Below are 44,872 nucleotides of genomic sequence, written 5' to 3'. Positions count from 1 at the left end.
AAATAGAACCTGAAACCGTATGCGTACAAGCAGTGGGAGCCTACTTGTTAGGTGACTGCGTACCTTTTGTATAATGGGTCAGCGACTTATATTCAGTGGCGAGCTTAACCGAATAGGGGAGGCGTAGCGAAAGCGAGTCTTAATAGGGCGCTTTAGTCGCTGGGTATAGACCCGAAACCGGGCGATCTATCCATGGGCAGGTTGAAGGTTAGGTAACACTGACTGGAGGACCGAACCGACTACCGTTGAAAAGTTAGCGGATGACCTGTGGATCGGAGTGAAAGGCTAATCAAGCTCGGAGATAGCTGGTTCTCCTCGAAAGCTATTTAGGTAGCGCCTCATGTATCACTGTAGGGGGTAGAGCACTGTTTCGGCTAGGGGGTCATCCCGACTTACCAAACCGATGCAAACTCCGAATACCTACAAGTGCCGAGCATGGGAGACACACGGCGGGTGCTAACGTCCGTCGTGAAAAGGGAAACAACCCAGACCGTCAGCTAAGGTCCCAAAGTCATGGTTAAGTGGGAAACGATGTGGGAAGGCTTAGACAGCTAGGAGGTTGGCTTAGAAGCAGCCACCCTTTAAAGAAAGCGTAATAGCTCACTAGTCGAGTCGGCCTGCGCGGAAGATGTAACGGGGCTCAAACCATGCACCGAAGCTACGGGTATCACCTTTTGGTGATGCGGTAGAGGAGCGTTCTGTAAGCCTGTGAAGGTGAGTTGAGAAGCTTGCTGGAGGTATCAGAAGTGCGAATGCTGACATGAGTAACGACAATGCGAGTGAAAAACTCGCACGCCGAAAGACCAAGGTTTCCTGCGCAACGTTAATCGACGCAGGGTTAGTCGGTCCCTAAGGCGAGGCTGAAAAGCGTAGTCGATGGAAAACAGGTTAATATTCCTGTACTTCCAGTTATTGCGATGGAGGGACGGAGAAGGCTAGGCCAGCTTGGCGTTGGTTGTCCAAGTTTAAGGTGGTAGGCTGAGATCTTAGGCAAATCCGGGATCTCAAGGCCGAGAGCTGATGACGAGTGCTCATTAGAGCGCGAAGTGGTTGATGCCATGCTTCCAAGAAAAGCTCCTAAGCTTCAGATAACTGGGAACCGTACCCCAAACCGACACAGGTGGTTAGGTAGAGAATACCAAGGCGCTTGAGAGAACTCGGGTGAAGGAACTAGGCAAAATGGCACCGTAACTTCGGGAGAAGGTGCGCCGGTGAGGGTGAAGCACTTGCTGCGTAAGCCCACGCCGGTCGAAGATACCAGGCCGCTGCGACTGTTTATTAAAAACACAGCACTCTGCAAACACGAAAGTGGACGTATAGGGTGTGACGCCTGCCCGGTGCCGGAAGGTTAATTGATGGGGTTAGCGCAAGCGAAGCTCTTGATCGAAGCCCCGGTAAACGGCGGCCGTAACTATAACGGTCCTAAGGTAGCGAAATTCCTTGTCGGGTAAGTTCCGACCTGCACGAATGGCGTAACGATGGCGGCGCTGTCTCCACCCGAGACTCAGTGAAATTGAAATCGCTGTGAAGATGCAGTGTATCCGCGGCTAGACGGAAAGACCCCGTGAACCTTTACTATAGCTTTGCACTGGACTTTGAGCTTGCTTGTGTAGGATAGGTGGGAGGCTTTGAAGTGGGGACGCCAGTTCTCATGGAGCCATCCTTGAAATACCACCCTGGCAACCTTGAGGTTCTAACTCAGGTCCGTTATCCGGATCGAGGACAGTGTATGGTGGGTAGTTTGACTGGGGCGGTCTCCTCCCAAAGAGTAACGGAGGAGTACGAAGGTGCGCTCAGACCGGTCGGAAATCGGTCGTAGAGTATAAAGGCAAAAGCGCGCTTGACTGCGAGACACACACGTCGAGCAGGTACGAAAGTAGGTCTTAGTGATCCGGTGGTTCTGTATGGAAGGGCCATCGCTCAACGGATAAAAGGTACTCCGGGGATAACAGGCTGATACCGCCCAAGAGTTCATATCGACGGCGGTGTTTGGCACCTCGATGTCGGCTCATCACATCCTGGGGCTGAAGCCGGTCCCAAGGGTATGGCTGTTCGCCATTTAAAGTGGTACGCGAGCTGGGTTTAGAACGTCGTGAGACAGTTCGGTCCCTATCTGCCGTGGACGTTTGAGATTTGAGAGGGGCTGCTCCTAGTACGAGAGGACCGGAGTGGACGAACCTCTGGTGTTCCGGTTGTCACGCCAGTGGCATTGCCGGGTAGCTATGTTCGGAAGAGATAACCGCTGAAAGCATCTAAGCGGGAAACTTGCCTCAAGATGAGATCTCACTGGAGCCTTGAGCTCCCTGAAGGGCCGTCGAAGACTACGACGTTGATAGGTTGGGTGTGTAAGCGCTGTGAGGCGTTGAGCTAACCAATACTAATTGCCCGTGAGGCTTGACCATATAACACCCAAGCAATTTGCGCTGAGGCCAAATTGTGGTGGTGAAGACGAAACGAACCGAAAGTTCGCGACGAACCACACATATCGCATATCCGAATTGGCTGGCATGTCTGCAAAGACGTACTGGCAACCGAATTTCTTGACGACCATAGAGCATTGGAACCACCTGATCCCATCCCGAACTCAGCAGTGAAACGATGCATCGCCGATGGTAGTGTGGGGTTTCCCCATGTGAGAGTAGGTCATCGTCAAGATTCATTTCGCAAAACCCCTATCTGCGCGAGCAGGTAGGGGTTTTGTCTTTGTGCCCGGAAAACCGGCCAGGTCATATCATCAGCAAGCCGGTACCCCCAGGTACTGTCAGTGTGGGAGCCGGCTTGCCGGCGATGCGCCGCGTAAGCGGCGCCCTGAGGCCTATAGCCGCGCAAGCCCGCACCTACACGATTTATACTGCCCCCCATACAAACGTTACCCTGGACGCTCAAATGAATTCCTTTGACGACCTGCTAGCCGAAGCCAGTGCTGCAGATGTAACCGGCTGGGGCTTCGACTGGCTGACAGGGCGCGCCTCCGAGCAGCGCCCACCTTGGGGCTACGCCCAGCTCCTTGCACAGCGTCTGGACGGCGTACGCGCGGCGCTGGATCTCGATACCGGCGGCGGGGAGGTGCTAAGCGAGGCCCCACGCTTCCCGCCCCTCATGTGCGCAACTGAAGCCTGGCCACCCAACGCCCGCAAGGCGCAAGAGCACCTGGGGTCACGCGGCGTTGAAGTCATCGAGGTAGCCCCCGGCACAGCGCTCCCATTTGCCGACGCCTCGTTCGAGCTGGTCACCTCACGCCACCCGGTGAATCCCGACTGGCACGAGATCCATCGCGTCCTCCGACCTGGTGGACATTACTTCGCCCAGCACGTAGGCCCAGCCTCGGCTTTCGAGCTGATCGAGCATTTCGTGGGACCGTTGCCACGTGAGCGGCAAATGCGCGAGCCGCAGGATGAGGTAGTAGCAGCGCAGGCGGCCGGGCTGACGGTGACTGACCTACGGACAGCCCGCTGCCGCATGCTGTTCCAGGATGTAGGCGCAGTCGTGTGGATTCTTCGCAAATGCGTATGGTGGGTGCCGGACTTCTCTGTGGACAAGTACCGCGCTGAGTTGCTGGTCCTGGATAACCAGATGCGGCAGGGGGAGCCCTTCATAGCGCATTCCACCCGTCATCTCATCGAAGCGAGGCGTTGAGATGAGAAAAACGGTGGGTACAAAGAAGAAGCCCTAGCGCGCGTTGTTTGGGGATCGGTGGGCCGGGGTGATCTGAAAAGAATTCTTATCTTATTGAAAATAAACGATAAATTAAGATTTTATTTTTCTATGGAATACCTTTTGGAATACCGCTTCGCAAAATCTGAAATCAGGACTATGAAGTCGAATGGAAGGGGCTCGTAGTCGACCTCATGCGTTGACCTGGTGCTTCGGACCAGCAACGACACCGATTACTGTGCCAGCCTGGCCACCGGCCAGAGCAGGACCGGCGCCAGGAGCGGCACCACCTATAACACTGACCACGGCGGCGATCTTCAACTCATGGCGGAATGAAGTGACTTGGCTTGAGACTCCGTGGCGGGGGCATTGAAGTGATCTATGACTTAGATCTTCCGACTCGCGTGATGCGTTGTCATACCCTCGTCTGGAGGAAGTCCCACTTAGTCACGGCCGTTTTGATGGCCTTCTTGACGGCCTTGGTCTTTTCCTTCGCAGTGTCGGCCAGCATGGTCTGATCCACGCTGATGTCGGGATGCTCCGCCCCAAGAGCCAGCTCCCAGATGGAAAGGCGTGTCGCGAGCATCTGGATTTGCCTCATCGCTTCGTGGTGTTTGACGCTGAGTAGCTTGATGCGCTGTTTCGCTCGTTTGCGTTCAAGTTCGCGAACTTTCTCAAGCCGTTGTTCCCGCTGCCGGTGTTCCTCAATCAGCTTTTCGGATTGATTGAGGGCTTCGTCCACGAGGTCGCTCTCGCTCTTGCTCAGCTTCTCTGCATTTTGGCGCAGGGCCTTCTTGGTTTTAGTTGGCAAGGCAAAGGTGCAAATTATTTTGCCGTTCTCAGATGAACGATACCTGTGCTGGCGCAGGGCATTTCTGAGGCGTTTTATAAAGTCACGACCGCGCTCAGTCCTCGTGAGGTGTCGAATGATCTCCTCAATGACCTCATGGCTGGGTTCCCTGTCCCTGAGGATGCACCTGATGTCCTCGGCAATCGCCTCGCTGGCATTACCGTTCATGTAATCGCATACCCACTGCCATTCGGCGTTCTCTTTTTTCAGCCAGCGAATCTTCTCTGCTGTTCGCAACGTAGCTCTCCATCTCCCCCTGAAAGTGCCGCCCAGGTGTGGGGCGGCGTTCGGACTGCTCTATTTTTCTAAAAAGTGTTATGCGTGTATGTTATCAGTAACACTAAATAAAAACTGCTGTGAAATCTACAGGGTGTAAAATATCTGTTTTTTTGATTCTGGACGCGACATGGCTCTGTATTTTGAGCGAGTTTCAACGGTGGTTTCCGCGTGTGGCCCGGATGCCCGCTTTCTGCTGGAGGTCATCATTGCTGGATCGGAGCACAGGCATGAGCAATGGCAAGACCTCAGCGTAAAGTCGCTTGCGAAGCACCTTCGTTTGGATGAGGCGGTCGTTTCCGCTGCGTTGAGCGAGCTGGTCGATGCGAGTGTGGTGGAGCGATGTGTCGCCCCTCGGAATGGACTCAGAGGGCGTGGGAAGGTCACCTACGCACTGTGCCTGGGTAATGAGCCCGAACTAGCAGATCGCACTTATCCGCAGCACGCCGAGCTATTGCAGGCTTTGTTCTCCGGAGCGGATATGGTCTTTGCTGTTCTCGAAAGCGAACTGGGCAAGGCAGGAGAACTGGGCAAGTCTAGGAAGTCCAGAGAGTTCAGCGAGGAGGCAGCCATTGCACGGCCTGCGAAGGGAAAGCGCCAGCTTCTCGGAAGCCGTGGGCGATTGAGTATCCGCAATCGCCTGCTTTTCGCGGTGCTGCTCTCACGCTCAGATAAGTTCGGTGAAGTGCAGGTAGGGCTCCCAGAACTGGCGAAGCTCACAGGCATGCAGTCTGAGCAAGTCAAAACACGCCTTGTTCGCCTAATGATGCTGGGGCTGATTCGGCGCCATATCCCCGGTCTGTCGAGCAAGGTTTTTGCCGCAGGCAGGATCGAGAGTACTTACTTTCTGAATATCGATGCTGTCGCACCACAGGGGGCCATTGCCGTTCATATAACCCATGACTGGGAGGGCAATAAGTTCACCCACGCGGTTGTGCTGCATGGCGATTGTAGTAATGCCGTGAAGGGACAGTCGAATGGGCTGGAAACGCCAGCCAGTCTTCTTCGCCTCTTGATGGGGCAGCCGGGGAAAGTCTTTTTCCTGTTTCAGCATCTGCTCTGTCGGTATGCCTCACATCTGCTCTCGCGACATTGGCAGAAATTGGCTTCGGATAAGCCGATTGAGGACGCTGAGTTGATGGCGTGGATTGAGAGGGATTTCATCAAGGCGCCAAAACCTGCGCCGGCAAGCGAAATCGATCCCGAACTGAAGGCGGGAAGAGGTGGCGAAGCGGTCAGTGATCTGAAGGATGGCGCGGGCGGCGAGGCGGGGCAAACCTGTGCGTGCATCTACGCATTGGCAATGGAGATTGCGCGCGAGTATCGAGCGCGATTCGGTCAGGCGGACTGGGTAGATTTCGAGGCAGCGGATATTCGCATTGTTCCGAACATGGGCGATTTCGGTTACCGCGCGATCACGATCCTAATTCAGCCCATGCTCGTGGGGCTTGGGCATTTTTCGGTGCTTCGTGAGGTTAAGCGGGGAAAGGTGGATAGCGGACCGGAAGCCACGGAAACGGAGTTCGACTTGCAGCTCCGCTTGGATTTTGGCTTGGTTTGTTTGCCGCGCAAGGTAAGAAAGGCGTTGGGGCTGCGGTAAAAAAAACCTCTGCATGCAGATCCTCTGAGCTAATAGAGGAGCCTGCTCATGAGGATCATTCGCCTGAAAGAAGTCATCGATTCGACCGGCCTGTCCCGGTCGACCATCTACAAATACATCTCGGAAGGCACCTTTCCGAATTCTGTGCCGCTGGGTGACCGTCGCGTTGGCTGGGTCGAGAGTGAAGTACACGACTGGATTCTGGCAAGGATCGAGGAGCGTGACTTGGCAGAGGGTGCAGCGGTACGCCCGAAAAGCCACTTGAGTATGGCCAGCTAGAAACGAACATTTGCGCCATGACTGGCTGAGGCTGGTCATGGCGTTTATGCCGTCTGGGAGGCGGCATTCTCAGTTAACTCACCCAGGCTGCAATTTAGTAAATCTCTTGGCTGGCTCGGTAATGTTGCTCCTCATTACCTGGCCCAGCCTGGGGCGATTACTGGGTCTTGGAGCGGGATCTAGTTATATAGCTCTAGACTATCAACCAATAACTACTCGATAGGCTGAGTTCTAGTAACCAAACAGGCACTACCACCCTGCCTCTAGGTTAGGTCATCGGTTAATAAATACACATCCCGTACCTGGTATGCGAAACCACTCATCAGGTACAGAACCATGACCAAACGAAACACCAACACCCTCCAATCTCAGTCCAATACCGCAATCCGAATTGAGCGTCTCGTCAACGCCATCCAACGTACCGATAGCCAAGCCTTCCGAATCACATACTCAAAGCACGGTGATGAGCAGATCAGGGAGACCAAGCTGTCAAAATACTTCGATAGGATCGTGCAAATGGTCGCGTTGTTCGAGGGCGATGCAGACTACCGGTACAGTTGGCACCTGAATCTTTTCCAGGAAGCCTGCCAGACCATTGGGATAGAGCGCAGTCCCTTTGGTATTACCTGCTTGAGCGCGGACGAAACGCGCTATCTGAGCACCAGCGAGACGCTGAACGAACTGACCAAGACCGTCCGTACTCTCCTCACCCAAAAGCGGTATACCCGTCAGGAGCACGATCAGCGTTACCAGGCGGCTCAGCAGGAGGTTGAGGTCGGTCGCTATGTCGACGCTGTGCTTGATCGCTACGCCCGCACCTGCGTAGTCAGGGTTGATCTGTATTATCGGGCAGAGGTCCGGGCGAGATTGCGTGCTGAGCATGTATTCGATGACCTGGATCGGCTCATCGCTGAACGTGAACGCAATCCGATCTTCGACCATGAGACCGGCTACATCTGCTGTGTCGAGCAGGGGGAGGATCGCGGGTACCACATCCATGCTGCGTTCTTCTTCAACGGTGCTGCAGTGAGTGCTGATATCTACAGGGCTCAGCGGATCGGTGAGCTGTGGGAGCGTATTACCCGTGGTCAGGGTTACTTCAACAACTGCAACCTCGACAAGGATGAATACCCAGATAGGCTGGGGCTTGGCCTGATCCATAGGCGGGACTTGGATGCGCGGGCTGACGTGCATTACACCATGCGTTACCTGGTCAAGGACGATCAGCATCTACGGCTCAAACCGGTAGGTGCGCGTTGCTTACGTAAGGGGCAGGCAAGGAGGTGTCTGGGATGACTAGGGAAACTCCGAAAAAGTTGCCTTTAGCGCGCTATGAGCGGCGCTTTGGTGCCCCCGGCCCCGTTTTTTCAACCGTCAATCGGCTCAAAACCAAGACTTTGCCTTGATTCTTACCCGCTACATACGCACCTTTTCCGCAGTGCTCAATGCTACCGGCGTGCCATCCGCAGATTCGATAGCGCAAACAGCATCATGAGTTGCGCCGTATTCTTGGCCTAGCCAAGAAAGCGAGTATTTACATAGCCGAACTGGCGTTTGATCACCCGGAGCGGGTGCTCCACATTCGCACGCAACTGCGCCTTGGCCTTTTCGATTTATAAAGCACGCTGCGTTTACCCAAGTGCTTGTAGGTGCTGCGTCGTGCACCGGTCGGGTAGTCAGTGCTGACTTGATAGGAGAATCCCTTAACTGGATACAAAAAATAAAAGGCACGGAAACATTCCGTGCCCTCAAGTATTTAGTGAATGCCGACAGGTTTGTCATTCTTGTCGTAGCAGATCGGATGCTCACAATATCCGCCTGCGTTTAGAACTTCTAGTTCGTAAATTTCTGGAAGGTACTGCTTAAGCTCCGCCTTAGCTACTTTGTTTCCGTTGATAGTGCACTCATCGTCCGCGCGTGGGTTGCACCAAGCTTCTTTTACTTCGATATTTTTTGTAGGCTTTGTCATGGGCTTTTCTTCAGGCGGAGGGGGCGCGTCACTAGAAGATCTAACCTCAGTTTGCACGTCAAGGCTGTACGCTCCGATAGTGTCTTTTACACTCGTTGAATTGATGCCGTGGTCGAGTAAAAATTCTTGCAGTATTGTTCGGGCTTGCGCGTAGGTAACATCTTTCCCCTTTTGGTGGGGGCCACCATCCATGCGATAGGCAATCGGATAGCCATCCTTGCTTTCATATATGTAGTAGTAAATGGACAGGGTAAAGCTGAGGTCTTGTCCGTACATCCCATAGACGCCGGAGCCATTGGACGCACGACAGGTACCTCGCTGGCATGCGCCGCTTATCTGATTACTGAAACTAATGTTACGCTGCTGTTGGGCGTCCCACGTGGTAATGTTTCTAGGTAGGGTGTACCAAGTGCAGCGATAAAATTTTGCTCCATACTGATTCTTGGCCTCTGCGCAGGGAATTGCATAAGGTAAATCCTTCATTGATTTTTCGTTTGGTAGCGTGCTTGGGTATAGATACCCATAGTCAACATCCGCTTGAGCATTAAGAGAGAGTAGTAGTGTTAAGAAGCCTGCTGCTTTCAGTATGCTTGATTTGGCTTTCATGTACTTGAGTCTGCAATTATTTGAGAAGGTTTATTTGCTTTTTGTTTGTCCGTTTTTTATAGACTACTTTGAGCTTTTTATTGACGTAATCTTTTACAATCTCATAGTCCGGATCGTAAGTTGCGAGCGTATGGCCCACCCCCGCTGCTGCGGTCAATGTGGCAATGGCCAATGTGGCGGGTGTAGATACCACGCTAAAGACTGCACCCAGGGCTCCGCCTTGGATCAGGGATCCTTTGACATCTGTCCTGACTCGGCACTTCATGCCGAGGGCTTCTACCTTGGTTTCTACCAGCTTGATCCCTTCCATGAAATTTCCTCTGAGGCCGACTACCTCGAAGGATGATTTGCCTCTCACGAGGCCTTCAATCTGCGCTTCATTCAGACCAGTCACGACGGTCATGGTGCTTTGTGCTCCCTGCTTGGGATTTGAAATGGCGAGAAGGTCGAATACCAACCTTTAGGGTTGAGTCTCGGTTCGCAAGGTCCTTCATGTCAACAGGTTGATGGCCAACCATTCAGGTTGATCTGGAGGGCGGCATGTCAAAAACCGATTCGAAGCAGTTGTCTGAGGTTGTGGGCCAAGCGATTGCGCGCCAACGAATGCGTTGTAAGCTGAGTCAGGAACAGGTCGCTGAGCGATTGGGTATCGGTAGTGAAGCCGTATCACGTATCGAGCGCGGGGTCGTTATGCCAAACGTGGAGCGTCTGGTTGAACTCGCTTCGGTTTTCGGCTGTGAGACAGCTGACCTACTGACCGAAGGTAGCTCGCGCCCGGAGGATCAGGCGCGCCGCCTGCAGAACTTACTATCTATCCTGACGGCGGATGATCGGGCACTGGTGCTGGAGATGGTGGAGCGTCTGGTGGAACGTCTCAGCCGCAGCTGAAGTTCTCCTAGTACGCGACAGCAGCTTCGAATAGCGCACCACAGCGCAGGCAGGGGCAATCGAGGCGCCGGAAGTGGAAGTCGGCGACATCCTCTGCCGCATCCAGTGCGGCAGGATAAGTCGGGGTTATCGCTGCCAGTCTGTTCCTGAGCATCTCACGATGGCATTCTCCGTGTGTGCTTCGAGCGCACCGAGCCGCACCATCGATCAACCCGACCAACAGTGCAAGGCCCTTGGCGACGTCACGGGTCATGACGGCCCTGGACTCGCAAATCAAACATGGTCTGTTCATCTTCATGCTTCCTCGGGAGGGATAGAGCAGCCAGGGTTTGCCTGGCTGCTTATGGTGGAGGGTCACTGCAAGGAGGTGGGGGGCTTTGTCGGTGCGTTCTCTGACTTCTGGAACACTTTCAGCAGTCGGCAGAGGATCCAGCACGCCAGCAGCACCGCGATCAGCAGTGGCGGAAAGCGCATCATCAGAATCACCAACAGCAGGAGCGCCACGCAGCCAGCGAGAAGGCCAAAGAACATAACCACGGCCGCGAAGATCCGTAGTAGCGACATCTTCGTTTTCTCCTTATAGGTGACCCTGTTCTGCCAGCGATAGGCAGCCTTCGCGACCGACGATGATGTGATCCAGCGTCCGTACTCCAACCAGGCTCAGTGCCTCCTTCAGTTTGTGGGTCAGGTTGCGGTCCGCCTGACTGGGTTCAGGATCCCCAGAGGGGTGGTTGTGCACCAGGACCATGGCTGCGGCGTTGTGCTCCAATGCTGCCTTGACAACCTCGCGGGGATAGACGCTGGCACCGTCGAGCGTGCCTCGGAACATTTCCTGGAAGGCTATAACTCGATGTCGGCTATCAAGGTGGAGAAGGGCAAAAACTTCATGCTCGTAATCGCTCAACAGGGCCTGCAGGTGGCTGAACACCGCCTTCGGTGAGGTCAGTGCTCGCCCCCGACGCAGACGTAGATTCGCCAACTGGCGGGCCATCAGCAGGATGTCGGTTTCGGTGACTGGCGACTCGATCAGGTAGGTGCCGCTCGAGTCACTGGCTTTTAGTTTGTGCAGGCGCATGGCCGGCTCCTTGGCGGTGATCAGTCGGTGGGATGTGGCGCTGGGCTTGCGTCTCCAGCTTCTCGGCTAAGCTGTTTTTCGCAGATCGTTGGGGAGGGTTGGCGGTTGGGGATTGGCTTGCCTCTGCGGGGTAGAACTCCTCGACGATGGTGCGGGTATCCTCCCCACTGTCCTCGAACGCGCCATTGGCGAAGCCGCGCTGCGCCGCTTCATCCAGCGCGTCTTGATCGAAGCCTGTCGCTTGCCGCTGTGAATCGAGCTCACTGGCGGCCAACAGCGCCTCGGCCATGTCCATGCCGCCGCGTACTGTCAGGTCGACGTAGAAGATTGGCGTCCCATGGCTCTGGCGGGTGGCCTTGCCCCGTAGGCGCAATTCCAGCGGCAGGCATGCCAGGCGGTTGCCGGAGATGGCCTGGAAGTAATGCAGCCGGGCGGCGAGGGTGCGGATGCTGTTGAAGCCGGTAGTGCGAAACAAGAAGCTACCTAGCGGATCCTCATCGCCAATGGTCACGTTCAGTCGTCCGTAGGGCCTACAGGCATTACCTTTGGCCAATGGGCAGGCATCCGGCGAGGGGCAGGGTAGGGATTGCATACCGTCTTGGGTGACGCGCTTGCAGGTCTCGCCGTTGCCCACGCACAGCGGTCGTCCGGACTGCCGATCAAACAGCGTGTAGTCGGCACGAAAGTTCAGCTCAGGCGCGTTGAACAGCAGACGAATTGGAATACTGCGCAGCTTGTCCTCCTGGGATTTGCGCAACTCGTCGTTGAGCGGGTGCAGCAGCCAGCCATCCTTGTTCTGTACCTGGGAGGTGATGGTGAACTGGTCATCTTTCTCCGGTAGGCGCTTGCCGTTCTTCTCGACGACCCTGCCGATGGAGATGCGCCCCAGCACGGGCGGGGTGATTGCCAGGCCTTTCAGCATGGTGGTTCTCCTGGAAACGAAAAAGCCAGCCCAGCAGTGCGAACTGCTGGCGCTGGCCAAGGGGAAGGGAACTGGGAAATCAGTTGATCAGGAAGCGGCGTGGGCCGGGTTTCAGCAGCGGGTATTTCTCCTGGAGATAGGGCTTGTCCTTGAGTAGGCGCGCCACATCGAGGGTTACGCTGTCCTTGGCTTTCTTCCAGGTGATGCTGCCGCTGGAGAACTCCGCACGGGTGGCATCGCCCATGGCCTGCTGCAGGCGCTGCTTGAGTTCGGCTTCGCGAATCTCTTTCTCGGCAATCGACTGGCGTACCGCCTTCAACTCCAGGAAGGCTGCTGCCAGGCCAGCATTACTGCTGAGGTCTAGTGTCTGGCCGTTGTCCTGGGGATAGAGGCAGCGCAGGGCGAGCTCGGCCGAGGCGCTGCCGTCGGCAGGTGGCGGTGTATCCGTTTCCACGTACTGCCAGAAACGCCGTTCGAGCTTGATCAGGCGGGCGATCATCTGCTCGTCCCGCTCAATCCGATGGATCTCCAGAGTCTGGCCGCCAAGCAGTACCGCCACATCCGCCACCTGTTTGCCGGTAACGGCGAGCTGGTGCATCACCTGCAACTCTACATACTCTGGCACGCCCTCTTTCCAGAGGCGTGCCCCGTTTATGCCGGCTGTCTTGCATTCGAGGATCTGAACATCATCAGCACCTGCCACTTCGCGGTCGATGTTTGCGAGCATCCAGGACAGCTCCGGATTCGGATGCTGCAGCACGGCGTTGATACGCCGCACCTTGCGCTTGGTGCGTTTGCTGTAATGCCAGGCCACGATGGGTTCCAGCACGTGGCCCCAGTACATCGGACTTTCCTCGTCATGAGGGTCGGCTTTCGGCAGCTTGGTGTCGCGACCGGTTTTCTCCAGCCACAGTTCCAGTTGCGATTTGTAGGGATTCAGGCCGACTGCGGCCGCCGCGTCAGAACTGCCGATGCCTTGCTTGCGCACGGCCAGCCAGTCTTCCCGGGGCAGTTCCTTGGTACTGATCAGGCGCAGCGCCGGACGAGTCTTGCCGGTACTGCTCAACGGAGTCGCTTTCATCGTGTTCACCATGCGGAAATAGAAAAGCCCGATCAGCGGCGAGGCTGATCGGGCGTTATGGGGTGAAGAGGGTAGAGGTCAGGCAACCAATTGCAGGGCGGTGTCCAGGGCACGTTGCTTGATCTGCGCGCCCTGGCCGAACCAGGCCGAGTCCAGGCGATATTCAGTGCTGCGTGCCCGGCGCTCGTGATCGACGAACTCGGTCACGGCATTGAGCAGTCCCCAGGCGGTACCACGAGCTGAATCCAGGTTCGAGCCACGGCCTCGGCCTTCGTACAGCTCCTGCACCTTGCGCAGCGCTCGTTCGTTCGGCAGCACTTCCGGCAGGGCGCCGGTCGGCGAGGTTTCGCACAAGACATTCATGAAGAAGCCCAGGGCCTCATGCCACTGCACCTTGCGTTCGACCAAGGCACGCATGCGATAGATGAAGTCGTCCCATTGCGAGACGGCGATGCCGAGCTGTTTCTTCACCACCTTGGGATCGAAGCGGGTGTTGTGCGGCACCTTGATCGCTCGGCTGGTGCCGTCCAGTGCGACCGTCAGGGTGTTGTTGCACACCACGCGCACCGTGGTTGGCGTTGCTGTAGTGGCCAGGGTTCCGTCGCAGGACGTGGCCAGCAGCAGGTAGCTGTTGACCTGATCGTTACCCTTGAGCGCAGCACCTTGGCCGGTACGCGCCAGCGCCCAGAACTTGCGACCGCCCTTGAGCACGCCAGCCGTTTCCAGCTCGTAGCCAGAGACCTCGGTGAGGTCGCGGTAGAACTCCAGCACCTCTCGCGGCTGCACGGTGTGGTAGCGCTGGGAAACCACCGACAGCGGTGCTTTGGTGTCCGAGCGGAAGAGCACCTTCTGCTCGGGGAAGGAATGAATAGCGCCCAGGTGGCCAGCTGTTTCTGACTTGAAGTGCACCGGGCTTTCGAGAATTTGCCAATCCATGCCAGCTTCACGCTGCCAGATCTCGATGGGTTGCTTGCGCGGTAGATTGTTGCCCAGGCCGTGCCAAGGAGTTTGGCCGACATAGGCCATTTGTTCGATTTGATGAGCCATGCTGAGTTTCCTTTGAACAACAGCCGGCATAAAGCGCTGCGCGGCAGCGCAGCACCAACCGGGAGTACTGTGGAATGGAGGCGGGGAGTCGGATCAGGCCGGCAGGTTGAAGCGGTGCCCGCAGATCAGGCACAGGTTGTTGGCCAGCACGTGACGATCCAGCTTCTCACCGAGCTGGGCACCAAGGGCACAGCCACCGGCACCGCCAATGAGTCCACCAAGGATTGCCCCCGATACGGATCCGAGGGTGATGCCCAACGGGCCAGCAACAGCACCAATTGCTGCGCCGGCCTGACCAGCGGCCAGTGCAGCACTGGCGCCACGAGCGGCACCACCTACAGCACCGACCGCAGCGGTGATCTTCATTGCATGGTGGAGTGAAGCGACTTTGGGGGAGTGACAGTGAGGGCACTGCAATGACATGGTTTGAGACTCCATGGTGGGGATGTCATTGCGGTGATGTGTGACTGAATTTTTTTGGAATTGACTCAGTGGGGGCGATATTCCGGAAGCGAGTCAAGTAAGTCATCGTGAGTCTTATCGTGCGCTCGTACTCTCATGGCTTGGCGTGGTTCATCTTGGCTTCGAGCTCACTGTCGTTTGCTAGCGGTCCAGTCGGCGTCGCGTAAAGACCTTTCACGATGTCATCGTTCCGATAGTGGCCATCCTGCAGGTTCGACGGCACAAGCCCGTGGAGCAGCTCGACTCTGATGGTGGTGTACTCGACGACAGATTTATTCTTGAGATCTCCAGCATTGCGAAGCTTTGTATTTTCAAACACCGCTCTCCATGATCTTGCCTAGAAGCCAGTTACTCTGCCTGGAGGAGAGAAGAAGGGCTATCTACGAGACCCCATAATCTTGCATTCCGATCTAACCAGGTGAAGCATTTTTCGCAGAATTCATGATGGCTGCTCGGTGCCAGACATTGCGTTGAAAATTCTGAGGGCGATCAAGTAACCGTTCAAGTAGCGCATCTGCCGCAAGCACTGTCGCCAGGTGAAGTCCTCAAAACCTGTGAGCTGATGCAATGCTCGAATCTGAAGCATTGGCAACCACTGCATGTGAGTCGTTGAGGGCCTTACTGGAAGAGTTCTAGTCTCTGGTTGCTTGTTCCTTCGGCATGAATGCACCGGTAAGTTGACCATGCTGGCAAAAAGCTGTGGGTGTGGCTTTACCCATCCTCAGCCAATGGATAAGGTGACGAACATCGCATCATGGCAGGCCGTGGTATCCCAGGGATGATTGATCTACAGCGTTTCTACCAGCACGAACGCTGCCGTTTCAGCCCTCGACCCCGCACCTATGCCCAACTGTATTTAGTCCTGCGTGCTCTTGGAGCGCGCGCGTATAAGCTTTTGCTCATCCGTAGTCATCAGTTAGGTGGTTACGGTGCTAGGGAGTTAAGAATGACTGTAACTGCGGAAGACAGCAGCTACCGCAATATCCCGGAACCAGGCCAGCTCGTCGTGGTTAGACGTCGGCAGTGGGTGGTGGCTGAAGTGGATGCGTCCAAGTTGGGCAGCGTACAGCAGCATGCCGTCACGCTGGCTTCCATCGATGAGGATGCCCTCGGCGAAGAGCTTCAGGTGATCTGGGAAATTGAGCCGGGCGCACATGTCATCGAACGCGCTGGCTTGCCAGACATCACCGGACAGGACGACTCCGATACTCTGGAAGCCTTTCTCGATGCCGTGCGTTGGGGAGCCGCTACCAATGCTGATCGTGGTTTTCTCCAAGCACCGTTTCGCAGCGGTGTGAGCCTTCAGGGCTTCCAGCTGGATCCGCTGGTTCGTGCGATCGACATGGCGCGCGTCAATCTGCTGATCGCCGATGATGTAGGTCTTGGCAAGACCATCGAGGCAGGCTTGGTCATCCAGGAGATGTTGCTGCGTCATCGCGTCCGCACCGTACTGATCGTCTGCCCCGCGTCGCTGCAAGAAAAGTGGCGTGTTGAGATGATGGAGAAGTTCGGTTTGGAGTTCCGCATCGTCGACAGCACTTACATCAAGGAGATGCGGCGCGAACGAGGAATCCATGCCAATCCCTGGACCTCGTTCCCACGCCTGATCACGTCGATGGATTGGGCAAAGGCTGGCGATGGCTTACGTGCTTTCCGCGATATCCTGCCGGCGCATGTCAGCTATCCACGCAAGTTCGACATGTTGGTCGTCGACGAGGCCCACAACGTCGCGCCGTCAGCGAGCGCTCAATACGCTGTCGAAAGCCAACGTACTCGTTTCATCCGCATCATCGCTCCGCATTTCCAGCACCATCTGTTCCTCACTGCGACGCCGCATAACGGCTACACCGAGTCCTTCACTTCGCTATTGGAGTTGCTAGACGATCAGCGCTTCGCTCGCAATATCATGCCTGAACCGAAGCAGCTGTCTCAGGTGATGATTCGTCGCCTCAAGAGCGAAATCACTGATAAGGACGGGAACCTGATTTACGCACAGCGCAAGCTCGAAGCATTGCCCGTCGACTACACCGCCAAAGAAAGAGAGATCCATCGCAAGCTGCAAGAGTTCTGTGCCAGTAGGGAAGCTGCGGATGAGGAGTTGGGCGGCGTGACCGGCGCATCCTTCGTCAACCAGCTGCTACGCAAGCGCTTGTTCTCGTCGCCGGCTGCCTTCGCGTCGACCCTGGAAAAACATGTCGCGACCTTGGAGAGTGGCGGAGCTAGCAAGGGACGGACGGATTTGTACGAGCGAATCTTGCTCAAGGCTATCCAACGCGCCGAAGAAGATTACGCCAATGACGCAGACGTCGAGGTCGCGCAGCAAGAAGCCGTCGAGGAAGCCACGCGCCACTCACGTCCGTTGAGTGAAGATGAGCGCATCCTACTCGACGAGCTCAGGCATTGGGCTCAGCAGGCGATGAATCAGGTCGACTCCAAGGCCAAAGCTCTACTTGCTTGGATTGATCGGCATCTGAAGACCGATGGATTCTGGAATGGTAAGCGAGTGATTCTCTTCACTGAGTACCGTACCACGCTCGACTGGCTGCATCAGATTCTGGCGTCTCATGACTTGGGTGGCGATCGCCTGATGATCTTGCACGGCGGCATGGATCATGACGATAGAGAGCAAGTGAAGGCAGCATTCCAGGCCTCTCCGGACATTTCTCCCGTGCGCATCCTGCTGGCCACCGACGCCGCTTCCGAAGGTATCGACCTGCAGAACCACTGTAACTACCTCATTCACTTGGAGATCCCGTACAACCCCAACGTCATGGAGCAGCGCAACGGTCGTATCGACCGCCATGGCCAGCGTGAGAAAGAGGTGGTGATTTGGCATCCGGTCGATGCTCGCCAAGACCAGGATGCTGTCGGTGGCCACCAGGACGATATCCTGCGTGCCTTGCGCAAGCTCGACTCCATGCGTGCCGATATGGGCAGCGTGAACCCCGTGATCGCACCGCAGATGTCTGGGCTCATCGAAGGGACGTTGCGGGATCTGGATACCCGACTGGCGGACGCGAAGATCGCCCAGGCCCGCAGTTTCGTTCGGGCTGAAAAAGACCTCGCTAACCGAATAGCCAAGCTACATGAGAAGTTGGTCGAGACTCGGGAGGACTTCCATCTCTCTCCAGAGCACATCCTGAAGGCGGTCGAAACCGGCTTGGCATTGGCCGAGAAACCGGCTCTCAAGCCGTGGACATTGGCGGGAATTACGCCGGGTAAAGTCTTCGAGCTGCCGCCCCTGGGGGGCGCCTGGGAACGTTGCCGCGAAGGGCTAGAGCATCCATTCACCGGCAAGATCCGCCCGGTGACATTCGATCATGAAGTCGCCAATGGACGAGATGACTTGGTGCTCATCCATCTCAATCATCGCTTGGTGCAGATGTGTTTGCGTTTGCTGCGGGCTAAAGTTTGGGCGCAGGAAGACAACAAGCGCTTGCACCGAGTGACGGTGCGAACGTTGCCTGACGATCGTATCGAGGCCCCAGCGGTCGTAATTGTGTCGCGCTTGGTGATCACTGGCGGTAATCACCATCGTCTTCACGAGGAGCTGACGTTGGCTGGGGGCTATCTGCGCGAACAGGGCTTCAAGCGCGAAGAAGGTGTCGCCCGCGTACAGGCCTGGTTGGACGACGCGCAGCCGTGTCGGCTCAATGACTCGGTCTTCGCCATGTTGCGCTCTCGCTTCGCCACAGCGGCAGAGGCCATCCAGCAATCCCTCGGAGCACGCTCCCGCAATCGTCTCGAGTATTTGGGCAACACCCTGGAAACCCGCAAGAACAAAGAAAAAGAAGACATTCTCGCCGTGCTGGATGAGCTGGATAGCGCCATTCGAAGGGAGCTGGGCAAGGACGAGTTACCTGAGCAGTTTTCTTTGTTCAGTGAAGATGAGCGTACCCAGGTTCGACGCGACAACTCCGCCCTGCAAGCACGTCTCGCGCGCATTCCCGCGGAGCGGGAAGAGGAGGTAGGGGCCATCGAAGCTCGCTATGCCAAACCGCAGGATCGCACCTTCCCGGTAGCCGTCATTTTCATCGTACCTGCATCGCTAGCCCAGGGAGGCCGCGTATGAACCCCCTTGATATTCACGATGAATGGTTGTCGCTGATTGAGGTTTCCGGTCCTTTCCTCGCCACGCCTGTACTTAAACGAATCTTCTCCACTGGTCTACCTGCTGTCGAACCTCGCATTCGACAGTACCTGCGGCAGGCTTATGAGGAGTGGTGCGAGGCTCGTGACAACGATGATCCCAGGTTCACCGAACTGCATCGCGCCTGGATTCACGAGGTGCTTGCCCGCGGCCTGGAATACGATGAGAACGATAGCGGTGAGCTTCTACTACGAGGTGAGCGCATTCCTTCTGAACTGCGCGCCACTCTGCCGGAACATGGTGTCACCTTGGAGCCTGACTATGCGTTGGTCTCAGGCGGCAAAAGTCAGCTGCTCGTGCAAATCTATTCTGCGGGCACGGATCTCCAGGCAGCACTGAAATTGGATGGCTGGTCCGCTAGTCCAGCCGAGCGCATGGAGCGGCTCTGCCGGGCCAGCGGTTGTCGCCTTGGTTTGGTCACCGATGGTGAGCGCTGGATGCTAGTCGATGCTCTCGTTGGCGCTGTATCGACCTTCGCAAGTTGGTATGCACGCCTCTGGGCGCAGGAGCGGCTGACGTTGCAGGCCTTTCTCACCCTATTGGGTATCCGGCGCTTCTTCGGCCCAGACGATGAGTCCTTGCCCTCGATGCTGGACGAGTCTCTTCAGCATCAGGAGGAGGTCACCGATGCCCTGGGTGAGCAAGTCCGCCGGGCGGTCGAGGTGTTGATCCAGGCACTGGGTAAGGAAGACCGTGAACGGTCAGGGGCGCTGCTGCAAGGAGTCGAGCCGACCGAGCTCTACGAAGCGGGTCTGACCATCATGATGCGTCTGGTGTTCCTACTGTCGGCCGAGGAACGGGGGCTCTTGCTGATGGGAGAGGAGGCGTACGAAAGCAACTACGCCATTTCTACTCTGCGTATGCAGTTGCGTCAGGAAACCGAGGAGGTGCTGGAGCGGCGCAACGATGCCTGGACACGGTTACTAGCGACATTTCGCGCAGTGTACGGTGGCGTTGAGCATGAAATGCTGCGCCTTCCGGCACTGGGTGGTTCGCTATTCGACCCGAATCGTTTCCCTTTCCTGGAAGGGCGCTCCAGGGGCTCCGATTGGAAGATCGACTCTGCACGACCGCTACCGATAGATAACCGCACCGTGCTGCTTCTGCTGGAGGCGATCCAGCAGTACGAAGGGCGTACGCTTTCCTACCGAGCGCTGGATGTTGAGCAGATCGGTTACGTCTACGAAGGGTTGTTGGAGCGAACTGTCAGACGCACCGAGCGGGTGACAGTGGAGTTGGTCGGTGGCAAGGGCGCGAAGAAGACTCTTTATGCTCTGGAGGAGCTCGAAGCTGTGCGCCAGAAGGGGGAGGAGGTGTTGGTCGAGGCGCTCTCCGGTGCCGATGCGATCAAGCGCGGCGGAGGGGCGATCCGCAAGGATCTCGAGTGTCTGGTTGATGCCGGTCAGACCAACCGTCTGCTCACCGCCTGCGCGGGTGACGAAGAGTTGCGTGATCGTACTTTGCCGTTCCTCAATCTGATTCGCCTTGATCCTTGGGGCTATCCACTGGTCTATCCCGCCGGGGCATTCATCGTTACCACCGGCTCTGACCGGCGCGAGACCGGTACCCACTACACGCCAAAATCGTTGACTGAAGCCATGGTCACCGAGACGCTGACGCCGGTGGCCTACGTCGGCCCAGCCGAAGGAGCGCCGATTGATCAGTGGGTTCTCAAGTCCCCTGCCGAATTGCTCGACCTCAAAATCTGCGATCCAGCCATGGGCTCAGGGGCCTTCCTGGTGCAAGCTTGCCGTTGGCTGTCGGATCGTCTCGTCGAAGCGTGGTCAAGGGTAGAGGCTTGTGGTAAAGCCGTGAGCGTGGAGGGCGAAGTTCTTGGCGCGTTAACAACTAAGGAGCCGCTGCCACGAGACGCTGAGGCTCGTAGCATAATTGCACGCCGTCTTATCGCCGAGCGCTGCCTGTACGGTGTCGACTTAAATCCTCTGGCAGTCGAACTTGCCAAGCTATCGATCTGGCTGGTGACGCTGGCCAAGGGGCGTCCCTTTGGCTTCCTTGATCACAATCTGCGCTGTGGTGACAGTCTGCTCGGTATTCACCGATTGGATCAGCTTACAGAGCTATCCATGACGCCAGGGCGCAAGGGGGAGCAAACGCGCTATTTGTTTGGGCATAGCATTGAGCAATCCATGCGCGAAGCTATCGAGCTGCGAATACGCCTGCGCGAAATGCCCATTCGCGACATTCGAGATGTGGAAGCGATGGTTCATCTGGATGTGCACTCACGTCGTAGACTCGAAATTCCAAGATGCATCGCCGATGCGCTCGTCGGGGAAACTCTGGCTTCAGGGGGCGACTCAACTATGGGTAATGCCGCCGTCGCTATGCTGACCATTCACGCTGATCAGGCGGCTTCAGGTGATGAGGATGCTCTTGATGCTCTCGTGAAGCGAGGGCGCGAAGCCTTGAACGTCGATGCCGGACTAACCGTACTTAAGCCATTCCATTGGCCGCTTGAATACCCGGAGGTATTCGCAGGTGCCAAATCTGGATTTGATGCGGTCATTTCCAATCCTCCTTGGGGTGCTTCTTTGTGGCCTGAGTTACAGGCCATCTGGAAGAGCACCGACGGAGACAAGTTGGATCGGATGATTGACTCGTTTCATCTTTTCTTAGTCAGAGCTTGCCAGCTTCTAAATCAGCATGTTGGGGCATACGCTGGATTGCTGGTGCCAGACGTTTTGCTTTATCAAAGCTATTCGCAAAAGCTCCGAGAAACGTTACTTTCGAAGCATCGAATTACCCGCGTATGTAATATCGGTAATGGTGTGTTCACACGCGTAACTAGACCATGTTGTTACATTATATTTTCGGCGCAGCAACCAAAAAGTTCAGAAATTACTGTAGGAAGGTGGCGCACATCTTCCTCGGGAGAAGGCTTTGAATCCAAGCTGCCTCAGAAAATATTGAGGGACTTTCCGGGTGGAATTATTCCGACAAATAATCTCCACGAGTACTCTGAGATTGCACGCTTGGTCGCGGCCATACCATGCAAGCTGGCAACCCTTGTCGACAGCAATGGAATTCAGCGCGGAGTTAGTGCTGACAATAAAGATGTCTTTGTGCTGTCCAGCGATCGGGCAAAAAAAGAAAAGCTAGAGAATCCGTTCCTGAAGAGGGTCGTTACGGGAGGTGTTCATCTGAAACCTTTCGAAATTTCTGACGCTCTCCCACTTCTCATCTACACCACCCGAGATACCCCGCCCGCGTCGATTCAGAACATTGTTGATTGGGTATACAGAAACGCCTCCAAGATCACCTGCAAAGAGGTGCAGCAGGGCAAGCATCCAATCTACGCCCTTCATAGGCCGAGAGACCAAGGTATATTTGAACAGAGAGAGAAACTGTTGGGCGTCATCACAGCTGATCGCCCAAAGGTAGCAGTCGACACGGAGCAGCTATTTGCTTTGGACGGAGTATTTGTTTTATCCCCTTGTGACGGAATTGATGCCTACTATCTGGCTGGGCTCCTCAATTCGAGTGTCATGGCAAGAATATATCGTGTCTTCTCCCAAGAAGAGGGGCGTGTGATGGCTCAGGTTAAGCCAACAGTTCTTTCCATGCTGCCGGCTGTTCACCCGAACTCAAAGGATAAAATCATTAAGGAATTGGCATCTGCAATTGCCGTTCAGTCCAAAAGCCTAAATGAAAAAAATGTGGATGAAGCTTCCCGAGTGAATATGATGACTGAGCTAGATAAGTTGGTCGAAAAGCTATTTGCGCGCGCGGTCGCTCTTAGCGAAGCAAATTCCTCCTCTCCGATGAGCGAGTCGTGAGCATGAGTACCAGCATCTACGAGATGACCGTCGACCTGAACGTTCTCGAACATCTTGGCATCAACCTCTACAGCAACATCGCCGCCGTCCTGACCGAAGCGGTAGCCAATGCATGGGACGCGGATGCATCTAGCGTGCAGATTCGCGTCGCGCCGAACAATGAGTGGATCGAGATCGAAGATGATGGCATTGGCATGTCTGTCGATGACCTGAATGGCAAGTATCTGCGAGTCGGCTACCGCCGCCGTGATGAGGATGCGGAGCACGGTTGCAAGACGGCCAAGGGCCGGCCGGTGATGGGGCGCAAGGGGCTGGGCAAACTATCTTTGTTCTCCATCGCCAACATCATAGAAGTGCAGTCCGCCAAGGGTGGAGACGCACATGGCTTTCGCATGAGCGTGCCCGGTATACAGGAGGCCGTCCTGGAAAAACGGGCATATCATCCTGAGCGGTTGGAAAGCGACACGATTACCGTAAGGCAAGGCACGAGAATCGTGTTACGCGGCATCAAGCGTCAGCGGCTCGGCAAAGGCGTCACTGCGTTGCGCAAGCGTCTTGCACGGCGTTTCTCGATCATTGGGCAAGCTCATGGCTTCGAGATCAAGATCGACGGCCAGCCGATTACGGCCGGTGATCGAGGCGACTTGCCCAAGGTGCAATTCCTTTGGACGTTCGAGGGTTACCAGCCAGAAGCCAGCACGGTTTCCCATGTTTTGGAGCGCGAATTGTTACCAGCTCGGTTCGAGGCATGGGATTCATCGTGGCGTGTGAGCGGTTGGCTTGGTACTGCACGTAAGCCCAAAGACCTCGACGACGAGGAGGCAGGGAACTTGAACGGCATCGTCGTCTTCGCACGAGGCCGCTTGATCCAGGAAAACGTCATTGATCGACTGAATGACGGGAGGCTTTATACGAAGTACCTCACCGGTCAGATTGAGGCGGATTTTCTCGATGCGGATGATCGCCCCGACATCGCCACCAGCGACCGCCAGCGTGTGCAGGAAGATGACGAGCGGTACGTCCAGTTGATCGCTTTTCTCAAGTCATGCTTGGGACAGCTCGAGAAGCGTTGGAGCGAGTGGCGGAGAAAGCACGAGGTCAAGGAGGCGCAGGAGACTTCACCCGCCCTTGCCGAATGGTTGGAGTCTCTCCCTGCAGGTTACAGAAATAGTGCTGAAACGCTGATCTCTAAGCTGAGTGCTCTACCGGTCGATGACGAGGAAGATCGAAAACTCATGTATAGGCACGGCATCCTGGCATTCGAGCGAATGAAGTTACGCGGTTCGACTGAAGAATTCGTGACGAGCATCGAGAGTGCCGACAGGCTCTTGGCTGTGCTCGCTGACCGAGACTCTCTTGAGGCCTCGCTCTATCGGGATATCGTTAAATCTCGTCTCGATGCGATCCGAGACTTTCAAAACATCATCGACGAAGACGCGAAGGAGAGGGTGCTCCAGAAATACCTGTTCGATCATCTCTGGTTGCTGGATCCTGCATGGGAGCGTGCTACTGGAAGTCTGATCATGGAGTCGCGTCTGATGACGGAGGGTGTGTTGGTCGAAGATATGACCGAGAAAGAGCGCTTGGGTCGTGTGGATATCGCCTACCGCACCAATGCTGGCAAACATGTCATCGTCGAACTTAAGAAGGTCGGTCGCAGGATGGGGTTGCTCGAATTGGTCGAGCAAGGGCAGACCTATGTCGACAAACTGACGAAGATCTTGCGTGAGCAGAATCAGACCAGCCCGGATATCGAGGTGATATTCGTGCTTGGAAAGACCGTAGCCGAAGAGGTAGCCAACCCGGATCGACTCAAGTCGTCAATGACATCGATCTCGCCAGGTAGTCGCATCGTTCATTACGACACCCTGATTCGTGGAGCGCAGGAAGGGTATTCGGCCTATATCAACCAGAGTAGGTCGCTCGACAAACTGGAAGATATCGTGAATAGGATTTGAAGATTGAGCATGGAAGAGATGCTTCAGAACAGCACCCCAGAGGCTTGGATAGTCGTCGATCGTGGCTTGGTACGTGACGCTCGTTTGGCCGACAAAGTCGTCTATCTGAAAGGAAGTCATCTAGCGTTGAGTGAGGGAGCCTGGGCACTGGTTTTGAACCCAGCAGGGCGCATCGTGCGTGTCGGTCGTATCCTGCGTATGCGCGTAGACGCAGAAGGCACCTCGCTTTACTTCGATAAGGTCAAGATGGTCGAGTCTGTGGTAGGGGTCGATAGCACAGGTTTGTTGCCTCCGACCGTGGGCAGCATCGTGCGTGCGCCCTGGACAGATTTCGCGGAGGCTATCCCTCGTGCGCTGGGCGTTACGCTCGCTGACATTCCGCTGATCGAGAACGAGGCCTATGTTCGCGAATTGCTGCAGTTCGCGATCATGGATGACCTTCTAGGGCCTGCCGGTGGGCCGGAGGAGCTCATCGTCGATATGAGCGTTCGCGATCGGTACCTCGTCGGCAAGCTCGCGCCGATGGAGAGCTCTAAGCGCGGTGAGGATGTCGCTCCCCCGGAAAAGAATGATGAGGACGAGCCTGCGGATCTGGAGCCGAAGGCCCAGTCGAACAAGGTCGACTCTCCCCGGAAAACTGGCGGTGGTGACTCCGAAGCCGAGGAAGAGGTGGATACTGCTTCGAACCAGTCGCTCGCACCGTCGAGTTTGGGATTCACTTTCTGCGTCGATGGCGATGCCGAAAGTCTCGAGGTGGTGGTGGGTTGGGGGCGCTATGAGCGCTTCGAGTCCGATGATCCTGCTCATACCAAGGTGGTCAAGAAGGCGGTACGTGACGCCGAGGGGCGGGTGACCAATACCACTGAGCAGGTTCTCAAAGCCAAAGTCTGGCGGCGCAAGCCTTCTGGCGGGACGTTTCAATTGGCGCTGAGGGATGGAGTTATCTCTCCCGTAATTCCGGATTCGACCTGCCCAAAGGTGCGGATCCAGGGCACGGTACGTTCAGCCAACGAGAAGGGTGAACGCCTGGTTACGCTGTTTCTGGTCAACAGCCAGATAGAGCCGCCAGAAAATCGTGATACCGCCTGGGTGTTCCAACCGGAAATTTTCGTGCGTGCCAGTGGCGAAAGCGCGGTGAAGGATATTTTCCGTCGCCGCCCCGCTCTGGAGGCGGATGCTGGCGCTACGGACGATGACGATTTACGCGAGCGCTTGGCGCTAGAAATGATCTATCGCGATCGGGTCGAGTTCGCAGTAGGGCACGGCGTTGCAGTGCATGCAGTGTCTGGTCCAGATGTGGCAAGGGCGATAGAGCTGCGCACTGCGGTGATGCCGCAATACGAAGTACCGGTCACCGAAACACCGGGTTTGGATCCGCAGGATCGGCCAGCGATGCGCAGATTGGTCGACGAAGGTCTGCTGGATATGAAGCGACTGGCAGAACTGGAGAAAGACCAACTCGTCGCTGCACTCGGGATACTGACCGAGGACTATGCAGCATGGATCAAGGATCAGCGTGCACGCACTAATAGGGATGTGGCTGGCTATGCGGAGCAAGTCGATGAGGCGCTGAGCCACTGTGAGTCGATCCTGATTCGTCTGCGTGAGGGTGTGGAGTTATTGGCTGCGGATGACAAGGCCTTGGCGGCTTTCCGTTTCGCTAACCGAGCGATGGCGATCCAGCGGGTGCATAGCGCATTCGCCTTGCAGCGTCGTCGCGGGCGCACTGTCGAGCTATCGGAGTTCGATGTGCCGAAGAACCGCTCTTGGCGTCCCTTCCAGTTGGCTTTCCTGCTGCTGTCCGTTCCTGGGCTGACCGATCCTAAGCATACGGATCGCACTCAGCCTCTGCAGGCCTATGCAGATTTGCTCTGGTTCCCCACTGGTGGTGGTAAGACTGAGGCCTACCTGGGGGTGGCTGCATTCACAATGGCGATCCGCCGGCTACAAGGAAATTTGGGCGGTTACGATTCGTCTCGCGGGCTGGCGGTGATCATGCGCTACACCTTGCGGTTACTGACTTTGCAGCAGTTCCAGCGGGCTACCGCTTTGATCTGTGCGATGGAACATATTCGTCGGGAAGCATTGTCGGCAGGTGATAAGTCCCTTGGTGAGAGCGCATTCACCATCGGCCTTTGGGTCGGTAACAAGGTAACGCCTGGCACTACCGAGGATAGCCATAAGTTCATTGAGGCCATTCGTACCCCAGGGCGAAACCCCACTGGAATGGCTTCGCCGGCCCAGCTGACAGGTTGCCCATGGTGCGGAACCGAGATCGACCCGAAGAGGGATATCGAGGTCGACAAGATATCAGGGCGTACGACGATCTATTGCGGCGACAAGCTGAGCACCTGTGACTTCTCTCGTGGTCGTTCGAGCAAGCAGGTACACCCTGGTTTGCCGGTGATGGTCGTGGACGAGGAGATTTACCATCGCCCGCCGTCGATGATGATCGCCACGGTGGACAAGTTCGCCATGATGGCGTGGCGTGGGCAGGTACGGAACCTCTTCGGCCGGGTATCGAAGGAGTGTTCCCGCCATGGATTGCTTTGGCCTGGCTCGGATTGCAATACCGGTCATAGGGCTGTTGCTGGTAGGGCTGCTGCTTCGGTCAAGGCTATTTCTCCGGTGCGGCCTCCGGATCTCATCATCCAGGACGAGTTCCATCTGATCAGCGGTCCCTTGGGGACCATGGTGGGTCTCTACGAGAGCGCGGTCGATGAGCTATGCACGTGGCAGTTCGATGGCGATGCTATCCGGCCGAAGGTGATCGCCTCCACCGCTACAGTTCGCAAGGCGCAGCAGCAGGTCAACAACGTCTTCATGCGTCAGGTCTCGGTGTTCCCGCCCCATGGCTTAGACGTCGAGGACAACTTCTTTTCGGTGCAGCGGCCCATCGAGCAAAAGCCAGGACGGCGTTATCTGGGAATCTGCTCTCCGGGCAGCTCACGGCCGGCGATGTTGATCCGTGTCTACACGGCAGCGCTGACTGCTGCTCAAGCACTATTCGATCGATTCGGCAAAGCTGCCGATCCTTACATGACCATGGTGGGCTACTTCAACTCGTTGCGAGAGCTTGGAGGTATGAAGCGGCTAGCCGAGGACGATGTGCAGACCCGTGCGTACCGTGTCCAAATGAGCATGGTGCAGCGGCCTGGTCTGGCCCAGCGCAGCGTCATGAATATCCGTGAACTGACTTCCCGGGTTTCCAACCAGGACATCCCCAAGTATCTCGATCAGCTCGAAGTGATGTTCAAGTCCGAATGGAATCCCGAGCTAGGTAGGTACGTGACCAAGTGGGAGGAGGGCGATGCACGTGCCATCGACATCGTTTTGGCGACCAACATGCTGTCGGTCGGCGTCGACGTCAATCGGCTGGGCATCATGGCCGTCAACGGTCAGCCGAAGGGAACGGCGGAATACATTCAGGCAACCAGTCGTGTCGGCCGACAATTCCCAGGGTTGGTCTGTACCGTACTGACATGGGCTCGCCCACGCGATCTCTCGCATTACGAGACCTTCGAGCATTACCACGCGACGTTCTACAAACACGTCGAGGCGCAATCGGTCACTCCATTCTCGCCGCGTGCGATGGACCGAGGTCTGACCGGGGCGATGCTGTCGCTAATCCGTGCCAAAAGTGATCGTTTCGCTCCGAACGAGGGGGCGCAGAGTCTCAAGCAACCTAATCAGGTGGAAATGCTGGATGCGATGAAGGTGCTCGAAACGCGTGCCGACAACATCGCGGAGGCCCCTGCGAAGAAGCTCGCTAGCGGCATGCTCAAGCAGCGGGCGGATCAGTGGGTGAATGAGGTGATGCAGGGCAATCGTATCTTGGCGTACGAGAAGCGTGGGTCTGAAAGGGATCTGACCTATGCCTTAATCAAGGCGCCTGGAACGCATACTTGGGATAACTGGACGGTGCCCATGTCGATGCGCGAGGTCGAGCCTGGCGTTCGCTTGGTCATGAACTCAGCGAAGATCAAAGACGATATTCAATGGAAGCCTCGCCCCGCGGCGGCTGATAAGGACGAATGAAGATGGCGCACGAAAAGACTCCCGTTGGCTCGGTTCGGCCCAGCCAACTGTTATGGACCTATGGTCCAGGTGCCCTCATCGATTTGCCGAATCTGTCGGTCGTGACTTTAGGTATCGACATCTGGGAGAGGGATCGATGCAACGTGGTGATTGAAAATCGCCTGCTCGCCGCGGTGCAGAAAGCGCTTGGTCCTCAGGTCGAATCACTACGGATGCCGCCTATCAGCAAGAGCGAGTCGAATGACACAAGCTCTGCGGAGGCTAATGTCGGTGTGCCGGTAAGGCCTTTTCCCCGTTGGTTGCGCTGTGTGAAATGCGGGCTGCTCTCGCCTTACGACAGTGGGTTGTTTGAGTTGAAGGAAGGGTATCGCCGCCCTGAGGCGACTCGTTTCGTGCATCAGGGCTGTCGCGGTTCGAAGGGTGATCAGCCTGCGAAGGACGCCGATGCTGTTCCCGCACGTTTCCTTTTGGCTTGCAAGAATGGGCATCTGGATGATTTTCCTTGGCAGTGGTTCGTCCACAGCGGCCCCAAAGATTGCAAAGGCACGCTGCGTTTCTTCGAAAATGGCGCATCCCTTCAGACCGAGAACTTATGGGTCAAATGCGACGCTTGCGGTGCGGCGCGCAACATGGCTCATGCCTTCGGACAGCTCGGTAAGGAGAACCTACCGGGCTGTCGTGGACGGCATCCTCATTTGGATCAGTTCGAACCGGATTGCGATGCCGAGCCACGGGCCGTGCTGTTGGGGGCGACCAACAGCTGGTTTCCAGTCTCCTTGTCTGCGTTGGCGATACCTCAAGCAAAGGATGGTCTGGCGCAGCTGCTGGAGGATGGTTGGAGCTTCTTCAGCGATCTGGAGTCGCTCAATGAGGTTCCCCTGACCATCAAGCTGTTGAAGAAGACCGGCTCATTGCCAGGAATCGACCAGTATTCCGCAGAAGCCATTTGGGCAGGCATCCAGGCTCATCGTTCTGGAGATGGCGAGAGTGTCACCGAAGCTGACATCAAAGGTCCCGAGTGGCGGGTGCTGATCGACCCGGTGCCAGTGAATGACTATCCGCACTTCTTGTCTGAGGCAGTGGCTGTTCCTCAGGGTTTCCAAGGCAAGATCGCCAGGGTATTGCTGTTGAAGCGTCTGCGCGAGGTGAATGCTTTGCTCGGCTTCACGCGAGTCGAGGCGCCTGACGACTCGGCCGGCAGTGGGGCTGGACCGATCCAGGCACCGCTGTCGCGTGCGAAGCCCGAATGGGTTCCCGCTAACCAAGTGCATGGTGAAGGCATCTTCATTCAATTCGATGAGCAGTCGATATCGGAATGGGAGCAGAATACCGATGTTCAGGCTGTCGATGTAAGGATGCGTGGAGGGCACAAAGGTTGGAGAAACTCCCGCCATCTCTGTCCTCCGGAAGACGGTTATCCAGGTGCTCGTTACGTGATGCTGCACACTCTGGCGCATCTCCTGATCCGAGAGTTGTCGTTGGAGTGCGGATACAACGCGGCAAGCATCAGAGAGCGGATCTATGCCGAAGTGAATGAGGATGGCAGCCAGTCCGGCTTCATCATCTACACAGCCGCTGCGGACTCCGATGGTACCTTGGGTGGATTGGTCGAACTGGGCAAGCCCGAGAACCTAGAGCGTCTACTGGTTCAGGCTTTGCGGCGTGCGCGCATTTGCTCCTCCGATCCCCTGTGCGCGGAGCATGATCCCCGGAAAGACCGTAGTTTGCATGCAGCGGCGTGCCATGCATGCTCCTTCGTCGCGGAGACATCGTGCGAGCGTGGCAACCGTTATCTCGACCGGGCGATGGTCGTGCCGACTTTCGAAAATGCCAAAGTGGCATTCTTCCCGGATATTTGAAATGCGAGAGCTACTGGCAGCGGTGTCCGAGTTGGTTTCCATCGTCTCCAATGACCGCGTAGCCGCCTTGGCTGCGAAGGTCAGAGGAATGCAAGTCACGAAGGCAGGCGATCTGAGAGCGGGATCACTGTCCGCTAAGGCTGACAACGCGCTCAAGGCGCTGGTCGGAGCCTGGAAGGCGTCGACCATTAGTGGCGAGACGCTGGCCACAATGCTTCTGGCCGCTGCGCATGCGTTTCGTCATGCGGAGAGTCGACAGAGGGTCGAGCTGGTGTGGACTGGGCCGACGACCGAACTCGTTCCTGCTCGGCGAACCGAGCAGGCTTTGATACAGGTTATTGATGCCGCTCAGCACCGGTTGTTCATCACCAGTTATGTCGCGTACGACATCGAGTCGATCGCCAGGGCGCTGAAGTCAGCAGCAGAGCGTGGCGTGAAAATCGAGTTTCTGATGGAGCTCTCGAGCGCTCAGGGTGGCAAGGTCAGCGTCGACCCTATCGGTAACCTGAGGAAGATCGTCCCCGATGCGCTTTTCTACGTCTGGAAAGATAAAGGTGCTGCGTTCGTCAATGGCAGCGTGCATGCGAAGGTCGCGGTAGCGGATGGAGCGTATTGCTTCATCACCAGTGCCAACCTGACCGGATACGCGATGGACCAGAACATGGAGGCTGGAGTCTTGATCTCGGGCGATCCACTGCCAGAGCAGCTTCATCGACATCTGGAAGCCTTGGCGATGGTGGGGGTGATCGTTACTACCGACGATTGAGTGTCGGAGGAGGGATAATGTCGCGTAGCGACATCATGCGTGCGGTCAAGCGTGCCCATACTAGGCCGGAGATCGTCGTTCGCCAAGCGTTGCATGCTCTGGGGTTTAGGTTCCGTCTGCATCGCCGAGATCTCCCGGGTTCGCCGGACATAGTCCTCCCGCGATTTCGGACCGTGGTCTTCGTGCATGGGTGTTTCTGGCATCGACATCCTGGTTGCCGCTACGCGAGCACGCCGAAGAGCAGACAGGAGTATTGGCTTCCGAAGTTCAAGGCCAATGTCGAGCGGGATGCAAAAAAAGAAGCCCAGCTGCGAGAGCTGGGCTGGCGTGTGTTGGTGATCTGGGAGTGTGAAACGAAGAGCAGAGAGAGGCTGGAGGTGCGCCTCAGGCTTGAATTCGATCTTCCGCTTGGCGAGTCGCCTCGTAGGCCCTGACGTGCTGCACTAGGCTTTCTCCGATCACCTCTCCCAGTCGCACCGGAACGGCGTTGCCGATCATGCGGCCGACCGCTTTGAAGGTGATCCGCTCTGGCTCCATGAACACATAGCTCCTAGGGAATGACTGCAGGATAGCGGCTTCGCGCAGTGATAGAGCGCGGGCCTGTTTGGGATGGCCGAAGCGACCGTTCCCGAAGCCATAGCAGAGGGTAGTCATCGTCGGGCTGGGGCGATCTGCACGCATGCGCCCGTAGACGCTCGGGTACGTCTTACCACTCTCCTTGCGATGGCATTCGGCGACCAGCTCTGGGGGCCAATCTTTCCAGGTTCCGCCTGGCTTGGAATGAATGATGCGCCGCATGTTGATTGGAGTAAGTGTCGCTGCCCGGTGAAGTGGGTCGTTCGGGTCACATTCTCCGGCCGCTAGGCTAGGGAGTGTGCCGATTACGTCTTCGACATTGACTGGAGCGTTCAGATGCGTGGGGGGGATGATGCTTATGGGCATTCCTAGCCTTGAGGCGAGCAGTACATGTCGGCGGCGCTGTTGCGGCAGACCATAGTCGATGCAGGCTACGCGGCCATCCCATATCTCGTAGTTTTGATCCCTCAGGCTCTGTACGAAGTCGTGGTAAACCTCATGCTTGGTGACGTCAGGGACGTTTTCCATGGTTACCAAATGAGGTTCGGTTTCTTCGATGAGCCGGCTGAAGTGATAGAGGAGCGGCCACTTCCGATCGCTGCGGGTGTCTTTGCCTTGGTTGTAGGTCGAAAACGGCTGACAGGGGGCGCAACCGGCCAGTAGCCTGTATCGGTCTGGGCGATACCAGGCCAGCAGCTCTTCGGCTGTCACATCCTTAACGTCTTTGGTGACGAAGATGGCCTGATTGTTCTCTTGGTAGGCGTACGAGCATTGCCCTTCGATGTCATATCCAGCATGCACGGTGATGCCGGTGTTGCGCATGCCTGCGGTAAGGCCACCAGCGCCACAGAAAAGGTCAACAGCATCAATCATGGGATAGGCCCTCCTAGCAGGAGGTATTCTAGCCGGAATCGTTGTAAAGATCGAGCACGATATTTACAACGGCTACTATATCGTGAGTTGTGTTTCGCGGGCTTATGCCTTTGTTCTAAGCGCCCGAACTTGTTCCACGCTCAACCATTTTCGTTTGGAGTGAATGACCCGATGGCAGTTAGCGCAGAGCAGCGCTAGCTCGGAGAGCTTGGTTCTTTCGCCGGGCTTTAGGGTATGGACGGGCTTGGTATGGTGGACATCGATGATGCCGTCGCCTGCTGGACCGTATGCCTGGGCGAAGTCGAAATCACACGCTTCGCATTGCAGGCAACCCCGTTTCTGCAATACGTCTTTCTTCTTAGCCTCGACCAAGGCACGGCTGCGCTCTCGAACCCGATGTAGGCGGGTGAGCACTTTGCCTTCTGCCGCTTCTGCGATGCCGAGTTCATCGTCGCCAGCTAGCGCATGGGTTTCAGGAGTCGAGCTCTCGACGATGCCGCGAATGGCTACCACCACTGCAGCGAGTTCGACAGGGGCGTTGGCGTACTCGTCCCAAACCAAACGCTCGTCTTTGTTGCCTTTAGCTAGTCCGGTTTTCCCGTCCTTGATGTACTCGGGGTCCCAGCGGCGGAAATTACCGAGCTTCATGTAAACGCCATTCTCGTTACGGAAGCTGCCGCCGTTGTTTAAACCAAGCGCTTCGCCGATTTGACCGAGCAATTGTGACAGGGCTTTGACCTCGGGATGATGCTTGGAGGGCAACGAATCACGATGCTTAAGGTAGAGGTCTAGGGCGAGAATCAGCTCGTCGCGGGTCCAGGCTGGATTGGCTTGGGATTTTGGCGAAGATGCATCCATGGCTTGGGTTCCGATGTTCAAAAATCTCATGGTCTGTGGCTGTGGGCATCATTGTAATGGCAACGTGCCCTGCATCCACACATGAACGGACTGCTCTCTATGTCAATAGGTCCTAAGTTCGTGGCTGCTTTCGGTTTCCTCCTTCTGGCCGGCAGTAGCCCCTTGTTCAGCGTATAGAAACGACTTTTCTGTCCCGACTTTCCTTGATGGCTGACATCGACAGATTACCAGTGGCTGCGTCCTGGATGTGTTCACTCCACCAGGTCATCATGGGGCGTCTACGTTCAATGTAGTCCGCCCGGTTGTACGCGCTGCGAACCTCGTCCTTGTCGACGTGAGCGAGCGCTACCTCGATCAATTCAGGATCCCAGCCGTGTTCGTTGAGGATGGTGCTAGCCATGGAGCGCATGCCATGGCTGACCAGACGCCCTTCGAAGCCCATGCGTTTCAGTGCCATATTGGCGGTCTGGCTGTTGCAATGGGTGCGAGGGTTCCGGTCTGCGGGGAATACGTACTCTCGGTGTCCGCTGTAGGGCTTGATTGCTTCAAGCAGGGCTAAAGCCTGGTCCGTGAGCGGCACGATGTGGATACGCCGTTTCTTCATGCGCTCAGCGGGAATCGTCCAGATCTTCTTCTCGATGTCGATATCCGCCCAGCGTGTAGTTGCTGCCTCTGCTGGTCGGGTCATGGTGTGGAGCTGCCATTCGATCAGGCAGCGGGTTGTTCTTTTGATGCTGGCGTTGGCGATCGCCACCATGAGTTCTTGCAGCTCATCGGGGTGAAGCGCCGCCATGTTCTTCTTTTTCGGTTTCTTAAAGACGGAGCGGATCCCGCTGAGCGGGTTCGCGTGAATCAATCCTGAGTTCACCCCGTAAGTCATGATCTCGTTGAGTCGCTGTGTCAGGCGCTTAACGGTTTCGAGGCTGCCCTTGGTTTCAAGAGGTCTGAGCAAATTGATGACCTTAGGGGCGCTGACGGCTGAGATCGGGGTGGTGCCCAGGTCCGGGAAGATGTGCAACGTGAGAGAGCGCCAAATGTCTTCAGCATAGGCTGTGGTGACTGAGTCCTTTTTGAGCTCAAACCACGCAGTCGTCACGTTTTCGAAAGTATGTTCTGTGGCTGCTTTTTTCGCTTGCCGCTCCGCATCTCGCCTCTCTTTCGGGTCCAGCCCCTGAGCGACGAGTTCCCTGGCCTCAACGGTTCGCTTGCGTGCTTGAGCCAGGCTCACCTCGGGAAAGGTGCCTAGTCCCATGTTGATCCGTTTCTTCGTTACGGGATGGATGTAGTTAAAATTCCACAGCTTAGAGCCATTGCTTCTCACTCGCATCTGAAGGCCGTTGCCGTCAGTTAGCGTGTAGTCCTTTTCCTTTGGCTTGGCGGCCTTGACTTTGAAGTCAGAAAGGCGCGTGGCTTGGGCACCCATGATGTATTCCAGAGCTGCTTGTGTATTCCAAAAAATACCAGCTGAGTGCTTGGAATACCACGTGGAATACACGAAAACATAGATGCTGCTGGACGCTATTGGATCATCGTGGCGCTGAAAGCCCCGTATTTACTGGCTTTCAGGCACAAAAAAAGACGTCCGTGGACGTCTTTAGATGATTATCTGGTGGAGCCGGGGGGATTTGAACCCCCGTCCGCCAGTACTCCGCTGTCGGTACTACATGCTTAGCCGTGTCTACTGATTTAATCCGCAGCCGCCCGACGGGCAGGGTGCTTTGGATGAGTTGGGTAAGTTTTAGTCGCTTCGCCCCCAACGTGCTGCACGACGATCCTGTTCTGTATGACAATCATTTCGGGTTTACAGGCATCCCCTGATGATTGCTGGAGCCGAAGCTACCAGGAGAACGGGCTAGGCTGCTTACGCAGCGATAGCGTAGTCCTCGATGTGGTCGTCATTGGCAACTATAGAAAGTTGCAACAGTGGATTTACGAGTTCTGTTACCAACTCGGCATGCACCTAGAGTTTCGCTACCGGCGTCGAATCCTAATCGGCCCCACACTCAGCTCTAGCTGAACGTGCCTTTCAGCACGCAAGGCCGAGTATACGCGCTTACGCGGGCGACGTCGACAGAAGGTTCGGCGGCCCGCGTGCGCGCAGGGCCTAGGTGCCGCTGCCACCGGCCGAGCCGCTGCCTTTCTCGGTCTTTTCCAGGCGCTCGAGCACCTTGCTGGTGATGGCGATGCATTCCTTGGTATCGCCTTTCGCCTGGGCGGCCTTGGCCTGGTCCACGTGCTCGGTGATGGCCTTGTCCAGGCCTTCGGAGGTGGCGCCGGCGGTGGCCATGCTGTCGTCGATCTTCTGCAGATTCATGGCGCACAGGTCGTCGGCGGCGAATACAGGCGAGGCCAGCAGGGTGGCGGCTGCGAACAGGGCGGATAGCGCAGTACCTTTCATGGGAGTCTCCTCGTGAGGCCTCGGGAAGGTGGGCCTGATCGGTGGACTGCGTGGCTTTGGGCGGGGTTCCATTGGGTTTGCCGCCCTGGTATCGCGGGGCAAGCCCGCTACCACGTGTACGGATCACCCACGCCTTGCGCTCCCGGGGTTTTGGCATGCGCAAATAAAAAACCCCGGCACGGGGCCGGGGCTCTTTCATCACGCTAACGCGATCACTCCTGGTTGGCCAGTTTGTGCTCGAGGTAGTGGATGTTGACGCCGCCTTTGCAGAAACCTTCATCACGCACCAGGTCGCGGTGCAGCGGGATGTTGGTCTTGATGCCGTCGACGACGATCTCGTCCAGGGCATTGCGCATGCGCGCCATGGCTTCGTCGCGGTCCTTACCGTAGGTGATCAGCTTGCCGATCAACGAATCGTAGTTCGGCGGAACCGAGTAGCCGCTGTACAGGTGCGAATCGACGCGCACGCCGTTGCCGCCCGGGGCGTGGAAGTGCTTCACCTTGCCTGGGCTCGGGATGAACTTCTTCGGGTCTTCGGCGTTGATCCGGCACTCCAGCGAGTGGCCGCGAATCACCACGTCTTCCTGGCGGAACGACAGCTTGTTGCCAGCGGCGATGCTGAGCATCTCCTTGACGATGTCGATACCGGTGACCATTTCCGAAACCGGGTGCTCCACCTGAACACGGGTGTTCATCTCGATGAAGTAGAAACGGCCGTTCTCGTACAGGAACTCGAAGGTACCGGCACCGCGGTAGCCGATCTCGATGCACGCGTCGACGCAACGCTTGAAGACTTCCTGGCGGGCCTTCTCGTCGATGCCCGGGGCCGGCGCTTCTTCCAGTACTTTCTGGTGACGGCGCTGCAGCGAGCAGTCACGGTCGCCCAGGTGCACGGCGTTGCCCTGGCCGTCGGACAGGACCTGCACTTCCACGTGGCGTGGGTTGGTCAGGAACTTCTCCAGGTAGACCATCGGGTTGCCGAACGCGGCACCGGCTTCGGTGCGGGTCAGCTTGGCCGATTCGATCAGGTCTTCTTCCTTGTGCACAACGCGCATGCCGCGACCACCACCGCCACCGGCGGCCTTGATGATCACCGGGTAACCCACCTCGCGGGCGATCGCCAGCGCGGTTTCCGGGTCTTCCGGCAGCGGGCCGTCGGAGCCCGGCACGGTCGGCACGCCCGACTTGATCATTGCGTCCTTGGCCGACACCTTGTCGCCCATCAGGCGGATGGTGTCGGCTTTCGGGCCGATGAAGATGTAGCCGGAGTTTTCCACCTGCTCGGCGAAATCGGCGTTTTCCGCGAGGAAGCCGTAGCCCGGGTGGATGGCGGTGGCACCTGTCACTTCGGCGGCGGCGATGATCGCCGGGATATGCAGGTAGGATTCCTTGGACGATGCAGGGCCGATGCAGACCGATTCGTCTGCCAGGCCCAGGTGCATCAGTTCACGGTCGGCCGTGGAGTGCACGGCGACGGTCTTGATGCCCAGCTCTTTGCAGGCACGCAGGATCCGCAGGGCAATTTCCCCGCGGTTGGCGATCAGAACTTTTTCGAGCTTCCCAGACATCGTTGGCTCTCCGCGAATCAAACGATGGTGAACAGCGGCTGGTCGAACTCAACCGGCTGGCCGTCTTCTACCAGGATGGCGTCGATCACACCGCCGATATCGGATTCGATGTGGTTCATCATCTTCATGGCTTCGACGATGCACAGGGTGTCGCCTTTCTTCACGGCCTGGCCGACTTCTGCGTAGTTCGGCGAAGTTGGCGAAGGCTTGCGGTAGAAGGTGCCGACCATCGGCGAACGCACCACGGTGCCTTTCAGGGCAGGTGCGGCGGCAGCGGCTTCAGCGGCCGGGGCGGCAGCGGCGGCAACCGGGGCGGCGGCAGGCGCGGCGGCCATTGGCGCGGGTGCGTAGAACTGCTGGGCGGCCGGGGTCTTGCTGTGACGGCTGATGCGAACGGACTCTTCGCCTTCCTTGATCTCCAGTTCGTCGATGCCGGACTCTTCCAGCAGTTCGATCAGCTTTTTGACTTTACGGATATCCATTAATCAGCAACTCCCAAGGTTCGGTCGGGGACGTATTTTTAAAACGTGTCGAAAACGTTTCTTCATGAGCCTCGGCCCGAAAGGGCCAAGGCCTTGTGTCATCAGGGCTGTGCGTTGGCAGCCAGGTGTTCCAGCGCGGACTCCAGGGCCAACCGGTAACCGGTGGCTCCGAGGCCGCAGATCACCCCTACGGCAACATCCGAAAAGTAGGAGTGGTGACGGAACGGCTCGCGTTTGTGCACGTTGGAAAGGTGCACTTCGATGAATGGGATGCTCACCGCGAGCAATGCGTCACGTAATGCGACGCTGGTGTGGGTGAAAGCGGCCGGATTGATCAGGATGAAGTCCACGCCTTCGTTGCGCGCGGCATGGATGCGGTCGATCAATTCGTACTCGGCATTGCTCTGCAGGTATTGCAGATGGTGGCCGGCGGCGCGGGCGCGCTGCTCCAGGTCCTGATTGATCTGGGCCAGGGTGGCGGCGCCATAGTGCCCCGGTTCGCGGGTCCCGAGCAGGTTCAGGTTGGGGCCGTGCAGCACCAGTAGGGTTGCCATCTGCGATTCCTTGGTTTTGTAGGGCAATTCGACATAGCGCGGCGACTATGCCGCAACAGGCGCTGAGTGTCCAGTTCCCGGCAATAGCCAGCACGATGTCCGAGATTCACGCAAAGTATGTGACCGGATGACTGACTTTGGTCACTCGCCAGCGGATTTTTCTAGAGGCTGCGGGAAGTTATAGACCGAGTTGGCCGCGCACGCGCGCCACAACCTGGGCAAAATCGCCGGCGTTTATCTCGCCAATCACCCGGTCGCTGGTCATTTCGCTGCCGTTCGCCGCAAAGAACATTAACGCGGGCGGGCCGAACAGGCGGTAGCGGTCGAGCAGGGCGCGCTGTTCGGCATTGCTTTCGGTGATGTCGAAGCGCAGCAGGCGGAAGGCGCCGAGTTGCGCCTCGACCTGCGGCGCGTTGAGCACCTCGTGCTCGATCACCTTGCAGCTGATGCACCAGTCGGCGTACCAGTCGAGCAACACTGGCTGGCCGGCGGCCTTGGCTTCGGCCAGGGCGGCGTCGAGGGCGGCGGGGCGGGTGATGGTCTGCCAGGCGTCGGCCTTGGTCGCTGCGGGGCTGCCGGCCACGGTGGGTGGCGGCAGCGGGCGCAGTGGGTCGCCCTGGCCGCTAAGGGCGCCATACCAGCAGGCCAGCGCATAGACCAACAGCGCCAGGCCAAGCAGTTGCGCCAGGCGCTGGCGTGGGGTCTTGACCACGAATTCCAGGGCGCCGAGGAACAACGCCACGCCGGCGGCCAACAGGCCGATCAGCAGCAGGGTGACGGGCCCCGGCAGCACGCGGCTGAGCAGGCCGATGGCCAGGCCCAGCAGCAGCACGCCGATGGCGTTCTTCACCGTGTTCATCCACGGCCCGCTCTTGGGCAGCCAAGCGGCGCCACCGGTGGCGAGCAGCAACAGCGGCGCGCCCATGCCCAGGCCCAGGGTAAACAGTTTCAGGGCGCCGCCCAGCGCGTCGCCGCTGGCGCTGATGTACAGCAGCGCGCCGGCCAGCGGCGCCGACACGCACGGTGAGACCAGCAGGCTGGACAGCACGCCGAGCACCGCGGCGCCCAGCAGCGAGCCACCCTTGGTGCGGTGGGCGAGGCTGTCCAGGCGGCTGCTCAGCGCCTGCGGCAGCTTGAGGTCGAAAAGTCCGAACATGGCCAGGGCGAACAGCACGAAGAATGCGGCGAACGGCACCAGCACCCAGGCCGACTGCAGGCGCGCCTGCAGGTTCAGGCCGGCGCCGAACAGGCCCATCAGGGCGCCGAGCACGGCGAAGCTCGCCGCCATCGGCAGCACGTAGGCCAGCGACAGCGACAGCCCGCGCAGGCCGCCGACCTGGCCGCGCAGCACCACTCCGGAGAGGATCGGCAGCATCGGCAGCACGCACGGGGTGAAGGTCAGGCCGACACCGGCAAGGAAGAACAGCAGCAGCGACTTCCAGGTCCAGCCCTGCTCGCCGCTTGCCGGCAGCGGCGCGCCTTGGCCATCGATGCTCAACCGCTCGGTTTCCGGCGGATAGCACAGGCCCTTGTCGGCGCAGCCCTGGTAACCCACCAGCAGGGTGAAGGCGCGCGCGTCGTTGCGCGGCAGTTCGATGTCGAGCACCCCGTGGTACACCTCGACGTCGCCGAAGAACTCGTCGTGCTTGGCCTCGCCCTGGGGGATGTTCGGCGCGCCGAGCTTGATGTCCGCAGGCTCGGTGCGGAACTGGAAGCGGTGGCGGTAGAGGTAGTAGCCGTCGGTGGCGACGAAGCGCAGCTTGACGGTCTGGGCGTCGGCCTCGATCAGGCTGAGCTTGAAGGCTTCGTGCACCGGCAGGAAGTCGGCGCTGTTGGACGCGGCGCCGAGGGTGGCGCTGGGGCGGTTGTCGAGCAGGCCGCTGGCGAACGCAGGGCTGGCCAGCAGCAGGAACAACAGGAAAAACAGGCGGCGCATGGCGGACTCGCGAGGTGGAACGTGGCGGGCATGATAGCGGACTTGGCAGGGCTATGGGCCATCGTGGGGCAAGCCCGCTCCCACGCCAACCGGTCAGCGGGCGCAGAGTGGCAAGCATCACCAGCGTGGGAGCAGCGGTGCGGCGACCCGACTTGCCCCGCGATGGCTTCAGAGCCGGAACGCCCGTACCGCCGTATTCAGCTCGCCCCCCAGCTTGAGCAACTGTTCGCCCTGCTCACGCCCTTCGCCAATACGCTGCAGGTTGTCCTCGCCCAGCTCGTGGATGCGCTCGCTGTGATCACGAATCTCGCTCACCGCCCCGGTCTGCTGCGCGGTCACATCGGCGATGCGCACCGCGGTGTCGGAAATGGTGCGGATGGCGCTGACGATCGCGTCCAGCGCGCCATCGGCCGACTGTGCCTGGTTGGCCGTGGCCTCGGCGTGCTCCAGCTGGGTGCGCATGCCGTCCACCGAATCGCGGGCGGCTTGCTGCAGGCGGTCGATCAGCGCCTGGATCTCGCCAGTGGCGCCAGTGGTGCGCTGCGCCAGCGAGCGCACTTCGTCGGCCACCACGGCGAAGCCACGGCCCATCTCGCCGGCCCGGGCCGCTTCGATGGCGGCGTTGAGCGCCAGCAGGTTGGTCTGTTCGGCAATCGCCCGGATCACCGTGAGCACGCCACCGATGGTCGCCGACTCTTCCGCCAGTTGCTCGATCATCCGGGCGTTGCCTTGCACCTCGTCGACCAGCGCGCGCAGGCCGGACAGGCTCTGGCCGATCACTGTCTGGCCCTGCTCCACGGCCCGGCCGGCGTCGCGGCTGGCCTCGGCGGCTGAGCTGGCATCGCCGGCCACCTGCTGGATGGTCGCCTCCAGCTCGCCCAGGGCGTCGCGGATCTGCGCCGTGTCGCCGGCCTGGCGTTCGGCGCCGTCGTGCAGGGCGCTGCTCATGCCGGCCAAGGCATGGCTGCTGCCGGCCACCTGTTCGGCGTTGTGACGGATAGTGCCGACCAGCTCCACCAGGTACTGGCGCAGGCGGTTCAGCGATTCCTGGATATCGTGCAGCTCGCGGTTGGTGCGGCCCAGGGTGATGGGCTGGGCGAAGTCGCCCTCGGCCCAGCGCGACAGCGCTGGCGCCAGGCTGGTGAGGGTGCGTGCCAGGCGACGCTGCAGGGTGTCGATGAGCAGGGCGATCAGCAGGATCAGGCCGATCATCAGGCCCTGGATCAGCCGTACCTCGCCAGCGATGGTGGCGTGCAGGCCGCGTACTTCGGGCTCGAGGCCGGCGATGGCCTGTTGCACCGCCTCCAGGCGCTCACCGGTGCTGGCGGCCAAGGTGGCGCGGCGCTCGATCTGCTCGCGGGTACGTTGCAGTTCGGCAGGGTAGCGGCTGAGCAGGCTGTGCAGCTCGCGTTTCAGGCCCACGGCGACGTCTTCCTGCTCGGCGCTGGCTTGCGACTCCAGGCCCATCATCGCGGCGAAGTCATCGGCATTGGATTCGGCGGCGCGGGTCACCCCCAGCAGCGGCAGGCCGTCGATGGCCTGGGCCTGGGCGGCGATCTGTTGCAGTTCGCGGTCCACTTCGTCGGCCAGCTCGGCGCGGCCGCTGCTGACCAGCTTGTCGCGGGCCAGGGACAGGCGGCCCAGGTGCAGCGAGGCTTCCAGCAGCGGTGTCAGGTAGCGGCCAGCATCGGCGCTGCCGCTGTCGCGGGCATAGCCGGCCAGTTGCTCGAGGTTCGCCCCCAGCTCCCGTTCGGCTTGCAGCAGCAAGGCCTGGGGATCGCCGGCCAGCTTGCCGGCGGCGAGCAGTTCGTTGGCGGTGAAGCCCTGCAGGCTGTCCAGGCTTGGGCGCAGCTTGGCCGACAGGGGCTCTGGCCAGTCGGCCAGGGCGGCCTGCAATTGCGTGTTGGCCTCCATGGCCGCCGCGTGGCGCAGGGCGTCGCCGCTGCCCAGGTAGGCCTGGATATTGCGCGCGGCATCGTTCTGGAACTGCTGGGACAGGCCCAGGTAGCGCTCCATCAATTGATAGGGACGTTCCAGGGCGCGTTGCGACCACCACAGGGTCGCGCCCAGGGCGATACACACGGTCACCAGCAACAGGGTGTTGAAATTGGTCAGCCACTTCAGGCGCATAGCCGCGAACTTCCTGCGGAGGGGGAGTGGAGAAGTCGGGCCTGAAGTTATTGCGATTTTGTGACGAGGTGATGACGACGGCGGGTTGGCGCCATAAAAAAGTGGCACAGTGCCGGTATTGGTGCCTGGTCCATCGCGGGGCAAGCCCGCTCCCACGAGTCTTGCGCCATTCTGCGTAAATGGAGCAAGCCAATTCAGGCGCCCAGGCCTCGCTCGTGGGATCGGGCTTGCCCCGCGATGAGCTAAGGCTCGACCCGCACCACGCAGTTGCGCCCGGCGTGCTTGGCGCGGTACAGCGCCTCGTCCGCGGCGCTGGCCATGGTCAGCGCGTCGAGTTGCTCGTCCAGCTGCACCACCCCGGCGCTGAAGGTGCATTGCAGATCGTGGGGCTGGGCCGGGTAATGGATCTCGGCAAAGCGCCGACGGATTTCGTCGAGCACCTTGTGCGCCGCTTCCAGTCCGGTATTGGGCATGACGATGGCGAATTCTTCGCCACCGTAGCGGCCGATGAAGTCGGTCTTGCGCAGCCGCTGCTTGAGGAACAGCGCCAGGCTCTTGATTACCCGGTCGCCCATGGGGTGGCCGTGGCGGTCGTTGATCTTCTTGAAGTGGTCGATGTCGAGCATGGCGAAGCTCAGGGGCTGCACCTCGCGGCGGGCGCGGAAACTGCAATCCTCGAGCAGTTGCAGGATGTGGGTGTGGTTGTACAGCCCTGTGAGGCTGTCGCGCACCATCCGCGCCTTGAGGTGGCGGGCGCGGGCGGCGCGGTTGCGCACGGTGGTCACCAGGTGCCGCGAGCGGATCGGCTTGGTGAGGAAGTCGTCGCCGCCCTCGCTCATGGCGTCGAGCTGCTTGTCCAGGTCGTCCTCGGCCGACAGGTAGATGATCGGCACGCTGACGTAGCGGTCGTTGTGGCGGATCACCTTGGCCAGTTCCGGGCCGGTGCACGCGGGCATGTACATGTCGAGGATGATCAGGTCGGGCTGGAAGTCCGCCAGCTCGCTCATGGTGCGGATCGGCTCGGTGAGGGTGCGGGTGATGATCCCGGCGCTGTTGAGCAGGCGCTCGGTGTGCAGGGCCTGGGCGCGGGAGTCGTCGATCACCAGCACGCGGAACGGGTCGTACTGGGTGGCGCTGGTCAGCAGTTCGAGTTTTTCCAGCAGGCTGGAAGCATCCAGGGTGCCGGTGAGGAACTCCTGGCCGCCGGCGCGTACCGCGGCCAGGCGGGTCGGGGTGTCGGTTTCATGCAAGCAGAAGAACAGCAGCGGCACCGGCTGCTCCAGGCCTTGCTGGGCCTGGGCCGCCAGTTGCAGGCCGATACCGGTGCCGGTGAAGTCGACGTCCATGACGATCGCCGACGGCAGGCGCTCGCTCATCGATGCCTGGAACGCCTCGGCGCTGCACAGCGCCTGCACGGTGAGGCCGAAGAACTCCAGTTGCTGGGCCAGGCGTTCGGCGCGCTCATGGTCCTGCAGCACGATGTACACCGGTTTGCGCAGCGGCGGCAGGGGCACATTGTCGAGTTGGTCGCCCTTGCGCAGGCCGGTGCGCGACAGGCGCTGCATCAGGCGGTTGAGTTCGCTGATCAGTTCTGAGTTCAGGCGCGCGCTGTTGGCTTCGATGGCGCGCAGGGTCTGGCCGATGGCCGTTGACAGGCTGCCATGCTCCGGCTGCTCGAAGCGTTCGGCATAGCGCTGCAGGCGCAGGTTGGCCTCGCACAGCTCGCCCAGGTCGCCGCTGGACCACTCGCCACGCTGCAGGCGCTGCCAGATCTCGAGGATCTGCCGGGCCTGGTGGATCACCCGCTGGGCAAAATGCTGCTTGAGGCGTTCGTGGCTCGGCTCGGCTGGCTGGGTCATGTCCTGACTACTTATGAGTGGGAGGGTGCAGGTTCAATGATGGCTCTATGCTAGCACTGCTTTTCCGACAAGCGAGTGCCTCGGGTCAACAAAGTGTTAAGGGACGGTAATTCAGTTGCTGACCTGTTGGTCGCTTATACGAATGGCGGCGTCTGCTTTATAGTGCTGCCACCTGGGTTTGTCGTGGCACCCTGGCCGAGGCCTGTGGTCCAAACCCTGAACCGTTCGTGACTGATTAAGGACAATGCCATGCTGGATTGGAAAAACCGCGAGGCCAAGGCCGAGCCCCGTGAGCGGGTCGAAACCCGCGGCGCCGCTACCCGTAGCTACGTTGGCGGCCTCTGGAGCCGTGCCCTGGGCACCC

The 44,872-nt window shown here is 58.3% G+C and carries 33 protein-coding genes, 2 rRNA genes, 1 other RNA gene and 1 pseudogene (2 of these 37 running past the window's edge); 15 read left to right on the top strand and 22 right to left on the bottom strand.

Going from position 1 to position 44,872, the window contains the following annotated elements; translation table 11 throughout:
- From ACZ9C1_RS15090 to ACZ9C1_RS15080, 3 genes are all read left to right on the top strand, one after another.
- Window positions 1–2,402, top strand: a 23S ribosomal RNA gene (locus ACZ9C1_RS15090); it begins 491 nt to the left of the window's first position.
- A gap of 137 nt (window positions 2,403–2,539) precedes the next feature.
- Window positions 2,540–2,655 (top strand): 5S ribosomal RNA (gene rrf / locus ACZ9C1_RS15085).
- Between the two features lie 231 nt (window positions 2,656–2,886).
- Entirely contained in the window at window positions 2,887–3,636 is a 750-nt protein-coding gene (locus ACZ9C1_RS15080; protein ID WP_476254149.1) for a class I SAM-dependent methyltransferase, read from the top strand.
- Between the two features lie 433 nt (window positions 3,637–4,069).
- Here the strand turns inward: ACZ9C1_RS15080 and ACZ9C1_RS15075 are convergent, their stop codons facing one another.
- Complete coding sequence (locus ACZ9C1_RS15075; RefSeq protein ID WP_476254148.1) at window positions 4,070–4,741, bottom strand: hypothetical protein; 672 nt, start codon at window positions 4,739–4,741, stop codon at window positions 4,070–4,072.
- A gap of 169 nt (window positions 4,742–4,910) precedes the next feature.
- Between ACZ9C1_RS15075 and ACZ9C1_RS15070 the strand changes: the two genes are divergently transcribed.
- The 3 genes from ACZ9C1_RS15070 to ACZ9C1_RS15060 all read left to right on the top strand — a co-directional run bounded on the left by ACZ9C1_RS15070 (window position 4,911) and on the right by ACZ9C1_RS15060 (window position 7,955).
- Window positions 4,911–6,380: a hypothetical protein gene (locus ACZ9C1_RS15070; protein ID WP_476254147.1), complete on the top strand. Its 1,470-nt coding sequence runs from the start codon at window positions 4,911–4,913 to the stop codon at window positions 6,378–6,380.
- Between the two features lie 48 nt (window positions 6,381–6,428).
- Window positions 6,429–6,659 (top strand): helix-turn-helix transcriptional regulator, encoded by a 231-nt coding sequence (locus ACZ9C1_RS15065; RefSeq protein ID WP_476254146.1) that lies wholly within the window; start codon window positions 6,429–6,431, stop codon window positions 6,657–6,659.
- Between the two features lie 336 nt (window positions 6,660–6,995).
- Window positions 6,996–7,955, top strand: coding sequence for a YagK/YfjJ domain-containing protein (locus ACZ9C1_RS15060; protein WP_476254145.1), 960 nt, complete (start codon window positions 6,996–6,998; stop codon window positions 7,953–7,955).
- 152 nt (window positions 7,956–8,107) lie between these two features.
- Here ACZ9C1_RS15060 and ACZ9C1_RS15055 read toward each other — a convergent pair.
- The 3 genes and pseudogenes from ACZ9C1_RS15055 to ACZ9C1_RS15045 form a co-directional block, all read right to left on the bottom strand.
- Window positions 8,108–8,322, bottom strand: a pseudogene (locus ACZ9C1_RS15055) (transposase); the annotation flags it as partial.
- A gap of 93 nt (window positions 8,323–8,415) precedes the next feature.
- Complete coding sequence (locus ACZ9C1_RS15050) at window positions 8,416–9,234, bottom strand: hypothetical protein (RefSeq protein ID WP_476254144.1); 819 nt, start codon at window positions 9,232–9,234, stop codon at window positions 8,416–8,418.
- A 16-nt stretch (window positions 9,235–9,250) separates the two neighbouring features.
- On the bottom strand, window positions 9,251–9,637 hold the full coding sequence (locus ACZ9C1_RS15045) for a hypothetical protein (protein ID WP_476254143.1): 387 nt from the start codon (window positions 9,635–9,637) through the stop codon (window positions 9,251–9,253).
- 137 nt (window positions 9,638–9,774) lie between these two features.
- On the opposite strand from ACZ9C1_RS15045, the gene ACZ9C1_RS15040 reads away from it, so the two are divergent.
- Window positions 9,775–10,122, top strand: a complete 348-nt coding sequence (locus ACZ9C1_RS15040) for a helix-turn-helix domain-containing protein (protein WP_476254142.1) — start codon at window positions 9,775–9,777, stop codon at window positions 10,120–10,122.
- A 354-nt stretch (window positions 10,123–10,476) separates the two neighbouring features.
- On the opposite strand, the gene ACZ9C1_RS15035 is transcribed toward ACZ9C1_RS15040, so the two are convergent.
- The 7 genes from ACZ9C1_RS15035 to ACZ9C1_RS15005 all read right to left on the bottom strand — a co-directional run bounded on the left by ACZ9C1_RS15035 (window position 10,477) and on the right by ACZ9C1_RS15005 (window position 15,028).
- Window positions 10,477–10,686 carry a hypothetical protein gene (locus ACZ9C1_RS15035; protein ID WP_476254141.1) on the bottom strand — a complete coding sequence of 70 codons (210 nt, stop codon included), beginning with the start codon at window positions 10,684–10,686 and terminating at the stop codon, window positions 10,477–10,479.
- A gap of 13 nt (window positions 10,687–10,699) precedes the next feature.
- On the bottom strand, window positions 10,700–11,197 hold the full coding sequence (gene radC, locus ACZ9C1_RS15030; protein WP_476254140.1) for a RadC family protein: 498 nt from the start codon (window positions 11,195–11,197) through the stop codon (window positions 10,700–10,702).
- Entirely contained in the window at window positions 11,169–12,119 is a 951-nt protein-coding gene (locus ACZ9C1_RS15025; protein WP_476254139.1) for a recombination directionality factor, read from the bottom strand. Before ACZ9C1_RS15025 ends, radC begins: the two co-directional genes overlap by 29 nt.
- 79 nt (window positions 12,120–12,198) lie before the next feature.
- A complete protein-coding gene (locus tag ACZ9C1_RS15020; protein WP_476254138.1) occupies window positions 12,199–13,200 on the bottom strand; it encodes a YqaJ viral recombinase family nuclease in 1,002 nt (333 codons plus the stop codon).
- Window positions 13,201–13,278: 78 nt separating this feature from the next.
- The gene (locus tag ACZ9C1_RS15015) at window positions 13,279–14,247 is read right to left on the bottom strand and encodes a DUF932 domain-containing protein (RefSeq protein WP_476254137.1); all 969 of its coding nucleotides are present in this window, start codon (window positions 14,245–14,247) and stop codon (window positions 13,279–13,281) included.
- 93 nt (window positions 14,248–14,340) lie between these two features.
- A complete protein-coding gene (locus ACZ9C1_RS15010; RefSeq protein WP_404698115.1) occupies window positions 14,341–14,670 on the bottom strand; it encodes a hypothetical protein in 330 nt (109 codons plus the stop codon).
- Between the two features lie 133 nt (window positions 14,671–14,803).
- Window positions 14,804–15,028, bottom strand: a complete 225-nt coding sequence (locus ACZ9C1_RS15005) for a hypothetical protein (protein WP_476254136.1) — start codon at window positions 15,026–15,028, stop codon at window positions 14,804–14,806.
- Window positions 15,029–15,655: 627 nt separating this feature from the next.
- Between ACZ9C1_RS15005 and drmD the strand changes: the two genes are divergently transcribed.
- The 7 genes from drmD to ACZ9C1_RS14970 are packed head-to-tail and all read left to right on the top strand — an operon-like array spanning window position 15,656 to window position 31,708.
- Window positions 15,656–18,781 (top strand): DISARM system SNF2-like helicase DrmD, encoded by a 3,126-nt coding sequence (gene drmD, locus ACZ9C1_RS15000; RefSeq protein WP_476254135.1) that lies wholly within the window; start codon window positions 15,656–15,658, stop codon window positions 18,779–18,781.
- Entirely contained in the window at window positions 18,778–22,653 is a 3,876-nt protein-coding gene (locus tag ACZ9C1_RS14995; protein WP_476254134.1) for an Eco57I restriction-modification methylase domain-containing protein, read from the top strand. Before drmD ends, ACZ9C1_RS14995 begins: the two co-directional genes overlap by 4 nt.
- Window positions 22,654–22,655: 2 nt before the next feature.
- Window positions 22,656–24,611, top strand: coding sequence for a BbrUII/HgiDII family restriction enzyme (locus ACZ9C1_RS14990; protein WP_476254133.1), 1,956 nt, complete (start codon window positions 22,656–22,658; stop codon window positions 24,609–24,611).
- A gap of 9 nt (window positions 24,612–24,620) precedes the next feature.
- Entirely contained in the window at window positions 24,621–28,649 is a 4,029-nt protein-coding gene (drmA, locus tag ACZ9C1_RS14985) for a DISARM system helicase DrmA (RefSeq protein WP_476254132.1), read from the top strand.
- A gap of 2 nt (window positions 28,650–28,651) precedes the next feature.
- Window positions 28,652–30,508, top strand: a complete 1,857-nt coding sequence (gene drmB / locus ACZ9C1_RS14980; RefSeq protein ID WP_476254131.1) for a DrmB family protein — start codon at window positions 28,652–28,654, stop codon at window positions 30,506–30,508.
- A 1-nt stretch (window position 30,509) separates the two neighbouring features.
- The gene (gene drmC, locus ACZ9C1_RS14975) at window positions 30,510–31,274 is read left to right on the top strand and encodes a DISARM system phospholipase D-like protein DrmC (protein WP_476254130.1); all 765 of its coding nucleotides are present in this window, start codon (window positions 30,510–30,512) and stop codon (window positions 31,272–31,274) included.
- 17 nt (window positions 31,275–31,291) lie between these two features.
- Complete coding sequence (locus ACZ9C1_RS14970; protein WP_476254129.1) at window positions 31,292–31,708, top strand: very short patch repair endonuclease; 417 nt, start codon at window positions 31,292–31,294, stop codon at window positions 31,706–31,708.
- Here ACZ9C1_RS14970 and ACZ9C1_RS14965 read toward each other — a convergent pair.
- The 11 genes from ACZ9C1_RS14965 to ACZ9C1_RS14915 all read right to left on the bottom strand — a co-directional run bounded on the left by ACZ9C1_RS14965 (window position 31,659) and on the right by ACZ9C1_RS14915 (window position 44,508).
- Window positions 31,659–32,723, bottom strand: a complete 1,065-nt coding sequence (locus ACZ9C1_RS14965) for a DNA cytosine methyltransferase (RefSeq protein WP_476254128.1) — start codon at window positions 32,721–32,723, stop codon at window positions 31,659–31,661. The two genes, ACZ9C1_RS14970 and ACZ9C1_RS14965, sit on opposite strands and share 50 nt — an antisense overlap.
- 102 nt (window positions 32,724–32,825) lie before the next feature.
- Window positions 32,826–33,581 carry an HNH endonuclease gene (locus ACZ9C1_RS14960; protein WP_116816162.1) on the bottom strand — a complete coding sequence of 252 codons (756 nt, stop codon included), beginning with the start codon at window positions 33,579–33,581 and terminating at the stop codon, window positions 32,826–32,828.
- A 166-nt stretch (window positions 33,582–33,747) separates the two neighbouring features.
- Entirely contained in the window at window positions 33,748–35,004 is a 1,257-nt protein-coding gene (locus tag ACZ9C1_RS14955) for an integrase domain-containing protein (RefSeq protein ID WP_476254127.1), read from the bottom strand.
- Window positions 35,005–35,188: 184 nt separating this feature from the next.
- Window positions 35,189–35,580: a transfer-messenger RNA gene (gene ssrA / locus ACZ9C1_RS14950) on the bottom strand.
- Window positions 35,581–35,685: 105 nt separating this feature from the next.
- Window positions 35,686–35,979 carry a hypothetical protein gene (locus ACZ9C1_RS14945; protein ID WP_023631557.1) on the bottom strand — a complete coding sequence of 98 codons (294 nt, stop codon included), beginning with the start codon at window positions 35,977–35,979 and terminating at the stop codon, window positions 35,686–35,688.
- A 212-nt stretch (window positions 35,980–36,191) separates the two neighbouring features.
- Window positions 36,192–37,547, bottom strand: a complete 1,356-nt coding sequence (gene accC, locus ACZ9C1_RS14940) for an acetyl-CoA carboxylase biotin carboxylase subunit (RefSeq protein WP_102684478.1) — start codon at window positions 37,545–37,547, stop codon at window positions 36,192–36,194.
- Between the two features lie 17 nt (window positions 37,548–37,564).
- A complete protein-coding gene (gene accB / locus ACZ9C1_RS14935; protein WP_046854115.1) occupies window positions 37,565–38,029 on the bottom strand; it encodes an acetyl-CoA carboxylase biotin carboxyl carrier protein in 465 nt (154 codons plus the stop codon).
- A gap of 101 nt (window positions 38,030–38,130) precedes the next feature.
- On the bottom strand, window positions 38,131–38,583 hold the full coding sequence (gene aroQ, locus ACZ9C1_RS14930; protein ID WP_011535870.1) for a type II 3-dehydroquinate dehydratase: 453 nt from the start codon (window positions 38,581–38,583) through the stop codon (window positions 38,131–38,133).
- Window positions 38,584–38,761: 178 nt separating this feature from the next.
- Window positions 38,762–40,519: a protein-disulfide reductase DsbD gene (locus tag ACZ9C1_RS14925; protein ID WP_476254126.1), complete on the bottom strand. Its 1,758-nt coding sequence runs from the start codon at window positions 40,517–40,519 to the stop codon at window positions 38,762–38,764.
- A 168-nt stretch (window positions 40,520–40,687) separates the two neighbouring features.
- Window positions 40,688–42,433, bottom strand: coding sequence for a methyl-accepting chemotaxis protein (locus tag ACZ9C1_RS14920; RefSeq protein WP_476254578.1), 1,746 nt, complete (start codon window positions 42,431–42,433; stop codon window positions 40,688–40,690).
- A gap of 458 nt (window positions 42,434–42,891) precedes the next feature.
- Window positions 42,892–44,508 carry a diguanylate cyclase gene (locus ACZ9C1_RS14915; protein WP_277502120.1) on the bottom strand — a complete coding sequence of 539 codons (1,617 nt, stop codon included), beginning with the start codon at window positions 44,506–44,508 and terminating at the stop codon, window positions 42,892–42,894.
- Window positions 44,509–44,757: 249 nt separating this feature from the next.
- On the opposite strand from ACZ9C1_RS14915, the gene ACZ9C1_RS14910 reads away from it, so the two are divergent.
- On the top strand, window positions 44,758–44,872 hold the 5' end (the start) of the coding sequence (locus ACZ9C1_RS14910) for a DUF2333 family protein (RefSeq protein WP_102684474.1). It continues 953 nt past the right edge of the window; only the first 115 of its 1,068 coding nucleotides appear in the window; it begins with the start codon at window positions 44,758–44,760; its stop codon lies off the right edge, out of view.

Source organism: Pseudomonas sp. TE21435 (assembly GCF_056279265.1).
This window is presented reverse-complemented; position numbering and strand designations above follow the sequence as displayed.

Coding starts and splice junctions, on each gene's coding strand:
- ACZ9C1_RS14920 (WP_476254578.1), bottom strand. CDS start 42,433: ATGGAGGCCAACACGCAATTGCAGGCCGCCCTGGCCGACTGGCCAGAG.
- drmA (WP_476254132.1), top strand. CDS start 24,621: ATGGAAGAGATGCTTCAGAACAGCACCCCAGAGGCTTGGATAGTCGTC.
- ACZ9C1_RS15080 (WP_476254149.1), top strand. CDS start 2,887: ATGAATTCCTTTGACGACCTGCTAGCCGAAGCCAGTGCTGCAGATGTA.
- accC (WP_102684478.1), bottom strand. CDS start 37,547: ATGTCTGGGAAGCTCGAAAAAGTTCTGATCGCCAACCGCGGGGAAATT.
- ACZ9C1_RS14955 (WP_476254127.1), bottom strand. CDS start 35,004: ATGGGTGCCCAAGCCACGCGCCTTTCTGACTTCAAAGTCAAGGCCGCC.
- ACZ9C1_RS15025 (WP_476254139.1), bottom strand. CDS start 12,119: ATGCTGAAAGGCCTGGCAATCACCCCGCCCGTGCTGGGGCGCATCTCC.
- ACZ9C1_RS15035 (WP_476254141.1), bottom strand. CDS start 10,686: ATGTCGCTACTACGGATCTTCGCGGCCGTGGTTATGTTCTTTGGCCTT.
- drmD (WP_476254135.1), top strand. CDS start 15,656: ATGACTGTAACTGCGGAAGACAGCAGCTACCGCAATATCCCGGAACCA.
- ACZ9C1_RS15020 (WP_476254138.1), bottom strand. CDS start 13,200: ATGAAAGCGACTCCGTTGAGCAGTACCGGCAAGACTCGTCCGGCGCTG.
- ACZ9C1_RS14945 (WP_023631557.1), bottom strand. CDS start 35,979: ATGAAAGGTACTGCGCTATCCGCCCTGTTCGCAGCCGCCACCCTGCTG.
- ACZ9C1_RS14925 (WP_476254126.1), bottom strand. CDS start 40,519: ATGCGCCGCCTGTTTTTCCTGTTGTTCCTGCTGCTGGCCAGCCCTGCG.
- ACZ9C1_RS14995 (WP_476254134.1), top strand. CDS start 18,778: ATGAACCCCCTTGATATTCACGATGAATGGTTGTCGCTGATTGAGGTT.
- ACZ9C1_RS14970 (WP_476254129.1), top strand. CDS start 31,292: ATGTCGCGTAGCGACATCATGCGTGCGGTCAAGCGTGCCCATACTAGG.
- accB (WP_046854115.1), bottom strand. CDS start 38,029: ATGGATATCCGTAAAGTCAAAAAGCTGATCGAACTGCTGGAAGAGTCC.
- aroQ (WP_011535870.1), bottom strand. CDS start 38,583: ATGGCAACCCTACTGGTGCTGCACGGCCCCAACCTGAACCTGCTCGGG.
- ACZ9C1_RS14915 (WP_277502120.1), bottom strand. CDS start 44,508: ATGACCCAGCCAGCCGAGCCGAGCCACGAACGCCTCAAGCAGCATTTT.
- ACZ9C1_RS14990 (WP_476254133.1), top strand. CDS start 22,656: ATGAGTACCAGCATCTACGAGATGACCGTCGACCTGAACGTTCTCGAA.
- drmC (WP_476254130.1), top strand. CDS start 30,510: ATGCGAGAGCTACTGGCAGCGGTGTCCGAGTTGGTTTCCATCGTCTCC.
- ACZ9C1_RS15045 (WP_476254143.1), bottom strand. CDS start 9,637: ATGACCGTCGTGACTGGTCTGAATGAAGCGCAGATTGAAGGCCTCGTG.
- ACZ9C1_RS15050 (WP_476254144.1), bottom strand. CDS start 9,234: ATGAAAGCCAAATCAAGCATACTGAAAGCAGCAGGCTTCTTAACACTA.
- ACZ9C1_RS15070 (WP_476254147.1), top strand. CDS start 4,911: ATGGCTCTGTATTTTGAGCGAGTTTCAACGGTGGTTTCCGCGTGTGGC.
- drmB (WP_476254131.1), top strand. CDS start 28,652: ATGGCGCACGAAAAGACTCCCGTTGGCTCGGTTCGGCCCAGCCAACTG.
- ACZ9C1_RS15060 (WP_476254145.1), top strand. CDS start 6,996: ATGACCAAACGAAACACCAACACCCTCCAATCTCAGTCCAATACCGCA.
- ACZ9C1_RS14960 (WP_116816162.1), bottom strand. CDS start 33,581: ATGGATGCATCTTCGCCAAAATCCCAAGCCAATCCAGCCTGGACCCGC.
- ACZ9C1_RS15015 (WP_476254137.1), bottom strand. CDS start 14,247: ATGGCTCATCAAATCGAACAAATGGCCTATGTCGGCCAAACTCCTTGG.
- ACZ9C1_RS14965 (WP_476254128.1), bottom strand. CDS start 32,723: ATGATTGATGCTGTTGACCTTTTCTGTGGCGCTGGTGGCCTTACCGCA.
- ACZ9C1_RS15040 (WP_476254142.1), top strand. CDS start 9,775: ATGTCAAAAACCGATTCGAAGCAGTTGTCTGAGGTTGTGGGCCAAGCG.
- radC (WP_476254140.1), bottom strand. CDS start 11,197: ATGCGCCTGCACAAACTAAAAGCCAGTGACTCGAGCGGCACCTACCTG.
- ACZ9C1_RS15010 (WP_404698115.1), bottom strand. CDS start 14,670: ATGTCATTGCAGTGCCCTCACTGTCACTCCCCCAAAGTCGCTTCACTC.
- ACZ9C1_RS15065 (WP_476254146.1), top strand. CDS start 6,429: ATGAGGATCATTCGCCTGAAAGAAGTCATCGATTCGACCGGCCTGTCC.